At 66.9% G+C, this 55,001-nt stretch carries 56 protein-coding genes, 1 tRNA gene and 2 pseudogenes (1 of these 59 running past the window's edge); 35 read left to right on the top strand and 24 right to left on the bottom strand.

Features of this window, described 5'->3' with window-relative positions; genetic code table 11:
• The 3 genes in view from FHG66_RS15375 to FHG66_RS15365 are tightly spaced (at most 27 nt apart) and all read right to left on the bottom strand, a layout consistent with a single transcriptional unit that may run on beyond the window.
• Positions 1-135, bottom strand: partial view of an RNA-binding S4 domain-containing protein gene (locus tag FHG66_RS15375; protein WP_139077948.1) — the 5' portion only. It extends 174 nt beyond the left edge of the window; 135 of the gene's 309 nt are visible here — the first part of the coding sequence; it begins with the start codon at positions 133-135; its stop codon lies off the left edge, out of view.
• Positions 132-3,317, bottom strand: a complete 3,186-nt coding sequence (locus FHG66_RS15370; protein ID WP_139077947.1) for a helicase-related protein — start codon at positions 3,315-3,317, stop codon at positions 132-134. Before FHG66_RS15370 ends, FHG66_RS15375 begins: the two co-directional genes overlap by 4 nt.
• A gap of 27 nt (positions 3,318-3,344) precedes the next feature.
• Positions 3,345-3,917, bottom strand: a complete 573-nt coding sequence (locus FHG66_RS15365; protein ID WP_139077946.1) for a tetratricopeptide repeat protein — start codon at positions 3,915-3,917, stop codon at positions 3,345-3,347.
• A gap of 68 nt (positions 3,918-3,985) precedes the next feature.
• Here FHG66_RS15365 and FHG66_RS15360 point away from each other — a divergent pair, with 68 nt between their 5' ends.
• Together FHG66_RS15360 and FHG66_RS15355 are read left to right on the top strand one after the other, a co-directional pair.
• Positions 3,986-4,276 carry an SCP2 sterol-binding domain-containing protein gene (locus tag FHG66_RS15360; RefSeq protein WP_139077945.1) on the top strand — a complete coding sequence of 97 codons (291 nt, stop codon included), beginning with the start codon at positions 3,986-3,988 and terminating at the stop codon, positions 4,274-4,276.
• Between the two features lie 73 nt (positions 4,277-4,349).
• Positions 4,350-5,240: an alpha/beta fold hydrolase gene (locus FHG66_RS15355; RefSeq protein WP_246082632.1), complete on the top strand. Its 891-nt coding sequence runs from the start codon at positions 4,350-4,352 to the stop codon at positions 5,238-5,240.
• On the opposite strand, the gene FHG66_RS15350 is transcribed toward FHG66_RS15355, so the two are convergent.
• Positions 5,237-6,610 (bottom strand): L-serine ammonia-lyase, encoded by a 1,374-nt coding sequence (locus FHG66_RS15350; protein ID WP_139077944.1) that lies wholly within the window; start codon positions 6,608-6,610, stop codon positions 5,237-5,239. The two genes, FHG66_RS15355 and FHG66_RS15350, sit on opposite strands and share 4 nt — an antisense overlap.
• Positions 6,611-7,009: 399 nt before the next feature.
• Here FHG66_RS15350 and rpiA point away from each other — a divergent pair, with 399 nt between their 5' ends.
• From rpiA to FHG66_RS15320, 6 genes are all read left to right on the top strand, one after another.
• Positions 7,010-7,786, top strand: coding sequence for a ribose-5-phosphate isomerase RpiA (gene rpiA, locus FHG66_RS15345; protein ID WP_139077943.1), 777 nt, complete (start codon positions 7,010-7,012; stop codon positions 7,784-7,786).
• Position 7,787: 1 nt separating this feature from the next.
• Positions 7,788-9,203, top strand: coding sequence for a glutathione-disulfide reductase (gene gorA / locus FHG66_RS15340; protein ID WP_139077942.1), 1,416 nt, complete (start codon positions 7,788-7,790; stop codon positions 9,201-9,203).
• Positions 9,204-9,334: 131 nt separating this feature from the next.
• On the top strand, positions 9,335-10,576 hold the full coding sequence (gene hflK, locus FHG66_RS15335; protein WP_139077941.1) for an FtsH protease activity modulator HflK: 1,242 nt from the start codon (positions 9,335-9,337) through the stop codon (positions 10,574-10,576).
• A gap of 1 nt (position 10,577) precedes the next feature.
• Positions 10,578-11,630, top strand: a complete 1,053-nt coding sequence (hflC, locus tag FHG66_RS15330; protein WP_139077940.1) for a protease modulator HflC — start codon at positions 10,578-10,580, stop codon at positions 11,628-11,630.
• Complete coding sequence (locus FHG66_RS15325) at positions 11,630-11,833, top strand: DUF2065 family protein (protein WP_139077939.1); 204 nt, start codon at positions 11,630-11,632, stop codon at positions 11,831-11,833. Before hflC ends, FHG66_RS15325 begins: the two co-directional genes overlap by 1 nt.
• 329 nt (positions 11,834-12,162) lie before the next feature.
• Complete coding sequence (locus FHG66_RS15320; RefSeq protein WP_246082634.1) at positions 12,163-13,566, top strand: Do family serine endopeptidase; 1,404 nt, start codon at positions 12,163-12,165, stop codon at positions 13,564-13,566.
• 59 nt (positions 13,567-13,625) lie between these two features.
• Here FHG66_RS15320 and FHG66_RS15315 read toward each other — a convergent pair whose 3' ends face one another.
• Positions 13,626-14,306, bottom strand: a complete 681-nt coding sequence (locus FHG66_RS15315) for a class I SAM-dependent methyltransferase (RefSeq protein ID WP_139077937.1) — start codon at positions 14,304-14,306, stop codon at positions 13,626-13,628.
• Positions 14,307-14,384: 78 nt separating this feature from the next.
• Between FHG66_RS15315 and FHG66_RS15310 the strand changes: the two genes are divergently transcribed.
• Entirely contained in the window at positions 14,385-14,708 is a 324-nt protein-coding gene (locus tag FHG66_RS15310; protein ID WP_139077936.1) for a 2Fe-2S iron-sulfur cluster-binding protein, read from the top strand.
• A gap of 2 nt (positions 14,709-14,710) precedes the next feature.
• Here FHG66_RS15310 and FHG66_RS15305 read toward each other — a convergent pair whose 3' ends face one another.
• Complete coding sequence (locus tag FHG66_RS15305) at positions 14,711-15,460, bottom strand: adenosylcobinamide-GDP ribazoletransferase (RefSeq protein WP_139077935.1); 750 nt, start codon at positions 15,458-15,460, stop codon at positions 14,711-14,713.
• 65 nt (positions 15,461-15,525) lie between these two features.
• On the opposite strand from FHG66_RS15305, the gene cobT reads away from it, so the two are divergent.
• On the top strand, positions 15,526-16,539 hold the full coding sequence (gene cobT / locus FHG66_RS15300; protein WP_139077934.1) for a nicotinate-nucleotide--dimethylbenzimidazole phosphoribosyltransferase: 1,014 nt from the start codon (positions 15,526-15,528) through the stop codon (positions 16,537-16,539).
• 92 nt (positions 16,540-16,631) lie between these two features.
• Here the strand turns inward: cobT and FHG66_RS15295 are convergent, their stop codons facing one another.
• On the bottom strand, positions 16,632-19,616 hold the full coding sequence (locus FHG66_RS15295; protein WP_139077933.1) for a hypothetical protein: 2,985 nt from the start codon (positions 19,614-19,616) through the stop codon (positions 16,632-16,634).
• 172 nt (positions 19,617-19,788) lie between these two features.
• On the opposite strand from FHG66_RS15295, the gene FHG66_RS15290 reads away from it, so the two are divergent.
• The gene (locus tag FHG66_RS15290; protein WP_176556273.1) at positions 19,789-20,511 is read left to right on the top strand and encodes an SIMPL domain-containing protein; all 723 of its coding nucleotides are present in this window, start codon (positions 19,789-19,791) and stop codon (positions 20,509-20,511) included.
• 39 nt (positions 20,512-20,550) lie between these two features.
• Here FHG66_RS15290 and FHG66_RS15285 read toward each other — a convergent pair whose 3' ends face one another.
• The 3 genes from FHG66_RS15285 to FHG66_RS15280 all read right to left on the bottom strand — a co-directional run bounded on the left by FHG66_RS15285 (position 20,551) and on the right by FHG66_RS15280 (position 22,293).
• Positions 20,551-21,831, bottom strand: a complete 1,281-nt coding sequence (locus tag FHG66_RS15285) for an O-acetylhomoserine aminocarboxypropyltransferase/cysteine synthase family protein (RefSeq protein ID WP_139077931.1) — start codon at positions 21,829-21,831, stop codon at positions 20,551-20,553.
• 110 nt (positions 21,832-21,941) lie between these two features.
• Positions 21,942-22,025 (bottom strand) — tRNA-Tyr (locus tag FHG66_RS21650).
• Positions 22,026-22,107: 82 nt separating this feature from the next.
• Positions 22,108-22,293, bottom strand: a complete 186-nt coding sequence (locus FHG66_RS15280; protein ID WP_139077930.1) for a ribosome modulation factor — start codon at positions 22,291-22,293, stop codon at positions 22,108-22,110.
• A gap of 126 nt (positions 22,294-22,419) precedes the next feature.
• On the opposite strand from FHG66_RS15280, the gene rlmB reads away from it, so the two are divergent.
• Complete coding sequence (gene rlmB / locus FHG66_RS15275) at positions 22,420-23,223, top strand: 23S rRNA (guanosine(2251)-2'-O)-methyltransferase RlmB (RefSeq protein WP_139077929.1); 804 nt, start codon at positions 22,420-22,422, stop codon at positions 23,221-23,223.
• 167 nt (positions 23,224-23,390) lie between these two features.
• Positions 23,391-23,819 (top strand): CoA-binding protein, encoded by a 429-nt coding sequence (locus FHG66_RS15270; RefSeq protein ID WP_139077928.1) that lies wholly within the window; start codon positions 23,391-23,393, stop codon positions 23,817-23,819.
• Between the two features lie 81 nt (positions 23,820-23,900).
• Here the strand turns inward: FHG66_RS15270 and FHG66_RS15265 are convergent, their stop codons facing one another.
• The 4 genes from FHG66_RS15265 to hisA all read right to left on the bottom strand — a co-directional run bounded on the left by FHG66_RS15265 (position 23,901) and on the right by hisA (position 26,238).
• Complete coding sequence (locus FHG66_RS15265) at positions 23,901-24,209, bottom strand: phosphoribosyl-ATP diphosphatase (RefSeq protein ID WP_139077927.1); 309 nt, start codon at positions 24,207-24,209, stop codon at positions 23,901-23,903.
• Positions 24,206-24,967, bottom strand: a complete 762-nt coding sequence (gene hisF / locus FHG66_RS15260; RefSeq protein WP_139077926.1) for an imidazole glycerol phosphate synthase subunit HisF — start codon at positions 24,965-24,967, stop codon at positions 24,206-24,208. The genes FHG66_RS15265 and hisF overlap by 4 nt, the downstream gene beginning before the upstream one ends.
• Positions 24,968-25,066: 99 nt before the next feature.
• Complete coding sequence (locus tag FHG66_RS15255; protein WP_139077925.1) at positions 25,067-25,519, bottom strand: hypothetical protein; 453 nt, start codon at positions 25,517-25,519, stop codon at positions 25,067-25,069.
• Positions 25,519-26,238: a 1-(5-phosphoribosyl)-5-[(5-phosphoribosylamino)methylideneamino]imidazole-4-carboxamide isomerase gene (gene hisA, locus FHG66_RS15250; RefSeq protein WP_139077924.1), complete on the bottom strand. Its 720-nt coding sequence runs from the start codon at positions 26,236-26,238 to the stop codon at positions 25,519-25,521. Before hisA ends, FHG66_RS15255 begins: the two co-directional genes overlap by 1 nt.
• Positions 26,239-26,379: 141 nt before the next feature.
• On the opposite strand from hisA, the gene FHG66_RS15245 reads away from it, so the two are divergent.
• Positions 26,380-27,192 (top strand): alpha/beta fold hydrolase, encoded by an 813-nt coding sequence (locus tag FHG66_RS15245; protein ID WP_139077923.1) that lies wholly within the window; start codon positions 26,380-26,382, stop codon positions 27,190-27,192.
• Between the two features lie 13 nt (positions 27,193-27,205).
• Here the strand turns inward: FHG66_RS15245 and hisH are convergent, their stop codons facing one another.
• Complete coding sequence (gene hisH, locus FHG66_RS15240; RefSeq protein WP_139077922.1) at positions 27,206-27,832, bottom strand: imidazole glycerol phosphate synthase subunit HisH; 627 nt, start codon at positions 27,830-27,832, stop codon at positions 27,206-27,208.
• Positions 27,829-28,416 (bottom strand): imidazoleglycerol-phosphate dehydratase HisB, encoded by a 588-nt coding sequence (gene hisB / locus FHG66_RS15235; protein WP_139077921.1) that lies wholly within the window; start codon positions 28,414-28,416, stop codon positions 27,829-27,831. Before hisB ends, hisH begins: the two co-directional genes overlap by 4 nt.
• Before the next feature lie 128 nt (positions 28,417-28,544).
• Between hisB and FHG66_RS15230 the strand changes: the two genes are divergently transcribed.
• Together FHG66_RS15230 and FHG66_RS15225 are read left to right on the top strand one after the other, a co-directional pair.
• The gene (locus FHG66_RS15230) at positions 28,545-29,447 is read left to right on the top strand and encodes a response regulator transcription factor (protein WP_139077920.1); all 903 of its coding nucleotides are present in this window, start codon (positions 28,545-28,547) and stop codon (positions 29,445-29,447) included.
• A 76-nt stretch (positions 29,448-29,523) separates the two neighbouring features.
• Positions 29,524-29,763 (top strand): Lrp/AsnC ligand binding domain-containing protein, encoded by a 240-nt coding sequence (locus tag FHG66_RS15225; RefSeq protein ID WP_139077919.1) that lies wholly within the window; start codon positions 29,524-29,526, stop codon positions 29,761-29,763.
• A gap of 75 nt (positions 29,764-29,838) precedes the next feature.
• Here FHG66_RS15225 and FHG66_RS15220 read toward each other — a convergent pair whose 3' ends face one another.
• From FHG66_RS15220 to FHG66_RS15210, 3 genes are all read right to left on the bottom strand, one after another.
• On the bottom strand, positions 29,839-30,771 hold the full coding sequence (locus FHG66_RS15220; RefSeq protein ID WP_139077918.1) for a carbohydrate ABC transporter permease: 933 nt from the start codon (positions 30,769-30,771) through the stop codon (positions 29,839-29,841).
• Between the two features lie 10 nt (positions 30,772-30,781).
• A complete protein-coding gene (locus FHG66_RS15215; RefSeq protein WP_139077917.1) occupies positions 30,782-31,888 on the bottom strand; it encodes a carbohydrate ABC transporter permease in 1,107 nt (368 codons plus the stop codon).
• Between the two features lie 88 nt (positions 31,889-31,976).
• The gene (locus FHG66_RS15210; protein WP_139077916.1) at positions 31,977-33,629 is read right to left on the bottom strand and encodes a type 2 periplasmic-binding domain-containing protein; all 1,653 of its coding nucleotides are present in this window, start codon (positions 33,627-33,629) and stop codon (positions 31,977-31,979) included.
• 236 nt (positions 33,630-33,865) lie between these two features.
• Between FHG66_RS15210 and FHG66_RS15205 the strand changes: the two genes are divergently transcribed.
• The 13 genes from FHG66_RS15205 to FHG66_RS15145 all read left to right on the top strand — a co-directional run bounded on the left by FHG66_RS15205 (position 33,866) and on the right by FHG66_RS15145 (position 46,375).
• Entirely contained in the window at positions 33,866-34,918 is a 1,053-nt protein-coding gene (locus FHG66_RS15205; RefSeq protein WP_139077915.1) for an ABC transporter ATP-binding protein, read from the top strand.
• A gap of 9 nt (positions 34,919-34,927) precedes the next feature.
• Complete coding sequence (locus FHG66_RS15200; RefSeq protein WP_139077914.1) at positions 34,928-35,380, top strand: RbsD/FucU family protein; 453 nt, start codon at positions 34,928-34,930, stop codon at positions 35,378-35,380.
• Positions 35,381-35,384: 4 nt separating this feature from the next.
• A complete protein-coding gene (locus FHG66_RS15195) occupies positions 35,385-36,314 on the top strand; it encodes a ribokinase (protein WP_139077913.1) in 930 nt (309 codons plus the stop codon).
• Between the two features lie 94 nt (positions 36,315-36,408).
• Positions 36,409-37,599: a cation:proton antiporter domain-containing protein gene (locus FHG66_RS15190; RefSeq protein WP_139077912.1), complete on the top strand. Its 1,191-nt coding sequence runs from the start codon at positions 36,409-36,411 to the stop codon at positions 37,597-37,599.
• A gap of 87 nt (positions 37,600-37,686) precedes the next feature.
• On the top strand, positions 37,687-38,649 hold the full coding sequence (locus FHG66_RS15185) for a metal ABC transporter solute-binding protein, Zn/Mn family (RefSeq protein ID WP_139077911.1): 963 nt from the start codon (positions 37,687-37,689) through the stop codon (positions 38,647-38,649).
• The gene (locus FHG66_RS15180) at positions 38,646-39,428 is read left to right on the top strand and encodes a metal ABC transporter ATP-binding protein (protein WP_139077910.1); all 783 of its coding nucleotides are present in this window, start codon (positions 38,646-38,648) and stop codon (positions 39,426-39,428) included. Before FHG66_RS15185 ends, FHG66_RS15180 begins: the two co-directional genes overlap by 4 nt.
• A complete protein-coding gene (locus FHG66_RS15175) occupies positions 39,425-40,477 on the top strand; it encodes a metal ABC transporter permease (protein WP_139077909.1) in 1,053 nt (350 codons plus the stop codon). Before FHG66_RS15180 ends, FHG66_RS15175 begins: the two co-directional genes overlap by 4 nt.
• Before the next feature lie 13 nt (positions 40,478-40,490).
• Positions 40,491-41,417, top strand: a complete 927-nt coding sequence (locus tag FHG66_RS15170) for a metal ABC transporter permease (RefSeq protein ID WP_176556272.1) — start codon at positions 40,491-40,493, stop codon at positions 41,415-41,417.
• Between the two features lie 65 nt (positions 41,418-41,482).
• The gene (locus FHG66_RS15165; RefSeq protein WP_139077908.1) at positions 41,483-42,121 is read left to right on the top strand and encodes a paraquat-inducible protein A; all 639 of its coding nucleotides are present in this window, start codon (positions 41,483-41,485) and stop codon (positions 42,119-42,121) included.
• Positions 42,103-42,741, top strand: coding sequence for a paraquat-inducible protein A (locus FHG66_RS15160; RefSeq protein ID WP_425471746.1), 639 nt, complete (start codon positions 42,103-42,105; stop codon positions 42,739-42,741). The genes FHG66_RS15165 and FHG66_RS15160 overlap by 19 nt, the downstream gene beginning before the upstream one ends.
• Positions 42,738-45,116: an MlaD family protein gene (locus FHG66_RS15155; RefSeq protein ID WP_139077907.1), complete on the top strand. Its 2,379-nt coding sequence runs from the start codon at positions 42,738-42,740 to the stop codon at positions 45,114-45,116. The genes FHG66_RS15160 and FHG66_RS15155 overlap by 4 nt, the downstream gene beginning before the upstream one ends.
• Before the next feature lies 1 nt (position 45,117).
• Entirely contained in the window at positions 45,118-45,681 is a 564-nt protein-coding gene (locus FHG66_RS15150) for a PqiC family protein (protein ID WP_139077906.1), read from the top strand.
• Positions 45,682-45,727: 46 nt separating this feature from the next.
• Positions 45,728-46,375 (top strand): fumarylacetoacetate hydrolase family protein, encoded by a 648-nt coding sequence (locus FHG66_RS15145; RefSeq protein ID WP_139077905.1) that lies wholly within the window; start codon positions 45,728-45,730, stop codon positions 46,373-46,375.
• Positions 46,376-46,406: 31 nt separating this feature from the next.
• Here the strand turns inward: FHG66_RS15145 and FHG66_RS21925 are convergent.
• The 5 genes and pseudogenes from FHG66_RS21925 to FHG66_RS22335 all read right to left on the bottom strand — a co-directional run.
• Positions 46,407-46,784 (bottom strand): annotated as a pseudogene (locus tag FHG66_RS21925) (3-methyl-2-oxobutanoate hydroxymethyltransferase); the annotation flags it as partial.
• 15 nt (positions 46,785-46,799) lie between these two features.
• On the bottom strand, positions 46,800-47,177 hold the full coding sequence (locus tag FHG66_RS21920) for a hypothetical protein (protein WP_218013863.1): 378 nt from the start codon (positions 47,175-47,177) through the stop codon (positions 46,800-46,802).
• Positions 47,177-47,470 (bottom strand): MocE family 2Fe-2S type ferredoxin, encoded by a 294-nt coding sequence (locus FHG66_RS15135; protein WP_281282946.1) that lies wholly within the window; start codon positions 47,468-47,470, stop codon positions 47,177-47,179. Before FHG66_RS15135 ends, FHG66_RS21920 begins: the two co-directional genes overlap by 1 nt.
• Before the next feature lie 109 nt (positions 47,471-47,579).
• Positions 47,580-48,395: pseudogene (locus FHG66_RS22765) on the bottom strand (fatty acid desaturase).
• A gap of 15 nt (positions 48,396-48,410) precedes the next feature.
• The gene (locus tag FHG66_RS22335; RefSeq protein WP_246082629.1) at positions 48,411-48,674 is read right to left on the bottom strand and encodes a hypothetical protein; all 264 of its coding nucleotides are present in this window, start codon (positions 48,672-48,674) and stop codon (positions 48,411-48,413) included.
• A 154-nt stretch (positions 48,675-48,828) separates the two neighbouring features.
• Here FHG66_RS22335 and FHG66_RS15125 point away from each other — a divergent pair, with 154 nt between their 5' ends.
• The 6 genes from FHG66_RS15125 to iolG all read left to right on the top strand — a co-directional run bounded on the left by FHG66_RS15125 (position 48,829) and on the right by iolG (position 54,919).
• A complete protein-coding gene (locus FHG66_RS15125; protein ID WP_139077903.1) occupies positions 48,829-49,860 on the top strand; it encodes a LacI family DNA-binding transcriptional regulator in 1,032 nt (343 codons plus the stop codon).
• A 160-nt stretch (positions 49,861-50,020) separates the two neighbouring features.
• Entirely contained in the window at positions 50,021-50,839 is an 819-nt protein-coding gene (locus FHG66_RS15120) for a TIM barrel protein (protein WP_246082628.1), read from the top strand.
• A 157-nt stretch (positions 50,840-50,996) separates the two neighbouring features.
• Positions 50,997-51,899 carry a sugar ABC transporter substrate-binding protein gene (locus tag FHG66_RS15115; protein ID WP_139077961.1) on the top strand — a complete coding sequence of 301 codons (903 nt, stop codon included), beginning with the start codon at positions 50,997-50,999 and terminating at the stop codon, positions 51,897-51,899.
• A 100-nt stretch (positions 51,900-51,999) separates the two neighbouring features.
• Positions 52,000-53,046: an ABC transporter permease gene (locus FHG66_RS15110; RefSeq protein ID WP_139077902.1), complete on the top strand. Its 1,047-nt coding sequence runs from the start codon at positions 52,000-52,002 to the stop codon at positions 53,044-53,046.
• A gap of 10 nt (positions 53,047-53,056) precedes the next feature.
• Positions 53,057-53,827: an ATP-binding cassette domain-containing protein gene (locus FHG66_RS15105; RefSeq protein ID WP_139077901.1), complete on the top strand. Its 771-nt coding sequence runs from the start codon at positions 53,057-53,059 to the stop codon at positions 53,825-53,827.
• 87 nt (positions 53,828-53,914) lie between these two features.
• Positions 53,915-54,919 (top strand): inositol 2-dehydrogenase, encoded by a 1,005-nt coding sequence (gene iolG, locus FHG66_RS15100; protein WP_139077900.1) that lies wholly within the window; start codon positions 53,915-53,917, stop codon positions 54,917-54,919.
• Positions 54,920-55,001: the final 82 nt, after the last annotated feature.

Genomic DNA, 55,001 nt, shown 5'->3' with positions numbered 1-55,001 from the left:
GTGCTGTCCGTTTACCCGTAGCCGCCCTTCGGCCACCAAGTCCGATGCGAGGCTGCGCGACTTGAGAAAGCGCGCATGCCAGAGCCACTTGTCGAGACGGATGGTCGGGCGAAGACCTTCCGACGGTTCGCTCACTTGGGCTTGAACCCCGCGAGCGCAGCGGCAAAGGGATTGTCAGGGTCGATCCTTGCCCGACTCTTGTTCTCCTCCCGAGGCGGATGGGATTCGAAGTTCTGGGCACGGCTACCACGGTCCGGGCGGTCAGACCGGGGGCCCCGATCAGGCCGGTCGCCACGCGGCTTGCCCTTATCGAATCGCGGCCGATCCGAACGGACCTCGCGCTCGGGCCGGGCCTCCCGGTTGACAGGCTCGGTCGGGGTGGGCTGGGCGGGCTCTGCGGCGTTGGCCGCACGCGGGCGCCGATCGCCTTGTGGACGCTCGCCGCGGGGCTGCTGCTCACGCCGTGGGTTCCGACCCTCGGGGCGGGCTCCACGCTCCTGCTGCCCGCGGCGCTGGGCGCGGCCGGCCCAAGTAAAGGTGAAGAAGGACTCCATCTCGACGGGCTGGGCCGCGGCATAAGGACTACCCGGCATCTCTATGGGAGATTCCATGGGCATTTCCATAGGCATGTCGCCCGGCATCTCTGTGGGCGTGATGTCCGGAACATCCGACGGAGTGTCCCCTGGCAGTTCCGTAGGCGGAAGATCCGGCGCTTCGGCCGGCTCCTCTACCGGAACTTCGCTCGGCGTGGCTGGCGGCGTCTCGGCGGGGTCGGGCAGGTCGGGCTGGGGAACCTCGGCGGGCTCACCGGGCTGGATGTCGGGCGTAGGCGAGGGATCCTCGGCTGGAGCCGGCGTCTCGTCCGGGGTAGTCGGCGGTTCTTCCACCGGCGGAGCATCGGGCGTTTCGCTGGGTGTCGCGGGAGCGGCTGCCTTGGGCGCGCGCAGCTTGGGCCTCTCGGCCTTCTCGGCCCGGTACCCCAGGCCTTCCATCAGCTTGGCAAACGCATCGAGCGACAGTCCGGTGATGGACAGCATCTCGGGGGCGGCTTCGAAGCCTTTACGGGAATCCTTGTCGCGCAGCATGTCGGCCAGCCTTTCGAGCATGTCGATCCGAACGGCACGCTCTCCAGCAGCGCGATAGCCGGCCATCGCCCAGAAGCCCTGGGGAGCCCCCTCCTGTGCGGGGACCGTCACATGGCCCGGGGGCGGGGCGGAGGGGAACTCGTCCAAACCCCTGGACAGCGACCACAGCACGAGCCGCAGCCGGGTCGGTGCGGGCTTGAGCAGCGCGGGGAGGAAGATCGTGAACTGGCCCAGGCGGACGCCGTGCTTGCGGAGTGCGGTTCGAGCCTCGGGGTCGAGTTGCTTGACCTCCTCGGCGATGTCACCGCGCGGGATGATCCCCAGGTTCTCGACCAGACGGTATGCAAAGCCCTTGGCGAGGCCGGTCAGCGTCTCGTCCCGCTGGAGGTTCAGCAGGGGCTCCATGGCAGCGGCGATCCGACGATCCATGAAGTGCTGGAGGCGGCGCTGCACCTTTTGCATCACCTCGGGACCGGCTTCCTCGTCCACGAAGGCCACGACCTCGGGGCGGAGAGGGTCGGTGCCTTTGGCCAAGCGCCCTACCGCATGCTCGCCCCACATGAGGCCGCCTTGCTCGGTGAAGTCGATCTCCGTGTCCGGAGCGTTGTAGAAGCGGTCCGCCCGGAGGTGGAACTGCGGCGCCAGGGCCTGGGCCGCGGCTTGGCGCAGGGTCCTCGCCTCGTCCGGATTGTCGGCCCGCTCCGCCCGGAAGCGGAACCCTTCGAGCCGCCCGACGGAATGTCCTTCGACCGTCACGGCGCCCTTGTCATCGACTTCGGCCACGAGGACCTCCCTTTGTCTGAGCCGCCGGGCGAGGGTGCTCGTCCGCCGGTCCACGAAACGTTCCGTCAGAGCCTGGTGCAGCGCGTCCGACAGGCGATCTTCTACCCGACGGGTCTCCTCGCGCCAATAACCCTCGTCATCGACCCAACTCTTGCGTTGGGCCACATAGGTCCAAGTGCGGATATAAGCCAGACGTTTCGACAAGGTGTCGATGTCGCCATCGGTGCGGTCGATCCGTCGCACGGCCTCGCCCAGCCATTCGGAGGGGACGCGGCCTTTCTCGTGCAGGAAGTTGAAGATCTGGCCTAGCAACTGGGCGTGCTCGCCCTTGGAGATGCCGCGGAAGTCGGGGATGCGGCAGACATCCCACAGGAGCCTCACGCCAGGGCCATCGTTCGCCCGTGCCATGACCTCGGCATCGGCGAAGAGGGCACGCAGAGCGCCCAGGTCGTCGGACTCCCGCACCCGGCCCAGCCAGGGATTGTCGGTCCGCTCCTCGAGCGTCTGGATCAGCCGCTTGACCGAGCCGAACTGCAGGCGCGAGTTGCGCCACATCAGCCGCGTCACCGGGCGGAACTGGTGGTTCTCGATCTGCTCGACGACCTCGGGGTCGAGGTCAGGGGCCTCTCCGGTGACGCCGAAGGTGCCGTTCTGGGTGTGCCGACCGGCGCGTCCCGCGATCTGAGCGAGCTCGTCGGGGGCCAGTTCGCGCATGCGGTGGCCATCGAACTTGAGAAGGCCCGAAAAGGCGACATGGGTGATGTCGAGGTTCAGGCCCATGCCGATGGCGTCCGTGGCGACCAGGAAGTCCACGTCGCCGTTCTGGTAAAGCTCCACCTGCGCGTTGCGGGTGCGGGGGGACAGCGCGCCCATGACCACGGCCGCACCGCCGCGCGTGCGGCGGATGAACTCGGCGATGGCATAAACGTTCTCGACGGAGAACCCGACGATGGCCGCCCGCTCCGGCATCCGGCTGATCTTCTTGGGACCGGTGTAGGTGAGGGTCGAGAACCGCTCGCGCGTCATGAACTGCACGCCGGGAACGAGGGCCGCGATGGCGTTGCGCATCGTGAGCGAGCCCAGGAACAGGGTCTCGTGCAGTCCGCGCGTGTTGAGCAAGCGGTCCGTGAAGATGTGGCCGCGCTCGGGATCGGCGCAAAGCTGGATCTCATCTACAGCGACGAAATCGGCACCCATTCCTTCGGGCATCGCCTCGACGGTGCAGACCCAATAGGCGGCGCGGTCTGGAACGATCCGTTCCTCGCCCGTCACCAGCGCGACGACGGACGGACCGCGCAGCTTGACGACGCGGTCGTAGACCTCGCGGGCGAGAAGGCGGAGCGGCAAGCCGATGATGCCGGTCCTGTGCGCCAGCATTCGCTCGATGGCGTAATGGGTCTTACCTGTATTGGTCGGGCCCAGAACGGCCGTGACACGGGAGGGAGTCATGGGGGCACGCGCCTTCCGGGCGGAATGTCAGAGGGTACGGCCCTGAAGCTCGCGCTCAAGGCGATCGACCGCGGCTACGGCCTCGGGGTTCTGGGGATGCATCTCGTGCACCTGGCGCCACACTTCAAGGGCGTCCTCGGGGCGGTCCACCTCTTCGAGGATGATGGCGAAGCCCTGCAGCGCTTCCCAATGACTGGGATTGAGAACCAATGCATGGCGCAGATCATCGATGGCAGGACCAGCGCGACTGGTCAGGTAATACGCGGACGCCCGGCCCACATAGGCTTCGGCGAAGTCGGGGGCGTGGTCGATGGCCGCTGTGAAATGCTCCACGGCGATCTCGGGAGTGCCAGCCTCCAGGGCGTCCCGCCCCCGCCTCAGCAGAAGGTCGATCGCGGCCGAGCCGCTGCGGGACCAGAGAGCCTTCAACTCCGCGTCCACCTTCACGGCATCCTCGGGCGACTCGGCCTGTGCGAGTTGCCGCAGAAGGTCGGCCTCTCGCTCCACGTCGGTCTGCTGCGCAGTGACCGGGCTGGAAAAGCAGACTGCGACCAGGAGTGCCGCGACGACAGATTTGATCAGGAGGGGGCTCGATCCCATAACTCCGGTGTAGCTCTTCCTTCGGCGAATGCCAGAGGACGGGCATCACATCATGGAAAGGAATCGGCATGAGCGCTGTTGTGGATCAGGCGGTCACTGAATTGAATCGGCGCATGGCGGGGCGCTCCTTCGAGGGTACCGCGATGTTCGTGCTGACGGGAGAGGGCAGCATCTTCGTCGACGGCGGCGAGGCCCGGAAAGGCGAGGGACCGGCCGAGGTGACCCTGACGGCGTCGCCCGAGACGTTCCTCGACATCCTTCAGGGCAACCTCGATCCGACCAGCGCCTTCATGACCGGCAGACTCGCGCTCGATGGGGACATGGGCGCGGCGATGAAACTCGCCTCCGTCCTTGCTTGACCAACTGTCGAACGGAACGGCCCCCTTTCATGCTTTCCTGGCGTCCGGGCCGAGGGAGGTGGCCGCCCATTGGGTGACCGCCACCGACGGCGTGCGCCTGCGCGCCGTGCACTGGAACCGTTCGGCCACCCGCGGGACGGTCCTCCTGTTCACCGGACGCACCGAATATGCCGAGAAGTATGGTCGTCTGTCGGCAGGGCTCGGTCGCCTGGGCTATGCCGTCGTGACGGTCGACTGGCGAGGGCAGGGCCTGTCCGACCGCGTCCGCAGCGACCGAGCCCTGGGCCACGTCGACAAGTTCACCGACTACCAACTTGATGTGGCGGCGATGGTCGCCCATGCGCGCGACCTCAGCCTGCCCCAGCCTTGGTTCATGCTCGCGCACTCCATGGGTGGCGCCATCGGACTTCGCGCCCTGATACAAGGACTGGAGGTCCGGGCCGCCGTCTTCTCGGCCCCCATGTGGGGGATCCAGATGGCCAGCGCCCTCAAGCCGGTGGCCTGGTCGGTTTCGGAGATGGGCCGCCAACTGGGCTTGGGACATCTCCTTACGCCGGGGCAGGAGCCCTTTTGCTATGTCACGCGCTGCGATTTCTCGGACAACACCCTGACTTCGGATCGGGAAACCTTCGAATGGTTGCGGTCCCAGGTCACGGCCGAGCCTGACCTTGCGCTGGGCGGCCCGTCCTTGCACTGGCTGAATGAGGCGTTGCGCGAAATGTGGCGCCTGATGTCGGCGCGTCTGCCTCCGACGCCCGCGCTGGTGCTTCTCGGGACCGAGGAGGCCATCGTGGACCCGGCGCGGATCCGGCGGCGGGTGGCGACCTGGGCCAGGGCGCGTCTGCTCACGATCCCGACCGCACGCCACGAACTTCTGATGGAAACGCCCGCCATCCAGTCCCGAGTCTTGAGGGAGATCACGGCGCATTTCGATGAGCATGGCAACCCGTCAGCCGTGCCCTAACAGTTGGGCACGTTCACCGCGAGGCCGCCCAGCGACGTTTCCTTGTACTTCTCGTGCATGTCCCGCCCGGTCTGACGCATCGTCTCGATGGCGGCGTCCAAGGGAACGAGGTGGGTTCCATCGCCGCGCAGGCTGAGGCTGGCCGCAGACACCGCCTTGATGGCGCCCAGTCCGTTCCTCTCGATGCAGGGCACCTGAACGAGGCCCCGGACCGGATCGCAGGTCATTCCCAGATGATGCTCCAGCGCGATTTCGGCGGCGTTCTCGACCTGCATGGGGGTGCCGCCCAGGACGGCGCACAGGCCGGCCGCCGCCATGGCCGAGGCCGAGCCGACTTCGGCTTGGCAGCCGCACTCGGCTCCGGAGATGGAGGCGTTGTACTTGATGAGCCCGCCGACGGCGGCGGCGGTCAGCAGGAACTCGGGCACCTGCCTGACCGAGGCGCCCGGAACATGGTCGAGCCAGTAACGGATCGTCGCCGGGACCACCCCCGCAGCGCCGTTGGTAGGGGCGGTGACGACCTGACCCCCGGCGGCGTTCTCCTCGTTCACCGCCATGGCATAGGCGGACATCCAGTCGTTGATGGTATGCGGCGCGGAGAGATTGAACCCGCGTTCCGCCAGCAGCGACCGGTGGATCCCTGCGGCGCGGCGTTTGACCTTGAGGCCGCCCGGCAGAATGCCATCGGCGGCAAGGCCTCTGTCGATGCAGGCGACCATCACATCCCAAATGCGCCGCAGCCCGGCATCGAGATGGCTTGCTTCGATACGCGAAAGCTCGTTGGCGCGTTTCATCTGCGCGATGGAGAGCCCTGATTCATGCGCCATCCGCAGCATCGCTGCAGCCGTGTCGAAGGGATAGGGCACCGGCGGTCCGTCGTCCGTAGCCTTGCCTTGCGCCAGTTCTGCGGCCGTCAGGACAAAGCCTCCGCCCACGGAATAGTAGGTCTCCTCCACGATGACATCGCCCTGCGGGTCGGTGCCGCGCAGGATCAGGCCATTCGCATGGCCTGGCAGTGGGGGTCCATAGTCGAAGACGAGGTCGCGCGCCGGATCAAAACGCAAGGGAGGAAGTCCCTCCGGTGTCACCAGACGTTCGGACCGGATCCGTTCCAGGGCGGCCTCGGCCTTCTCGGCGTCGTAGTCGGACGGCGTAAAGCCGGCGAGCCCGAGAATGGTCGCCCGATCTGTGGCATGTCCCACGCCCGTAAAGGCCAGAGACCCGTGCAGCGACGCCCGTAGGCCAGCCACCTGGAACGGCTGGCGGCGCAGGAGGTCAAGAAATCGTGCCCCCGCCACCATCGGCCCCATCGTGTGCGAGGACGATGGGCCGATCCCGAGCTTGAACATATCGAACACGGAAAGGAACATGTGATCTGCCCTCGCCTTTCAGCGAGGCTCCTTTGAAAAAGGGCGGATGTACGCACCTGACATCCGGGCTCATGCCTAGTCCTCCCACAGCCGGCGCCGCAAGGGCATCAACTCTCCCTCGCACGGGCAGGGCGCGGACGTGCAGCGAGACCGCGGAGGAACGATTCCGCAGAACGCCAATGGACCGGAGGCCGCTTTGCCAGGATCGCTGGGCGCGTGTGGGAAGTGCAGACATGGGCGACCTGAATGGCTGGTGCGACATCGTCGTCCCAACCTGCATCTTCCCAGCTGCCCTGCGCGAGCGAAACCGACGTTTGCTGGCCCTGAACGGCCCAGGACTCGCTCCTGCAGACGTCACGGCCTATACCTTTGGCGATGACCTCTTGGAAAGACCCTTGCATGACCGATGCCCTGTCCCCTTCCGACATCGCCAAGCGCGCGAGCGCGCTCCGGGCCGCCGAGTTCGTGGAGCCGGGAATGCGCGTGGGCCTGGGCACCGGCTCCACGGCGGCCTTCCTCGTCCAGCGGTTGGGCGAGCGGTTGCGGAGCGAAGGCCTCCGCATCCGCGGGGTGCCGACTTCGGCCCGCACTGCCGATCTGGCCCAGGCCGAGGGCATCGAGGTCACGACGTTGGAGGAGGTCGGCTGGCTCGACATCACCATCGATGGCGCGGACGAGGTGGACGGCCGGCTTGACCTCATCAAGGGCGGCGGCGGCGCGCTCTTGCGCGAAAAGATCGTGGCCACGGCCTCGGAGAGGGTGGTCATCATCGCGGATGCTGGCAAGCGCGTGGGCACGCTCGGCGCCTTTCCCTTGCCCGTGGAGGTCATCCCCTTTGGGCTCGGCGCCACGCGCCGACTTGTCGAGGACCTGCTTGCTGGGGCCGATGTCGGCGCCCGCCAAGTCGAGCTTCGCCTGCGGGACGGACGCCCTTTCGTCACGGACGAAGGCAATCACATCCTGGACCTACGTTTGGAGCGGATCGGGAATGCGCGCCAGCTTTCCCTTGGCCTCAACCAGATCCCCGGCGTCGTTGAGAACGGCCTGTTTCTCGGCATAGCCGACACTCTGGTCGTAGGCCGCCCTGATGGCGGAGCCGAGGTGGTGGACATGTCGCAAGCGGACGGCGTTCCCTTCGCGGGGACGGACAACATCTTCACAGAGGTCGTGGACTGACATGGCATTCGACTACGACCTGTTCGTCATCGGCGGTGGTTCCGGCGGGGTCCGGGCTGCGCGCATGGCCGCCGCGACCGGCGCGCGCGTGGGCCTGGCCGAGCAGAGCCGCATGGGCGGCACCTGCGTCATTCGGGGCTGCGTGCCCAAGAAGCTCATGGTTTTCGCCTCGCAATTCTCGGACACGCACGAGGTGGCGGCCCGCTATGGCTGGACCTTTGGCGAAGGGACCTTCGACTGGCCGTCGTTCCGAACCCATCTTCATTCCGAACTGGACCGGCTCGAGGGCATCTACCGCAAGCTTCTCGACGGGGCCGGTGTGGCCATCCACGACGCGCATGCCACGGTAGAGGATCCGCACAGGGTCCGGCTGTCATCGGGCGAGACGGTCAGCGCAGCGCATCTGTTGATCGCCACGGGCGGACGCCCCATCCGCCCCGAAATCCCCTGTGCCGAGATAGGCATGGTCTCGGACGACGTGTTCCTGATGGAGGATCTGCCCCGGTCCATTCTGATCGTTGGCGGCGGCTACATCGCCTGCGAGATGGCCTGCATCCTGAACGGGCTCGGGGTCGAGGTCACGCAGATCTACCGGGGCGCCCAGATCCTGCGCGGCTTCGACGACGAGGCGCGGGGCCTCGTGGCCGAGTCGATCCGCGAGAAAGGCATCGACCTCCATACCGGCACCGACATCAAGCTGATGGGTCCGCCTGAGACCGACTTCGACCTGCCAGCAGGCGAGCCCATGGTGCAAGCCGCCAACGTCGGCGCGGGCGGGCCGGTCAAGGTCAAGACCACGATGGGCGGGGAGAAAGTCTTCGACGCCGTGTTGTTCGCGACGGGCCGGGAGCCCAACACCGCGGGCCTGGGCCTTGAGCAGCTGGGGATCGAACTGGGCCGCGGCGGACACGTACCGGTCGACGAATATTCCCAGACCAAGGTGCCGTCGATCTACGCGATCGGCGACGTGACAGGCCGGCCCGCGCTGACGCCCGTTGCGATCCGGGATGCCATGGCCTTTGCCCGCACGGTCTTCGAGGGGACGCCGACCCCTATCGATCACCAGATGATCCCGTCCGCGATCTTCACCCAGCCCGAATACGGCGCAGTCGGCCTGACCGAGGAACAAGCGCGCAGCCAGGAGCCCATCGAGGTGTATGCGACCTCGTTCCGGCCCATGCGCACCGCCTTTGCCGGACGGCCCGACAGGGTTCTGATGAAGCTGATCGTCAGCCAGGCCACGCGGCGGATCCTGGGGTGCCACATCGTCGCGCCTGAAGCGGGCGAGATGATCCAGCTCGCCGCCGTCGCGATCAGGATGGGGGCCACCAAGGAGGACTTCGACCGCACCGTCGCCGTCCATCCCACCATGGCCGAAGAGATCGTGACACTGCGCACCTCCGTTCGTAGGGGATGACGCGCCCGGGGAACGGATACAGCGGCAAGCGCCGGCACCGCCCCTCTCGGGATGGTGCCCGGTCATCGGGCTTGTCTTTTCGCCTCTGCATGACCAGCTAGGACACGAGCAATTCGAGGGGATATCGGACGATGGCGAACGGAGGCCCGTGGGGCGGCAACCGAGGTGGCGGCAACGGCGGGGGAGACGACGACCAGCGTCCCGAGGACAGACGGCCCCCTCGCCGGCCAAATGGGGGCGCTCAAATCCCCGAAATCGATCAGCTCGTGAATCGCGGGCGAGAGCAGCTCCGCGTCCTCATGGGTGGCCGCAACGGCGCGCCGCCTCCGGGCCGGAGCGAAGGCCCACGTCTGACTCGCGGCACGCTCCTTTTGGGGGGCGCTGCTCTTGTCGCACTTTGGGGTTTCATGTCCTTCTACACGGTCCAGCCGCAGGAACAGTCGGTCGAACTGTTCCTTGGTCGCTATGCCGAGACCGGCAGCCCCGGTCTCAACTTCGCGCCGTGGCCCTTCGTGAGCTATGAGGTGGTCTCGACCACGACCGAGCGTACGGAACCGATCGGCGCATCCGCGACCAACGGCAGCGCCTCCCAAGCTGGCGACGGCCTCATGCTCACCACCGACGCCAACATCGTCGACATCGGCTTTCAGGTGGTCTGGAACGTGAGCGATCCGGCCAAGCTCCTGTTCAGCATCTCCGATCCCGAGGCTACGGTGCGTGCGGTATCCGAGTCCGTGATGCGCGAGATCATCGCGGCCTCCACCCTGGCTCCCATCCTCAACAGGGATCGTGCCGAAATCGCGCGCAATGCCATGGAGGAGATCCAGGCCACGCTCGATTCGTACAACAGCGGGATCAACGTCGTTCGCGTCAACCTCGAGCGTGCCGCACCGCCGACCGAGGTGATCGACGCCTACCGCGACGTGCAGGCGGCCGAGCAGGAGCGTGATACGTTGCAGCGTCAGGCCGACGCCTATGCCAACCGTGCCCTGGCCGAGGCGCGTGGACAGGCAGCCCAGATCGTCGAGCAGGCCGAGGCATATCGTGCCCAGACCGTCAACAATGCGCTGGGCCAGGCTTCTCGCTTCTCCGCCGTCCTGGAGGAATACCGCAACGCGGAGGACGTCACCCGCGAGCGTATCTACATCGAGACGATGCAGGACGTGCTGGGCGACGTGAACAAGATTATCCTGGATCCCGCCATCGCGGGAGGTGAGGGAGGCCAGGGCGTCGTGCCCTTCCTCCCCTTGGACCAGTTGATGCGGCCGGGGGCCACGGCAGGTCAGGCACAGGCCGCCACGAACGCTCCGCCGCCGGCAACCACCTCGGTTGCGCCCGCTGCCAATGCCGCCACCGCTGTTACGGGGAACTGACATGCGCCAATCCGCCACCGCCATTATGGTCGCGCTGGGCGTTGCCCTGGTGCTCCTCCTGTCATCGGTCTTTGTCGTGGACGAGCGAGAGAAGGCCCTGGTTCTCCAGTTCGGCCAGATCAAGCAGGTCCGCGAGGAGCCGGGCCTCGGCTTCAAGATCCCCTTCATCCAGGACGTGGTAAAGTATCCCGACGTGATCCTGTCGCTGGACACGGAGACGATCGAGGTCACCCCCTCGGACGACCGCCGTCTCGTGGTCGATGCCTTTGCGCGTTACCGGATCGCCGACGTGGTGCGCTTCCGCCAGGCCGTCGGCGTGGGTGGCATCGCCACCGCGCAGGATCGTCTGTCCGGCATCCTTCAGGCTCAGATCGGTGAAGTCCTCGGTGCCGATCAGGTGACCTCCGACACCATCCTGTCGGCCGATCGCCGGGAGCTCATGAATCGTATCCGTGACGGCGCCCAGGCGCGGGCTGAAAGCCTTGGGCTCGATGTGGTCGACGTGCGGCTCAAGCAGACGAGCCTGCCGGCCCAGAACCTCGACGCGACCTTTGCCCGGATGCGGTCCGAGCGGGAGCGCGAGGCTGCCGACGAACGGGCACGCGGCAACGAAGCGGCCCAGCGCGTACGGGCAACTGCGGACCGGACTGTCGTCGAGACGCTTTCCGAGGCCGAGCGCGATGCGCAGGTGACCCGAGGCGAGTCCGACGCCGAGGCCAACCGCGTCTTCGCCGAAGCCTATGGGGCCGACCCCGAGTTCTTCCAGTTCTACCGCTCCATGCAGGCCTACCAAGCCGCTCTGCGGGGCTCGAACTCGACCATGGTGCTGACTCCCGACAACGACTTCTTCAACTACTTCTTCGACGGGGGTCGACCCGAGGGGTCTTCGGAGGATCCCGCGGCAGCGCAGCCCGGCTCCGCCGAGAATGCAGCCGCGACACCTGTGGATGAAGCCGCAGGAGCGGACGGGGTGACGGTAACGCTGGGCGAGCCCGCCTCCGGGGCCGCCATCGCGGGCGAGGCCGATCCGGCCGCGCAGCCTGCCACGCCTTGATGGCCTGGGTGCTGGTGGCGACGGGCTTGGCGCTCGTCGTCGAAGGTCTGGTCTGGGCGCTTGCTCCGCACATCGTGGAGCAGCTCCTGGCCGCGTTGCGGGAGCTGACGCTTGATGAGCGTCGGCTCGCCGGGCTGGCAGCCATCGCCCTTGGCCTCGCACTTGTCTGGGCGGGGCGAAGCCTTGGCGTCTTTCCGTCATAATTCCTCACATCGTCTTGACGCCGCGCGATAGGAGTTTGCGTTGCGAAAAGCCGGGGCAGGCCCGATGTTCGTCTCCAACGATGGCCGGACAACGATCCGGATCGCCTCAATTCGGCGGCAACGCGCCGCCATTCAAGGAGCCGCTCGTGATACTTAAGACCCTCGCGAATTCCATCGTGATCCGCCCAACCGGCGTGGCGGCGCTGCTGCTGGGCACGGCGTTGACCGTGACCCAGGTGCTTCCCTCGGTGGCTCAGGAGACTGCGACCCAGGATCAGGCCACGCAGGACGAGGCCGAGGTGCCGGGGACCCAGTCGCCCGACACGGCGCTGACCCCCGAAGAACCCGCGCTTACCCCCGAGGACAACCGGCCGCTCAGCTTTGCCGACCTCGCCGAGCAGGTAAGCCCCGCCGTCGTGAACATCACGACGACCACGGTCGTCGCTGCCAATGCCGGACCCGAGGGCATGGTGCCCGAGGGGTCGCCTTTCGAAGATTTTTTCAACGACCTGCAGGGCCCGGACGGTGCGCCGCAGCGCAGCCAAGCCCTGGGTTCCGGATACGTCATCTCGGATGACGGCTACATCGTCACGAACAACCACGTGATTGAAGGTGCCGACGAGATCCAAGTGGAATTCTTCTCGGGTGAGGTGCTGGACGCCACCCTCGTCGGGACCGATCCCAACACCGATGTTGCGCTCCTCAAGGTCGAAGGAACGGGCCACCCCTTCGTGGAGTTCGGGGACTCGAACGGCGAGGACGCTCAGGTGGGCGACTGGGTGCTGGCCATGGGCAACCCGCTCGGACAGGGGTTCTCGATTTCGGCGGGCATCGTCTCGGCCCGGAACCGCGAGCTGTCGGGCACCTATGACGACTACATTCAGACTGATGCTGCCATCAACCGCGGTAACTCGGGCGGGCCGCTGTTCGACATGAATGGACAGGTCATCGGGATGAACACCGCCATCCTGTCGCCTACGGGCGGCTCGATCGGTATCGGCTTTGCCATGTCGTCCAACGTGGTCAAGGACGTCGTGGCGCAGTTGCAGGAGTTCGGGGAAACCCGCCGCGGCTGGCTGGGCGTGCGGATCCAGGACGTGACGGCCGACATGGTCGATGCCATCGAAGGCCTCGAGGAAGCGCGAGGCGCCCTCGTCACCGACGTTCCGGAGGGACCGGCGCTTGATGCCGGGATGGAGTCGGGCGATGTCGTCCTGTCCTTCAACGGTGAGCCGGTTGCCGACACCCGCGAACTCGTCCGCAAGGTCGGGGCTGCCCCGGTCGGGGAAACGGTGACACTGGAAGTCCTGCGGGCCGGCGAGACGGTTCCGCTGGAAGTGACGCTTGGCCGTCGCGAGGACGCAGAGGCCGCAGCCGTCCCGGCCTCCGCCGAAGGCGGGCCGGCCCAGCCCGAGACCTCCGAGATGCTGGGGCTCACGCTGTCGGTCCCCACGCCCGAGCTGATGACCCAGTTCGGTTTGGAGGAAGGAACGCAGGGCTTGGTGGTGACCGAGGTCGATCCCGCCTCGGATGCCGCTGAGAAAGGCATCCTGCCCGGCGACGTGATCACGGAGGCAGGGCAGGCGCCCGTGACGTCGGCCGAGGACTTCACGACCGCTGTCGAGGCTGCGGAAGGCGCGGGTCGCAAGTCCCTGCTTCTGCTCGTTCGCCGCGAGGACAACCCTCGCTTCGTGGCGCTGTCCATCGAGGACGGCGAGGACGACCAGCAGTAAGATCGGTCCTCATGGTCGGATCGGGAAGGGCGCCTCTTGGGCGCCCTTTCCTTTTGGCCTCACGGCGCCAGCCAGCGGTAGACCCATCCGTCCCGGACCGGGGCCGATGCAGGATCCCCCACATCGCGCACCGGATAGGAGGCGATCGGCTGCAACCGATCCCGCGGCAGGAAGCGGCGGCCGATGTCAGCCACCAGGATGTCGGCCGATTCCACCAAGGCATCGAACTCCGAGGTCATCCGAGCGCAAGTCTCGTCGCTGTAGAAGACATCGCCTGCAAGAACGACTGGTCGCCTGTCGGGGTGATCCGTTTTCAGCTCCAAGCGGAGGGCCGCAAGCTCTGTGGTGGTCCGCAGGGCCATCAGATCGTTCGCTTGGGCATTCAGGCGACTTGCCAAGGCCGCCAGCGGGTCCATGTCGAAGGCCAAGGCCCCTTGAGCTCCGGCTTTGAGGGCTGCGAGCGAGACGATGCCCGATCCTGCGCCGACCTCCACGACGTCGTGGCCCCTGACGGTGTCCGGGTTGACAAGGACGTGGAGCGCGAGAGCCACGCCGCCCGGCCAGGCATAGGCCCAGTAGGGTGTCTCACCGGGGGGCACGAGCCGGGTCAGCCCGCTGCTAGGGCTGGCACAATGCAGCAGGATGCCAGTCCCCGACACTTCGGTCAGAGGCAGGTTCGCCCGGATGAACTCGGTCGCCCGTTGTTCGGCCCTGGCGGAAAGCGACCTCGAACCCGTCATCCTGTCCTGTCTCCAGCCTCTGGAACCCCGGCCCGCCTCGGCCTAGATAGGCGCGGACGCTTCAGGAAAGACAAACGCATGGCCCGGATCACCTATGTCGAGCACTCTGGCAAGGAGCATGTGGTGGAGGTGCCGAACGGCCTCACCGTCATGGAGGGTGCTCGGGACAATGGGATCCCCGGGATCGAGGCAGACTGCGGCGGGGCGTGCGCCTGCTCGACTTGCCATGTGTATGTAGACCCGGCCTGGGTGGGCAAGCTGCCCACCAAGGACCCGATGGAGGAGGACATGCTCGACTTCGCTTACGAGCCCGATCCTGTCCGGTCCCGCCTGACCTGTCAGCTCAAGGTGACGGCAGCCTTGGATGGGCTGCGGGTGCAGATGCCGGCCCGGCAGATCTGAGATCACCCCTGGGCCGCGAGCGCGAGGAGCGCCGCGGCCTCTGCCAGTTGCTGAGCGGCGCCGCAGGTGTCGCCCGTCTGGCCGCCCAAGCGCCTCCGCACGATCAACGTCCACACGACCGTCACGATCAGGATCGTTAGCGCCGCCTTCAGTGCGCCGCCTTGCGCGGCGCCAGCAAGACCGAGGGCCACGGCTGCGGTCAAGGCGAGGGTGGTCCCGTTGGGACGTCCGACCAGCCGCGACAACCCGCCCTCGCGCGCTGCCGGGAGCGCCCAAAGCATCGCGACCATGGGCCACCGGCTCAGGGCTCCGATTGCGATGATCGGGCCCCAGGCCGAGCCGCTTGCCAGGATCGCCGACAGCGCGCTCCAGCGAAGAAGCACCGACAGGATGAGAGCAAGCGCGCCGTAGCTGCCGATCCGGCTGTCCTTCATGATCTCCAGCCGACGCTCGGTCGTGCCTCCGCCCCAAAGCCCGTCCGCGCTGTCAGCCAGCCCGTCCTCGTGCAGGCCCCCTGTGAGGATGGCTTGCGCCGCCAGGGCGAGCCCGGCCGCCGCGCCCGTCGGGAGCCCGGCCCGGACGGAGCCGATGGCCACGCCAGCGGACAGCAGGCCCATGAGGCCGCCGACGACGGGCCAGGCCCAGGCCGACGCTGCTCCTCGGGGCTGGATCTGCCATGGCGCCGGCAGGCGGCTCAGCAGCATGAGCGCCTCGGCCACATCGGACCGGCGAACTAGTTCCGAGTAGGGCATCCCTGACTTCCCTTCGCTTGGCGAAGCTCTAGGCATGGAGGGATTTGAACGCAACGAGGACGCCCATGGCCCCCTTCACGACCCTCGCCGAATTTCGCGAGGTTCTTGCCGCTGCCCCCGGCAGCGATCAGTTCGCCCGCGACCAAGCCGAGGCGCGCAACGAACGACTGACCAAGCCCTTGCGAGCATTGGGACGCCTCGACGATCTGGCAATCTGGATGGCCGGATGGCAGCGCACGCCCAAGCCGACCGTCGACCGGCCGCAGATCGCGATCTTTGCCGGCAATCACGGCGTGACGACGGCTCGGGCGGTCTCGGCCTATCCGGCGGAAGTCACCGAACAGATGGTGCTCAACTTCCAGGCTGGCGGCGCGGCGATCAACCAGATCGCCCGCAGCGTCGGGGCCCGCCTAACGGTCCATGCCATCGACCTCCATCGGCCGACGGCCGACTTCACCCAAGGCCCTGCCATGACCGAGGAGGAGTGCGTGTCAGCCCTGCAGATCGGCTGGAAGGCCGTGGAGGACGGGACCGATCTGTTCGTCGCGGGCGAGATGGGGATCGGCAACACCACGGCAGCGGCGGCCATCGCCACGGCCCTGTTCGGCGGATCACCATGCGACTGGGTGGGGCGTGGGACCGGCGTAGACGAGTCGGGCCTGCTCCGAAAGGTCGAGGCGGTCGAAGCCGGGCTGGCCGTCAATCCGGGCGCACGCACGAATGCCCTGGAGGCCCTGCGCTGCTTGGGCGGCCGGGAGATCGCGGCCATGGCGGGATCGATCGCCCGAGCCCGCGTGGACTCCATCCCCGTGATCCTCGACGGCTTTATCTGCACCGCGGCGGCGGCCGTGCTGGCACGCGCTGTTCCGGGCGCGCTCGATCACGTGCAGGCCGGCCATCAGAGCGCCGAGGCCGCGCACCGCAACATGCTGCTGCGGCTGGAGCTGGACCCGTTGCTGACCTTGGGGATGCGATTGGGCGAAGGGTCGGGAGCCGCTGTTGCCATCTCCGTGGTCCGCGCGGCGGTGGCCTGCCAATCTGGGATGGCCAGCTTCGACGAGGCAGGCGTCACCGGCTGACAACACGACCACGGCCTGGGCGGCAGTCGCCTGAACAGCGACACCGCCCCCATTCATGGAAGCGCCGAGAGCAGGTGGACGGCCTGGGCGGATCAGCTTCCGGGAATGACCAGGACCTCGGTCCGGCCCCGCCGCACGTAGTTCAGGGCGTTCTCCCCGATGGCGGTCACCTGACCACCGTCCAGGCTATCGCCCACCCCGACCCGCAGGTAACGGCCGTTGCCCAGGCGAACCAGGGCGCGCCGGGCGTTGGGCTGGCCATAAACCCCGATCAGGTTCATTTCGCGCAGCGCCATCGCATCGGCGTAGGTCGCGGCCTGGGCCACCGAAGCAGCTGTGGGGCCCGAGGGTACGGCGGCTGCGGAACTGGCCACTTCGGGCTCTCCGCTTTCAGCCTGCTCATTGGATTGCAGGTTGCGGGTGCCCACGCCGCCTGCGGACGCTTGTTCCGCTGCCTGCTGCCGGGGCGCTGCCGCTCGGGACGCCACCTCCCTTTGGTTTCGCACGACACGGTCGAAGTTCTGGGGACGCGTGCCCGGAACGCGAGCCGCGGCCACGGCGCGGCCCGTCGCGCCGGCGAGAGGGTCGGGCGCGTTGGCGACGATAGTGGCCAGCGTGGACTGGATGTCCGGAGCCGGAGCTTCGGCCGGTGCCTCAGCGGGAGGCGAGGCATCAGGCTCGGTTGCGCCTGCAGCCAGGGCCTGAGCCACGGCATCCGTCACGTCCGGCGAAGCTGGCAGGTCCGGAACGAGGCCTTCGGGGCGCGGGTCGGGCACTGGTCCGTCGAAAGCGGCCAGAGCTTCCTCGGCTGGTGCCTCGGGCGCAAGGTCCTTGGGCCGGGGGAGTGGACGCAGCCCGACCAAGCTGACTGAGCCGGGGGCGACGGTCGCGGCGTCCTTCGCAGGAGTGGCAGGAGCGTCGTCTTCGGCTGCCATCGCGCCGTCAACCGCTTCCGGTGTCAGGGCCACGAAGGCCTCACCCGGATCCAGAGGACGCTCGGGGCGCAGGCGAGGCTGGACCGACGGGGCGTCGGCCATGGCGTTGACCCAGCGCGACGCGGCGGGAGGAGTGTCGGGCTGGGAGGACGGTTGCGGCTCGGGGGCGGGGGCTTCCACCACGACGCGAGCGTCAGACGAGGCGTCGGGGTTTTGCGTAGGCGCGGGTGCTGCCTCGGCCACAGCGGTGTCGGGCGCTCCAGTTGCCGGAGGAATGTCCGCTAGCGGGATGAACGACGGATCCGGAGCAATGGCCGCCAAGGCGGGAAGCTGGCCTGCCCGCGTGACCACGGACCCGTCGGATGGAATGGTGCTCACAGGCGAGTCACCGAGCACCGGCATCGACGGCAGACTTGGAGCGGCCGATCCGACCCCGGAGGGTGCTGTAGCGCTCGGGGCCTCCGCAGGGAACGCGGTGGCGCCTTCGGCCGCGCCCGCCGTGTCGGCATCCCCCGGCAACTCTGCGATGGCGGCAGCGACCGCAGCGGCTGCGGCTTGGTTGGCCGCAGCGCTGGGCTGCACGGCGGGAGCCGTGGACTGCTCGACTGGTCCTGCCTCGGCCGTGTCCTGCTGAGCCGGCGTGTCGCTGTCCAACTTGGGCGCGTCAGCCGTCTCCTGAGGAGGCTCCGCGGCCGTAGTGGCGGCCTGACCCGTGTCGGATGAGTCGCGCCGCAACAGGCCAGCCAGCCCCTGCTCGGAGACCGAGGCCAGTACAGCGACGGCAGCCATCGCGATCAGCAGGATGACCGTCAGAATGAGCGCGAGGAACCGAGGTCTTCCGTTCGGGCGGTCCGCAGGTTCAGGCTTCCGCGCGCCAAATACGGTCATGCGCGCCGCTTCGGAGGTCGCCGAGCCGGCGGCCTGGCCAGACGCGGCGTCCCGACGGGTCACCATTGGCGCGCTCGCGATCGGGGGGCGTGAGCCCACATCCTCTTGTGCGCGAACCGGGGCAGGAGCGACGGGAGGTTCTCGTCGGGCAGGAGCAGCCATCGATGGAGCCGCCGGAGGCACCCTTGGGTCCCTGCGGGCAGCGGGCGAGGGTGCGCTGAGCGCCCACCCGCCTTCCGGGGCCTTGATCAACCCTTGGGGGCCCTGAAGCGGTGGGGGCAGGGGACGCTTGTCGGCCGGACCGACCCGACGGGTCTCGGTCGAGCCACCCAGTGCCGGCGCGTCGCCCTCTCGCCCCTCCCGGGGGGAAGGCTTTGCGCGAGACGCAAAGATCGGCTGTGGCACGCCCGTGGCGGACAGCGGAGCGGGCGGCGCCGTCATCGCGACCGTGGGCGGAGCTTCCTGAGGCGCCGGCCTCTCGGGCGGGGGCCCTGCAGGATCGTCTTCCGGCTCCGTTGTCATGATAAGCGAAGCCGGTTCCGGGGCAGGTGCCGGAACGTCCAGAACCCGATCCGACGGCCGGGCGATCTGCGGGGTATCATCATCACTCGACGGATCATCCGGGAGGACTTCGGATGTCACCGTCTCAACGCGTGGCGTTGATGGCAGGAGATCCGGGGGAGATGCGGCCGTCTCCTCTTCCAGCTCCGCAGGGGCCAGAGCTGCCGAGGGAACAGGGTCGGGCGTCGTGTCGCGCGTCACGGGCTGGTCGCCCAGGATGCTCGCGGCCAGCCTGGTCGGTCCGAAGAAAACTTCTCCGTCGAACTTACCTTCGGGGGCCAGAGCTGCAAAGCAGAGCGGCTGGAATCCGTGCTCGGCAGCGAACGCCTCGGCCTCCTCCAGGGTTTCGCGGGCGACTGCGGCCACATAGGTCCGGGTGCCGTCGCTGGCGTGGTCCACGACGAGATCGCTCACCGCATAAGGCGTGGCCCCGTCCAGCGCGGCCAGCACGTCCGATCGGCTCGCCTGGGGGTTGTCCAGGGTCAGATAGCGGATCTGCTCGTCGGGGAGGACGATCTTTGTCCCGTCCCAAGGCGCTCCTACGGCAAGGCCGGCCCGGCGCAGCGCAGCAAGCTCGCCTGCCAAGTCGCAAGAATCCAACGGCACTTCACCCAGCAGAGCCCAGCCGTCGGGGCTGCGGTGCAGAAGGCGGATCCCGTCGAACGACAGGGAAAGGGCGAAATCTGGGGTCATGGCCGGGCCTTAGCATCGCTCGACGAAGGGCGGAACAACTTTGGGATGCGTCACTCTGCTACAGCAGCTTCCCGCGCATTTCGAGACGAAAGTCATGTTTCGCTCGCCAAGGATCGACTTGCGGGCTGCGTCATAGGATCGGATGCATGGCATCAAGCAAAAGGAGTCCTTCATGCCCTCGATCCTCAAGGCCGCTCTGCCTGCAATGGTTCTGGCCGTCATGCCCCTGACGCTGACGGCGCAGCAGGTGACGGCTGGCTTCCCCGCCCGCACCATTCAGGTGGTGGGCGAAGGGCGTGCCAGCACGGCCCCGGACATGGCCCGGATCTCGCTCGGGGTATCGCATCAGGCCAAGACGGCAGGCGAGGCGATGGACGCGATGGCCCAGGGCACTTCGGCTGTGCTGGCGCGGCTCGGTACGGAAGGCATATCGCAGAACGACATCCAGACGGGCCAGCTGATGCTCGAGCCGTCCTATAACTACAACACCCCTGACGGAAACCCGGAGATGACGGGCTTTGTCGCGACGCAGATGCTGGACGTGACGGTGCGCGACATCGGCAAGCTGGGAGAGGTGCTGGACGCGGTGGTCACCGACGGAGCGAACCGCGTGAACGGCGTCTCCTTTGACGTGGCCGATCCCCGGGCCGCAACCGACGAGGCGCGCCGCGATGCCGTCACCGATGCCCGGGACAGAGCGGCGCTCTACGCCGATGCGGCCGGGGTCGCTTTGGGCGAGGTGGTGACGATCAGCGAGTCGACGGTCTATTCGCCCCCCATGCCGATGTATGACGCCCGTGGCGTCGCCGGCGCGGGGGCCGAGGCTGTCCCCGTCGCGCCCGGATCGCTGAGCCTGATGACGAACGTCACCGTCACCTACGCCATTGCCGAATGAGTGTAGCGGGCCGGGAGCTCGAAGCCCCCGGCCCGCTTCTCAGGCGTTGAGAGCCTGGTCCAGATCGGCGATCAGGTCGCGCGAGTCCTCGATCCCGATGCTGAGGCGGACGGCATCGGGCAACACTCCAGCCGCATGTTGCTGATCCGCCGAAAGCTGGCGGTGCGTGGTCGATGCCGGGTGGATCACAAGGCTTCGCGCATCCCCAAGGTTGGCGACGTGTGAGAACAACTTGAGCGTGTTCACGAAGCGAACGCAGCCCTCGTAGCCAGCCTTGAGCTGCACGGTGAAGATCGCCCCAGCGCCCTTGGGGCAGATCCGGGCCGCCCGCGCAAAGTACGGAGAGGACTCGAGGCCGGCATAGGTGACGGCTTCCACCCGCGGGTCGGATTCGAGCCACCGTGCCACCGCCATCGCGTTCTTTACATGCTTCTCCATCCGCAGGCTCAGCGTCTCAATGCCCATCAGAGTGTAATGGGCGCCTTGCGGGTTCATAGTCATGCCAAGGTCACGCAGGCCGATGGCAATGCCATGAAAGGTGAAGGCCATCGGTCCGAAGGTCTCGTGGAACTTGAGGCCATGATAGGCCGGCTCGGGCTGCGCGAGCGAAGGGAACCGGTCCGAGGCCGACCAGTCGAACTGGCCCGAGTCCACCACACAGCCGCCAGTGACGGTGCCGTTCCCGGTCAGATACTTCGTGGTCGAATGGACGACGATCGTCGCGCCGTGCTCGATGGGGCGGCAGAGGTAAGGGCTGGCCGAGGTGTTGTCGACGATCAGGGGCACCCCAGCACTGCGGGCTGCGCGGGCCACCATGGGAAGGTCCGTGATGTGCCCGCCCGGATTGGTGATCGACTCGCAATACACTGCCCGAGTCTTGTCGTCGATCGCGGCGCGGATCGCCGCCTCGTCATCGATATCGACGAACTTCGCCTCCCAGCCGAACTTGCGGAAGACCTGTGTGAGCTGGGTGACCGTACCTCCGTAAAGGCGTGTGGACGCCACGACGTTGCAGCCGGGCTGCATCAAAGGGTAGAACGCCATGATCTGCGCGGCATGGCCGGACGAACAGCAGACCGCGCCCGCGCCACCCTCCAATGCCGCAATGCGGTTAGCCAGCGCCATCACCGTCGGGTTGGTCAGGCGGGAGTAGATGTAGCCGACCTCCTGAAGGTCGAAGAGCTTGGCCGCATGCTCCGCGTCGCGAAAGACATACGCCGTCGTCTGGTAGATCGGCACCTGACGTGCCCCGGTCGCCGGATCGGGCGCGGTGCCCGCGTGGACTTGCAAGGTATCGAAGTGAAGCGGTTTATCGGCCATCGTGGTTCTCCTTTAGGAAGGAGCTTAGACGACGGCAACTGTCCAATCAAAGGCGCCCTATTGCGGCAACCCACTCGGACGGGCGTCATCGATCACCATCCAAAGGGGAATGGTGGGCGACCCTGGAATCGAACCAGGCGTGGGTCTCCCCGGCGGAGTTACAGTCCGCTGCCGCACCTTGCAGCTCGTCGCCCGACGCGAGGCGGGAGATAGCCGCACCGTGCGGGGGGGTCAACCGGATTCCGTGGGTCCCGAACCGGTTGTTCTACCCCTTCATCATGGCAGTCCGGGCGAGGGTGGCCCGTCGCCTGTGCGTCCCAGGCCTTCCCCTTCGCGCCATCCGGCCTGCCAGACGCGGAACTGCTCCGTGCCGGCCGGATAGGGGTTGCTTTGCAGGGCCTGCCGCTTTCGGCCGGCCTCATGGCCCAGTCGCCAGGCTGCGGTCGTCGTGTCGTCGTCCATGCTGTCACCGACCTGTTTCGCTGATGGGAACCATAGGTGCCGAGAGGCGTCTGGACAGTCCGGAGCGCCTTGCGCGCAGTCGCGTCACGCGGCAAGGACGGTCAGGCCCGGCCAATGGAGGCGCCCATGAAGAAACCCCAATGGGTGATCGAGAAGGAGCGCGCCCGCCGCGCCTCTGCCCAGGAAACGATCTGGCTGTTCGGCCTTCATGCCGTCCGGGATGCCTTGCTGAATCCGCGTCGCAACCGCCTGCGGCTGATCCTGACGCCGAACGCGGCCGAGAAGCTGGGCGACGCTATCGCGGCGAGCGGGATGGTACCCGAGTTCAGCGACCCTCGTAAGTTCGCCGCGCCCCTCGACCCCGAGTCGGTGCATCAAGGCGCGGCGCTCGAAGTGAAGCCGCTCGACTGGGGCTCCCTGCGAGACGCTGCTTTGGCCGAGGGACCGGGGCCGGCCCGGATGGTCCTCCTCGACAGGGTCACAGACCCCCACAACGTCGGCGCGATCCTCCGCTCGGCCGAGGTGTTCGGCGCCCGTGCCGTCGTGGGCGTCGACCGGCATGCTGCCCCGGAGACAGGCTCGCTCGCCAAATCGGCGTCGGGCGCGCTGGAGCGGCAGCCCTATATCCGTGTCCGCAACTTGGCCGACGCCATGGAGGAGCTGCGGGACATGGGCTTCCTGCTGCTTGGCCTAGCTGGCGAAGGCGAGCGGACCATTGGGGCCGCCCTGCACGGCCGCCGCGATAGATCAGTCGCACTCGTGCTGGGTGCCGAGGGTCCGGGACTGCGGGAGAAGACCAGCGCAACCTGCGATGAACTGGTGCGGATCAGTGCGGCGGGAAGCTTCGGGTCGCTTAACGTCTCGAACGCTGCGGCCGTGGCGCTCTACGCCGCTTCTTCCGAGTCAGTCATTTCCACGACTTCGCCCTGATCACGAAGGCGTGATGAAAAAAGTTGAGTTGATGAGGAACAAATCCCGCGCTGGCGCGTCTTGATCATGACGCACATCTGGAACCTGTGCGTTTCGCTTCACTGTCCCTCGTTCCACACCTCGCGCCCGGGCCTTTGCCTGGGCGTTTTTTTTGGAGGGCCCTGTCCATGACCCCTGACGATGATCTTATCCGAGACGTACTCGGGCATGTTCGGACCATCGCCGTTGTTGGCTTTTCCGCGAACCCGGGTCGTCCCAGTCACGGCGTTGCGAGGTTCCTCCAGACCAGAGGCTATCGCGTGATTCCGGTCAACCCGGGCTTGGCTGGACAGACATGGCTGGGCGAAAAGGTGCACGGCTCGTTGGCGGAAATCAGCGAGCCAGTGGACATGGTCGATGTTTTCCGCCGAAGCGAAGAGGTGGCAGGGGTGACGAAACAGGCGCTCGCCCTAAGTCCTCTGCCCTATGTGATCTGGACCCAGCTTGGCGTGCGTGATGATGCAGCAGCAGAGGAGGCGCGTCAGCGAGGCGTACGAGTCATTCAGGACCGCTGCCCCGCCATCGAGATCCCCCGCCTTCGAATCGGGGAGTCCTGAGGACAGCATTCATCATGAAGCCCGCTGATGGGCTTCGGGTCCGAGTCTTCGCCTAAAATGTGTCAACAAGATGGCGAAGCCTCAGCTCCGCGCGGCTTTCTCATCAAGTCCTGAGCGACCCTCGCGCCGTTCGAGCTCGGCCTCGATATCCCCCAAGGTCACGTCCCGCGCCGCGCACATGACCAGCAGATGATAGAGGGTGTCTGCCGCTTCCGAGATCAGGCGCGCACGGTCACCTTTGATCGCCTCAACGATCGCCTCAATCGCCTCTTCCCCGAACTTCTGAGCGGCCTTTTCCGGCCCCTTGGCCAGCAGCTTGGCTGTCCAGGAGGACTCGGGGTCGGCCCCTTTGCGGGCCTCGATGGTGGCGGCAAGCGATTGCAGGCTCATGACAGGCGCACCGGGATCCCTGCCGCAGCCAGGTGAGCCTTGGCTTCCGGAATCGAGAATGTGCCGAAGTGGAAGATGGATGCCGCGAGAACCGCGCTCGCGTGGCCCTCGGTAACACCTTCGACTAGATGATCCAGCAGGCCCACGCCTCCCGAAGCGATGACCGGAATGTCCACCGCGTCGGCGACCGCACGGGTGAGGGGGATGTTGAACCCCGACTTGGTCCCGTCCCGGTCCATGGATGTCAGCAGGATCTCCCCAGCACCCTTGGCGGCCACCGTCCGCGCAAAGGCCACGGCATCGATGCCGGTCGGCTTGCGGCCGCCATGGGTGAAGATTTCCCACCGGCCGGGCTCCACGGTCTTGGCGTCGATCGCCACCACGATGCACTGGCTGCCGAAACGATCAGCAGAGCGGGCGACCACGTCGGGATCGGCCACCGCCGCGGAATTGAAGCTCACCTTGTCAGCCCCGGCGAGTAGGAGGGCGCGCACATCGTCGGGCGTGCGGACACCACCCCCGACCGTGAGCGGCATGAAGCAGCTTTCAGCGGTGCGCGTCACGAGGTCGAACATGGTGCCCCGGTTCTCGTGCGTGGCATGGATGTCCAAGAAGCAGAGCTCGTCCGCCCCGGCCGCGTCATAGGCCTTGGCTGCCGCGACCGGGTCGCCCGCATCCACGAGCGACACGAAGTTGACGCCTTTGACGACGCGTCCGTCAGCGACGTCGAGGCAAGGAATGATGCGGGTCTTGAGCATGATGGCCCTGATACACGGCCCTATTGGCTTCGACCAGCCCGGCCCGGCCCGTCCGACTCTTCCCGTGAAAGGCAACCGGAGAGCCGCCGTCTGAGCGTGTCAGGGCGTGATGGCCCAGCTCCGGATATCCTGGAGGCGGGGATCCTTGACGTGGATGGCATCCAGCATGGCGAACAGGACCTCGCCAAGGGGCTGGCCGATCGCATCGGCCCGGCGGATGAAATGCGGGCGCCAAGGCCGGAGCATCTGAAGAAGCTGGGCAGCATCATCGCGCAGGTAGAAGCCGTGGTTCTCCCCCCCGCGATAGTCGGCAGCGGCCACGGCAGGGCCGTCGTCCATCCCGCCCTTGCGGTTCCAGTCCCCGAGATACAGCACATGCCGCGCGGGGTGATCCGGCTCTCCGGGCCGCCAGCGAACCGAGAAGCGTCCAAGCGGCGCCTCGTTGTGGACGAGCCGTCCTTCCGCGCTGCATGCGGGCTGGCCGCAGCAGTCGCAGATCACGTCCTCCTCGATCTCGGGGATGACGACGATTTCCTGCCAGCGAATGGCCATCAGTCGCGAAGCAACCCGAGTGCGGTTCGCAGGTCCACGGCGCCGTCATAGAGCGCCCGTCCAACGATGGCGCCTGCAATGACACCGGTCGCCTTGAGCCGCGCCAGATCATCGAGCGAGGAGACGCCGCCGCTGGCGATCACGGGGATGGACACGCTCCGAGCGAGATCGGCCGTGGCCTCGACGTTCGGACCCTGCATCGCGCCGTCCCGCGAGATGTCCGTGTAAATGAGGGCTGCGATGCCGGCATCCTCATAGGCCCGTGCAAGGTCGGTGACCGTGGCCTCGGTCTCGAGAGCCCAACCGCGCGTCGCGATCTTGCCTCCCCGCGCATCGAGGCCCACGGCCACCTGCCCTGGATAGGCCCGGGCCACCTCGCGCACGAAGTTGGGGTTCTCCACGGCCGCAGTGCCGAGGATCACGCGCCGGAGACCCGCCGACAACCAGCGCTCCACCGTCGCGCGATCGCGGATGCCGCCGCCCAGTTGAGTGGGGACAGGGCAAGCGGCCAGAATCGATTCCACGGCCCTTGCATTGCGCGGCTCCCCTGCGAAGGCCCCATCTAGATCCACGAGATGCAGCCATTCGGCTCCGCCGTCCACAAAGGTGCGGGCCTGGGATGCGGGATCGTCGTTGAAGACCGTCGCCGCGTCCATCTCGCCCCGGAGGAGGCGCACGGCTTGACCGTTCTTCAGATCGATGGCGGGATATAGGATCATGGGAGAACTCGGGCGCAGGACGGGCCCCTGATCTCGCACGTGGGGGCGGGGAGTTCAATGCGCCCCCCTGCCTTGGGCTGGCTTAGGGGAACTGCTCGCTTGCCCTAGCGTTATCGCCCCCGCGCAACAGGGAGGATGGACATGCCCCGCATCGAGGCCGCCGACGGCACCGCTCTTTACGTCAAGGATTGGGGGCAGGGCCGCCCGGTCGTGCTGATCCACGGCTGGCCGCTCAACGCGGATTCGTGGGAGCATCAGGCTTACCATCTCGCGAAGGCAGGCCACCGCGTGGTAGCCTATGATCGACGCGGTTTCGGTCGGTCCGAGCAACCCTGGGCGGGCTACGACTACGACACCTTGTCCGACGACCTTGCCAGCGTGATCGACGCCCTGGGCCTTCAGGATGCGGCCATCGTCGGCTTCTCCATGGGAGGGGGAGAGGTGAGCCGCTACATGTCCCGGCATCAGGGCCGGAACGTCCGCAAGGCGGCACTCCTGGGCTCTATCGCCCCTTACCTTGTGCAGGCCACAGACAATCCCGACGGTGTGCCGAAGGACACGCTGCAGGGCATGCAGGCCGCCCTCGTGAAGGACCGGCCCGAGTTCCTGAAAGGGTTCTTCAAGAGCTTCTACGGTCAGGGTCTGCTGTCCGGCGTGAGCGAAGGCGTCCTGCATTGGTCGCTGCACATGGCCCTGCTGGCAAGCCCGAGGGCCACCATCGCCTGCATCGATGCGTGGCAGGAGGATTTCCGCGTCGACCTGGCAGCCTTCGACGTGCCGACGCTGGTCATCCACGGAACGTCCGATGCCATCGTTCCCATCGATCCGACAGGTCGGGCCGCAGCAAAAATCATACCGCAAGCCAAGCTGATCGAGTACGACGGCGCGCCGCACGGTTTCCTGGCGACCCATGCCGAACGAGCCACGCAGGATTTGCTCGACTTCTTGGCCTGAGTGGCGTCCCCCCTTAGGGGGTCCATTCGAGAAAGTTCTGGATCAGCCGCAGGCCGGTGGCTTGGCTCTTCTCCGGATGGAACTGGGTCGCGACCACGGTGTCGCGGCCCACGATGGCGGTGACGTCCCCGCTGTAGTCGACATGGGCCAGACGGTGCGCCGGATCCGACACCTTCATCTGCCAGCTATGGACGAAGTAGGCGTGATCGCCCGTGGCGATCCCGTCGAGCACCGGATGGGCACCCGTCACGACAAGGTCGTTCCACCCCATGTGCGGAACCTTCAATGATGGATCCGCAGGCTCGATCCGCACCACCTCGCCCGGAATGAGCCCCAGGCCGGAGACCGTCTCGAACTCGTGGCCCACGGAGGCGAGGAGTTGCATCCCGACGCAGATTCCGAACAGCGGCTTGCCCGCCCGGACCGCTTCCAGAATGGCCTCTTCGAGCCCCGGCACCCCGGCCAGAGCGCGGCGGCAATGAGGGAAGGCTCCGTCACCTGGAAGCACGATACGGTCGGCGCGGCGAACGACCTCCGGATCGTCCGTGACGTGGATCGGCTGTCCTTTCGCCATGCGGACAAAGGCCTTCTCGGCCGAATGTAGGTTCCCGACCCCGATATCAATCAAGGCGACGGTCACAGCGCACCCTTGGTTGAAGGCAGGGCGTCCTGCGCTCGGCTGTCGAACTCCACAGCCATTCGAAGCGCCTTTGCAAGGGCCTTGAACGCCGCCTCGGCGATATGGTGGCTGTTGACGCCACGGACCTTGTCCACGTGCAAGGTGATGCCTCCATGGGTCGAGAGCGCCTGGAAGAACTCCCGGACCAGTTCGGTGTCGAATGTTCCGATCTTGTGGGTCGGAAACTCCACCTCAAAGGCCAGCCATGGACGAGCGGACAGGTCCAGCGCGGCCTCGATACGGGCGTCGTCCATCACGAGAGCGAAGTGGCCGTAGCGTCGGATTCCCCGCTTGTCGCCTAGGGCGCGAACCAGGGCCTGCCCCAGTGCGATGCCCACATCCTCGACGGTGTGGTGGTCGTCGATATGCAGGTCGCCCTTGGCCCGGACCTCCATGTCGATCAGCGAATGCTTGGAAAGTTGGTCCAGCATGTGGTCAAAGAAGCCCACGCCTGTCAGGCAGTCCGACCGACCCGTTCCATCAAGGTTCACGGTCACGGTGATGTCGGTCTCGCGCGTCGTGCGCGTGATGGTGGCTTGCCGCATGCCCCGTCCTCTTGCTGTGGTCCCGATCGCATGGCCCGCGCGGGTCGAACCGTCAAGGCCGCAGGATTCAGGACTCGTTAAACCAACCGCGCCTAGCCTTGCCTCGACGCCTTCAGAAGGAGAGCGCGATGCAGGTCATGATTCTGGACGAGGATCCGGCTCTCCGGACGCAGATCGCGGCGGCCCTCACGCATGAGGGCTTCGACGTGCTTTCCTTCGGGCGCGTCCAGCCCGCCAAGGACGCGGCCCGCCTCGCCATCGTGGACGTCCTGGTGCTGGGCGAAGCCGTGGACGGCCGGCTGGCCCATGATGTCGCGCTCCTGGCCGAGTGGCGCAACCCAGGCCTAGGGGCGATTCTCCTGTCCGACCGCCAGGGAACCGAGTTTGACGAGCTGTTCGAACTGATCCCTTCGCTCCAAGCGGTCCTTGGCCGCCAGACGGACCCCCGCACCCTGGCCCAGCTTGCCTTGTCGGCGGTCCGGTCCCGATCCCGGCGTCATCGGAGCCCCGAGCCGGATCTGGCGGACGAACTTGAGGACGATCTCGCTGACATGGCCGAAGATCCAGCCACGGTGGGCGTCGTTCCGGGACCGCAGAACCCTGCCGATCGGATGGTTCCGTCGCCCGCCTGCCCGGCACGAACGGCCTCCGTCTCGGATCCTGTCGCGCCTGCTCCGGCGCCCCTGGACCTGATGCCCGGACAGATGCTCGCCGGGGCACGGTCGGAGTCTCGGGAAGAACCGGCGCTCAAACCTGCGTCGGTCTCCGATCCCGCAAGCACGGTTCTCAGCGCGGCCGAGACCCGCGGCCTCCTGTCCGACCTGGCTCGGCGTTATGCGACCATGAACGAGCAGCGGCCTGGCTTGGGAGGGCCGGCCCCGGCTCCCCAGCAGCCGCCAGCCGAGGCATCGGCACCTCCCGCGGTCACGCCGGCTGCCACTCTCCCGGCCTTCGAGCCCCTGCCGCCGGTCAGCCGCCCCGAACCGCCCGCGCGGATCGCCGGAGGCGGGCGGCGCCTCCATCTCGCCTGACTGCGCAAGCCGGGTTGTCCCCCGGCCGGACGCCGTGCGACGCTCCCAGTCGACCTGACTCCCTCAGAGGCCCCGCATGTCGCCTTGCGTCTTTGTCCAGATTCGCTGCCGCCCCGGCTCGACCTATCGGGTCGCAGAAGCCATCGCCCTCAAGGAGATCCACTCCGAGCTTTACTCGACGAGCGGCGACTGGGACCTGCTGATGAAGCTTTATGTCCCGGAGGATGCCGATATCGGCCACTTCATCAACGAGCAGCTGCTCGACATTCCCGACATCGAGCGATCGCTCACGACACTTACGTTCAAGGCCTTCTGAACTCGGGCCCCTGGTCCAGGGGGCGCGTGCGGAACCGTCAAGCCGTCCGGTTGAGGGTCACGAACAGGCGTACGCTCACTTCAACGCGCCGGCTGCCATCCCCTTGATGATGAACCGTTCCAGGATGATGCCGATCACCACGAGCGGCAGGATGGCGGCCGTCGACAGCGCCGCCATCGCCCACCAGTTGATACCTTGCGAACCCGTCTGCGATGCCACCATCACCGGCAGCGTGTTGGCGTGGGTCGAGGTCAGGAGCGCTGCGAAGAAGTATTCGTTCCAGGTTAGAACGAGGCTCAGGATGAAGGCCGCGACCATGCCTGGCAGCGCGATGGGCAGGATGATGGTCGCGAAGGCGCCCCAGATGGTCAGGCCATCGACCAGCGCGGCCTCCTCCAGTTCGGTGGGGATCCCGGCAAACTGGTCCCGCATGATCCAGATCACGATGGGCAGAACCATCAGGGTATAAAGCAGGATGAGTCCGATGCGCGTGTCCAGAAGGCCCAGGGCCTTGTAGAGCACCAGAAAGGGCAGGGCGAGCACGACCGGCGGCAGGATCAGCTGGCTCAGGAAGAAGAACGAGATGTCCGGGTTCCGCATCCAAGCCCAGCGGTACGAGAACCGCGAGAGCCCGTAGGCCGCGAGACTTCCCAGGATGACGGCGAGGGTGGAAGCCGTGACCGACACGATCAGGCTGTTCATGAACCGCTTCATGAACTCGGCCCGGGGCGAGGATTCGGTGCCGATTGTGTCCGGTGACATTCCTAGGGACCGCCAGCCCAGCCAAGACGGCTGGTAGTCCACGAACGGGACTAGGTGGCCCTGCATCACATTCGGGGCCATCTTGAAGCTCGTGGTGATCGTCCAATAGATCGGGAAAAGGCAGATGAGCGCCCAAAGGATCAGCGCGCTATAGACAGCGAGACTCCCGGTCCACCACTGGGCCCGATGCCGCAGGTCGGTCTCGCTATCGCGAAAGATCGGGGCTTCGGCGGTCTGCAAGGTCATCGTCGGCGCCTCAGGTCCTTGGCCGCGTGAAGCGGTCCGCGATCTTCATCAGGATGGTCATCGCGATCACAATCACGACCAGGTACACCATGGCGAGCAGCGTGCCGTAACCCACGTTGGACCGGTCGCGGTATTCGCGGAAGATGAAGCTGGTCACCGTATCGGTCGCGCCGCCCGGGCCCCCCGATGTCACGCTGATGACGATGTCCGCAAGCTTCAGCTTGAAGATGATGCGGATCAGGATCGCGGTCAGCGACACAGGGAGCATCAGCGGGAAAGTCACTTCCCAGAACCCGCGCCAGCCGGACGCTCCATCGACCCGAGCGGCCTCCTGCACTTCCTTCGGGATCGCCTGAAGACCCGCGAGCAGCATGATCATCATGAAAGGAATGTAGGTCCAGGCGTCCATGGCCATGATGGTCAGCTTGGCCACGAGGGGGTCGCCGAAGAAGGACGGGGTGTCCCAGCCCAGCGCACGCCCCAAGCGGGCCAGGGGACCGAAGCGCGGCTCGAGCATGGACTTGCCGATCATCCAGGACACCGCGACCGGCGACAGCATCAGGGGCAGCAGAAAGGCCACGCGAAAGAACTTCCGGGCCCGGATCTCGGCGTTGAGGAGGAGAGCCAAGCCGAACGCGATGGCGTACTCCACCACGATGGCGAGGCAATACCACCCCATGTTGCCCAGCGCGTTCCAGTAGAACGGGTCCGTCCACATCTGTCGGATGTTGTCCAGCCCGTTGAACTGCCGCCCGGTGGGCGAGCTCAGGTTCCAGTCCGACAGGGCGATCAGAAGGCCGAACAGGAGGGGGAACACCGTCAGGGCCACGACGAACAGCACGGCCGGCAGCACGAACAGCGCCCGCTTGCCCTGCTCCCCCCGGGTCAGGACCTGCCCCCAGCACAGGGCTATGGCCCAGGTGATGAAGGCATAAAGCGTGGGTCTCCAGGTCTCCAGGCCGAGGTCTATCACCCCCATGGCCTGCGCGGTCTGCAGGGCCGCCGCGAGGCAGAGCAGCAGGCCCGTGCCCCACATGAGCCCGCGCCCAAACGCGATCCGGCCGGGCGGCAGGTCGTCGGCCGTTACGACATGAAGGAGGTCGCCGGTGGTGCTCAACCTGATCCCCGTCGAGAGGGGCGGATGGGCGTCACGCCCTCCCGCCCGCATGGTGAAGGAGGCGCCCCGGGGCGGGGCGCCCGAGGGCTCAGTTCATGCCCAGCGATGCCTTGTAGAGCGCGATCTGGTTGTCGCGACCGATCTGGTCGGTGATCTTTTCCCAGGCGGCGGCGATGGCGTCCGCCGTCTCCTGCGCGCTGGCATACTGGCCCGACAGTCCTTTCACCAACTCGTCCTCGGCGATTGAGTAGTACTGGAAGATGCCGGGGATGCGTGGCTCGATGGCGCCGTTCGGGTGGTTGTAGCTGTCCTGGTTCGACCCGAGGTAATCCTCGACGAAGGCCCGATCGTAGCCCGCGGCCTCCCATTCATCGTACTGGAAGTGGGAGTTGCGGTAGGCTTGGAAGCCTGACGGGTAGGTCGCCATCCAGAGCGAGATGTCGCGGCCGCCCAGATGCGCCGCCGCCGACCAAGCCGCCTTACGCTTGAGCTCATCGCCCGAGACGCGGTTGGTGACGTAGATGCCCCAACCGAGATAGGCGAGGTTCGGGGCGAAGTTGCCGCCCTCGGGCTTATCCCACTGGCCTGTCGCAGCGTTGTAGACGTCCTCGCTTCCCGGGTTGATGGAGAAGCCAACCACGTCGCCAACCACCGATGTGTCCGAGGTGCGCGCGTTCGAGCCCACATCGCCCCACCAAGTAAGCATTCCGCCCGTGCCGCCCAGGAACTGTGAGAAGGCGGTCGTGTTCGGATCGGCGTTGATCTGATCGGGCGGATAGACCCCGGCGGCCTGCAGGTCCATCACGTCCTGGATCGCGCGCACCCAGGCCGGGTTGTTGATGCGCGGCTTCATTGTGTCGGGGTCGAACAGCCAAGCCGCGTCGTCCGGGTGCTTGGCATAAGCGGTCGCACGGTCCGCGAGGAAGTAGAAGCCGAAGCCGCCCCATTGGTACTTGAGCGGATCGAGGAAGCCATAGGCCTCGATGCCGGTGAGCGGGTCCATTTGGCCCTTCACCTTGACCGAGAAGTCGTTGACCTGCGACCACAGGGTCGGCGGCTCGGTCATGCCGGTCGCGGCAGTGATCGCTGGATCGGTGAAATAGTCCTTGCGGTAGGCAAAGGTGTGGCAGTCGCCGTCGATGGTGATGCGATAGGTCTTGCCGTCCCAGGTGCCGACGGGGGGCTGCAGGTAGCCCACGTAGTCGGCCATGTCGATCTGCTCCTTGACCCAGTCGGGCATCTCGTCGAGCAGCCCCCGTCCGGCCGTGTCGCCCTCGAAGGGTGCGCCCATCTCCACGATGTCGAAATCCACCGTGCCGGTGGCGATGGCCTGCTGAAGGCGCGGGTTGTAGTCGGCCTGCGCCAAATCGATCCAGTTGATCTTGGCTCCGGTGTAGTCCTCCCAGGATTTCAGGAAGCCACGGAACAGGATGTTGTGCAGGTTCTGGTTGTTGAGCCCCATGAAGGTCAGCTCAACGCCTGCGAACTCTCCTTCGGCGACGTTGGCGCGGGTGGGGCCGAGGCAGAGTTCCCCGACCTGCTGGAAATGTGCGTCAGTCGGGCTGCCCATGCCCACGCCCGGAATGGCCAGGATCTGCGCCCGCAGAGCGGCGGCGTCCTGGGCCGATGCGCCACGCGGCAGGCCCATGACGCTCAGCGCGCCCAGACCGGCCGCCCCCTTGAGCAAGCCGCGCCGCGACACCGCGGATCGCACGGCAAGTTCGAACATATTCGGCTTCATGTGGTCGTCTCCCCTTGGTCTCGGCCGCTTTCGAACCGGTCGTTTCCGCGCCCTTGCCCCGCCCCTTGAGGGGTCTTGTGGCGGTGGGCCGTCCGGTCCGGGCATCGCCGGATGGTCAGACCCTTCCCATGTTCCGTTCCCAAGTCAAGCAACCTGACATGCTAGTATGAAAGGGTCGATGGACAGGCTCGGCTGGCTTCGATACGACTTTGGGAAAAGGACACCGAGGAGGGGTGATGGCCGACGTCGCGATCCGTGACCTGCGCAAGACCTACGGGGGGCTCGAGGTCATCCATGGCGTCGATCTCGACATTCCGGACGGGCAGTTCGTGGTGCTTGTGGGCCCGTCGGGCTGCGGCAAGTCCACCCTCCTGCGGATGATCGCGGGGCTCGAGGGGATCACCTCGGGCCAGATCCGGATCGGCGACAGGGTCGTGAACAACCTGCCGCCTTCCGAACGGGACATCGCCATGGTGTTCCAGAACTATGCCCTCTACCCCCACAAGACCGTGGCCGCGAACATGGGCTTCGCGCTGAAGATGGCGCGGATGCCCAAGGAGGAGATCGCGCAGCGGGTCGGCCGCGCGGCCGACATCCTCGGGCTGGTGCCCTATCTGAACCGATACCCGCGCGCGCTGTCGGGCGGACAGCGGCAGCGGGTCGCTATGGGCCGGGCCATCGTGCGCGATCCCAAGGTCTTTCTGTTCGACGAGCCGTTGTCCAACCTCGACGCCAAGCTGCGCGTCCAGATGCGGACCGAGATCCGGGCCCTGCACCTGCGCCTCAAGACCACCACCGTCTATGTCACGCATGACCAGATCGAGGCCATGACCATGGCCGACCGGATCGTAGTCATGCGCGACGGGCATATCGTGCAGGCGGGCGCTCCGCTCGACCTGTACGACCGTCCGGTGAACACCTTCGTCGCGGGCTTCATCGGATCGCCTGCCATGAACCTGATCGAAGGCGTGGGGCAGGGCGGTTTCGTGGACATTGGCGGGATGCGGATGCCCGCCCCGGCTGCTGAGGGGCGCAAGATCATCTACGGCATCCGGCCCGAGCATTTCGAACTCGGCGGCAGCATCGAACGGCCCGGCGTCGAGGCGATGATCAAGGTCGTGGAGCCCACGGGCTCAGAAACCCACCTCGTGGCGGACCTGGGGGGCAACGAAGTCGTTGCCGTGTCGCGCGACCGGCTGGGCGTGAAGCCCGGCGACCGCATTCGCTTGCAGGCAAACCCGAACCGCGCGCATCTGTTCGATGCCGGAACGGGCGAGCGCATCAACTAAGGGGACGACATGCTCAAGGGGATCGATAACCGGCTCAACGCCGACGTGCTTTATGCGCTTCGCGCCATGGGACACGGGGATCTGCTGGTCATCTGCGACACCAACTTTCCGGCCGACAGCATCGCCCGCGAGACGGTGCTGGGCGAACTTCTGCACATGGAAAACCTTCGCGCGGCCGAGGCCATCGAGGCCATCCTTTCCGTCCTGCCTCTCGACACCTTCGTGGACGATTTCGCGGGCCGGATGGAGGTGGTGGGCGAGCCCTCCACTATTCCACCGGTCCAGATGGAGGTCCAGAACGCCATCGATGCCGCCGACGGCCGCAAGGAGCGGATGGTGAGCATCGAGCGCTTCGCGTTCTACGACAAGGCGCGGACCGCCTATGCAGTGATCCAGACCGGCGAGCGCCGCTTCTACGGATGCTTCATGCTCCGCAAGGGCGTGATCCCCCCGGAGAACTGATCCGATGCTGGGCCCCATCGTAATTCTTGGCGTCTTCGTCGCCGACACCGCATACCGCGCGGCCCGCCAGCCGCGGCTGGGCGAAACCGTCATGGGCGATTCTTTTGCGCTCGGACCCGGTGGAAAAGGGTCGAACCAGGCCGTCGCGGCCGCCAAGGCAGGGGGCAAGGTCCATTTCCTGTCCCGGCTGGCCAGGGACGCGTTCGGCGACCTCGCGCTCAGAACCTGGTCCGAGGCAGGCGTGACCCCCGAGGTGGCCTTCAGCGAGCAAGGCTATACCGGAGCCGCCTATATCTTTCTGGAAGCCGGAACCGGCAACAACGCCATCATCGTGTCGCCCGGCGTGGCAGGCGACATCTCCGAAGAGGACATCGACGCTCGGGCGGACCTTATCCGCCGGGCGTCCGTGTTCGTCACCCAGTTGGAGCAGCCTCTTCCGGCCGCGATCCGGGGCCTCCAACTGGCCAAGGAAGCCGGGGTCGTCACCATCCTGAACCCGGCCCCTGCTGCGCCCTTGCCGGACGGCATGCTCGCATTGTGCGATTGGGTCACTCCCAACGAGAGCGAGGCCGAGGCGCTGACCGGGCTCCTTGTCCATGACCCTATCACAGCCGAAGCGGCGGGACGGATGCTGATCCTCATGGGAGCGGGGGGCGCGGTCGTGACGCTGGGAGCCCAAGGCGCCGTGCTCGTGCCGGGCGATGGAGCCGCCCTGCACCTGCCCGCGATCCACGTCGGGCCGGTCGTGGAAACGACAGGCGCGGGCGACGCCTTCAACGGTGGTTTCGCGGTGGCTCTGTCGGAAGGACGCTCGCCAGCCGATGCGGTGAGGTTCGGCATCGCTACGGCAGGGATCTCGGTCACCCGGCCGGGGACGGCTCCAGCCATGCCCATGCGGGCCGAGATCGAGGCGCTTCTCTCCCGGCCGTCCTGACGCGGGAGCATCCCTCCTGCGGAGTGCGCCCTTGCGTCGGCCCGCTCCGGTGCCGCACATGGCGCATACGCTCCACACGCATGCCGGGTGACCGATGGATGAAGGCCACAGCCTGATCACCCTGCTTGTCACGGGGTTCGTTCTGGCCTTCGTACTGGGACTCGTGGCCAACCGCCTCCGGCTCGCCCCGCTTGTGGGCTACATTCTCGCCGGGGTCGTCGTCGGGCCATTCACGCCGGGCTTCGTGGCCGACGTCCATCTCGCGCCCCAACTGGCCGAGATCGGCGTGATCCTCCTGATGTTCGGCGTCGGGCTGCACTTTTCGCCCAAGGACCTTCTGGCCGTCCGCACCGTCGCCCTGCCCGGAGCGATCAGCCAGATCGCGGCGGCGACGGGGCTCGGCTGGCTTTTGGGCCTGGGCTTCGGGCTGGATCACGCAGAGGCCCTGCTGATGGGGTTCTCGGTATCGGTCGCATCGACGGTAGTGCTCATCCGGGCGCTCGACGAACGCCAGCAGGTCCGAAGCCCGACCGGCCGCTTGGCCGTAGGCTGGCTGATCGTCGAGGATCTGGTGATGGTCCTGGCGCTGGTCCTCCTCCCCATCGTCGCCGCGGCCGAGGGGGACGGGGGCTTGGCCGGCCTCTTGGTGCCGGCCGGGGCGGTGCTGCTCAAGGTGGCGGCGTTCGTGCTGCTGATGGCCGTGGTAGGCACACGGGTTCTGCCCGGGGCGCTGATCCTCATCGCGCACGAACGCTCGCGCGAGTTGTTCACGCTGGGCGTCCTCGCGATCGCCATGGGCATCGCGTGGCTGGCCTACGCCGTGTTCGCCGCCTCCTTCGCATTGGGCGCTTTCGTGGCGGGGCTGGTCCTTGCGGCCTCGCCCCTGGGCCACAGCGCGGCCGAACGATCCTTGCCGCTTCGGGATGCGTTCTCCGTCCTGTTCTTCGTGTCGGTGGGGATGCTGTTCGATCCGGGCATCCTGATCGAGAGGCCGGTCGCCGTGATCTGTCTTCTGGGCATAGTAGTCTTCGGCAAGGCGGTCGCCGCGCTGCTCATCACCTGGGCCTTCCGGCAGGACTGGCGCACGGGCCTTATCGTGGCGGCAAGCCTCGCCCAAGCAGGGGAGTTCACCTTCATCCTGGCGGGACTGGGCACCAGCCTGGGCGTTCTGTCGACCGGCACGCATGATCTTGTGCTCGCGGCCGCCCTCCTGTCGATCGCTATCAATCCATTCATGTTCAAGCTGGCCGACCGGTTGACGCCGGCAGCCATCGCATCCGCATGACCTGCGATCTTTGCGAACTATTCTCAATCCACTTGAATTGTTGCGACTAAGTCTCAATATCATGGCAGGATAGTATGAGGTGACAGGATGCCGCCCGCCCCGTTGCGTCGCAGGTCCGTGCTCATGGGCCTCGCGACCGTTCCTCTCGCGCCTCGCCTGGCCCATGCGCAGGCCGTGCGGGATGTCGTGGCGACGACCGGGATGATTGCCGACACCACGCGGGTCCTTGGCGCCGAGAGCGTTGCCGTCCGGGCCTTGATGGGGCCGGGGGTCGATCCGCATTCCTATCGGCAGACCCGGTCGGACATCGTGGCCTTGATCAACGCCGACCTGACCCTCTGGCACGGCCTGTTCCTCGAGGCTCAGATGGAGGACTTCTTCGGCGATCTGGCCTCCCGAAAGCCGGTGGTTGCCGTGGCGGACTCGCTGCCTCACGACCGGCTCCTTGGGCACGACCAGTATCCCGACCGGTTCGATCCCCATGTGTGGATGGACCCGAGCCTTTGGTCCATCGTGTCCGACACCATCGCGGAGGCCCTGCTGGCCAACGGGGCCGGCGCCGCCGTCGAGGCTGCCCTTGGCCCCTGGCAGTTGGAACTCGCGGCACTTGGCGCCTATGCGCAAGAGGTGCTCGCCACCGTCCCGGCAGAGCAAAGGGTGCTCGTGACCGCCCACGATGCCTTCAAGTATTTCGGCCGCGCCTTCGACTTCGAGGTTCAAGGTATCCAGGGCATCTCCACCGAAAGCGAGGCCGGAGTGGCCCGCATCGAGGCGCTCGTGAACCTGTTGGTGGAACGGCGAATCCGGGCGGTCTTCGTCGAAAGCTCCGTGTCCGACCGCGGACTGCGCGCCCTGCTCGAAGGTGCCGCCGCCCGAGGGCACGAGGTGGTCATCGGCGGTCAGCTCTTCTCGGACGCGATGGGGGAGGCCGGAACTTACGAGGGCACCTATCTCGGGATGATCGACCATAACGTGACGCTTGTCGCCCGCGCCCTAGGCGGCACTGCGCCACAGGGCGGGCGGATCGGGCAACTCGGAGCACAGTCATGAACGCCGTCGGCCGCTTTCCCGAATCCTTGCCCGCCCTGGCGGACAGCCCCTTGGCCGTGCGCGGGCTCTCCGCAAGCTATGGCGGCAAGCCGGCCGTCATCGACGCGGACGTCACGATCGTGCCCGGCACGCTCTCGGCCATCGTAGGGCCGAACGGCGCTGGCAAGTCCACCCTGATGAAGGCGGTGCTGGGCCTGGTCCCCAGGCAGACCGGTGACGTGACCGTCTTCGGCCAGCCGCTGACGCGGATGCGGCACCGCCTGGCCTATGTGCCGCAGCGGGCCTCCGTGGACTGGGATTTTCCTGTGCGCGTGCTGGATGTGGCGATGATGGGCCTGCATCGCGAACTGGGACTGCTGGGCCGCGTGAGGCCGCACCACCGCGCCCGTGCCGAAGCCGCGCTCGATCGCACCGGGACGCTCGACCTCGCGCGGCGCCAGATCGGGCAACTCTCCGGCGGCCAGCAGCAACGGGTGTTCCTGGCCCGCGCGTTGGCGCAGGGGGCCGACCTGTTCCTATTGGACGAGCCTTTCGCCGGTGTGGATGCGGCCACCGAAGCCACGATCATGAGCGTTCTCAAGTCGCTTCGGGACGAAGGAAAGTCCGTGGTCTGCGTTCACCACGATCTGTCCACGGTGGCCGACTACTTCGACCGGCTCCTGCTTCTGAACCGCCGCGTGCTGGCCGAGGGGCCGGTGGACCTCGTCCTCACCGACCGGAATCTCCAGGCAACCTACGGCGGCCGCCTGTCGGTGGCGCAACTTGCCGCCATCCGATGAGCGCCTTCCTCGACGCGCTGCTCCTGCGGACCGGCTATAACGCCGCGCTCGTGTCGGTCGGGGCCATGCTCCTTGGTCTCGCAGCCGGGGCCGCGGGCACCTTCATGGTGTTGCGCAAGCGGGCCCTGGTGGCTGATGCGATGGCCCATGCGACTCTGCCGGGCGTCGCCCTGGCTTTCCTGGCGATGGTAGGGCTCGGCGGGGAAGGGCGGGCGCTCTGGGGGCTGATGGTCGGGGCGGCGGGAACGGCGCTGCTCGGGCTTCTGGCCGTGGACCGGCTCACTGCTCGCACGCGCCTGCCCGAGGATGCAGCCATCGGCGCTGTCCTGTCGGTGACGTTCGGGGCGGGGGTCGTGCTTCTGACGGTGATCCAAACCATGTCCGCCGGCCAGCAGGCGGGGCTCGAGGGTTTCCTGCTTGGCTCCACCGCCGGGATGCTCCGGGCGGATGCGCTGACCATTGCAGCCGGAGGGCTGGTCGCCGGGGCCGTGATCTGGGTCCTGCGCCGGCCCATGACCATCGTCGCCTTCGATGAAGGCTTCGCGACGGCCACCGGCATCGATGTCGTTCGCGTGGACCGCATCGGAATGATTCTGGTGCTGTTCGTGACCGTCGCCGGGCTCAGGATCGTGGGGATCGTCCTGGTCGTGGCTCTCCTGATCATTCCGGCGGTCGCCGCGCGCTTCTGGACGGACCGGACGAGCGTTATGTTCTGGGTCGCGGCGCTGATTGGGGGATTGTCGGGCTGGCTCGGGACGGCCCTGTCGGCCGCAGCGCCCGGCCTGCCGGCCGGGCCGCTCGTGGTGTTGGTGGCGGCGACCATTTTCGCCCTGTCCCTCTTTCTGGCGCCCCGACGCGGAGTCGTGGCTCGCGCAGTTGCCGCCCGCTCCTCATCCGGTCGGCTCGATCCCTCCGAGGCAGCGCGGTGGATTGCCCTCCGACACATGGAGCCGACCTCGCCCCTCATAGACGAAGATGACGGCCGCACGCCGCTGTCCGCGCTTTTGCCGCCCGACCGGCTGGCTGCACTGGATCGGGGACCAGTCTGATGGGGCCAGGCTGATGGGAACCGAGTTTGTCCAGCTTTCGCTTTCTCCGATCCTGATCGGAATCTGCGCCGCGGTCGCCTGCGCGCTGCCGGGGAACTTCCTGCTCCTTCGCAGGCAGGCCCTACTGGGCGACGCGGTATCCCATGTCGTCCTGCCCGGGATCGTGGTGGGCTTCCTCCTCACCGGCACCGTGTCTGCCGGCCCGATGATGCTGGGGGCCATGGCCTCCGCTCTCCTCGCCGTCCTTCTCATCGAGACCGTCCGTCGCCTCGGCCGGGTCGAGCCGGGGGCCGCGATGGGAACGGTCTTCACCTCGATGTTCGCGGCCGGCGTGCTCCTCCTCGAGACGACGGGCGCGTCGGGCGTCCACCTCGACGTGGAGCATGCTCTGATGGGCAACCTGGAGTCCCTCATCTGGTTCGACGCGACGGGTTGGGGCTCGTTGCTCGACCCCGCGGCGCTTGCGGCGCTGCCGCCCGAACTGTTTCGAATGGCGCTAGCCATGACGGCCGCCATCCTGTTCCTTGCCGTCCTGCGTCGTCCCTTGGTCGCCTCGACCTTCGACGAGGGGTTTGCCCGCGCGACCGGGCAGCGGCCGTCATTGTTGAGTCTGGGGCTCGTGGCTCTCTCGGCCGCCTCGGCCGTCACCGCCTTCCAGGCCGTGGGTGCGATCATCGTCATCGCGATGTTCGTCGTCCCGCCAGCCACCGCGCGCCTCTTGACCGACCGTCTCTGGACGCAGGTTGGCCTCAGTGCGGTGATCGCCGCGCTGGCGGCCATTCTGGGTTATGTTCTGGCGGGCTACGGCCCGTTGTGGCTGGGCGGGCAGCACTCGGTCAGCGCCGCGGGCATGATCGCGGTGGTCTCGGGCCTGGGTCTCCTCCTCGCCGCCGCCTTTGGTCCGCGCCGCCATCGCCGCGAGGCTTTGCCAGAGGCGTGACGCGTTCCGCTTGGCCTTGGGCGTCCGAGGACTTAAGTGCTGACAGCAGCAACCAGGGCAGGGCCATGCCGGACGGGACCATCCTCATCGCCGGGACAACGCTGGACGGGCTGATCGCCTGCCCCGAATGCGATGCGCTTTACCGTGCGGCCGAGGTGCCGCCAGGGCAGCGCGCGGCCTGTGCACGCTGCCATACCGTGCTGATCTCGCCTCGCCGCCACGCAGGGATGGCGATCATCGCCTTGGCCTTGACGGCGGTGGTCCTGGTGATCGGCGCGCTCTGGTTCCCGTTCCTGCGGATCGAGGCGCGCGGCCTTTGGCAGGAGGCGACGCTGTGGAACGTCGCCACAAGCTTTGTCGGAGGGCCGTTGGTCGTCGTCTCGCTGGCCGTGACGGTGGCCATCGTGGTCCTGCCGCTGCTCCGGGCGATGCTCACGCTCTACACGCTTGTGCCCATCGTCTTCGACCGCCCGCCGCGTCCCCTGGCCGGCCGCGCCTTCCGGCTGGCCGAGGCCATGCGTCCCTGGTCCATGGCCGAGATCTTTGCCATCGGCTGTGCCGTGAGCCTCGTGAAGATTGCCGATCTCGCGCAGGTGACCCTGGGTGCGGCGTTCTGGATGTTCGCCGGGCTCGTGGTCGTCACGGTCGCGCAGGACCAACTCGTTGACCGGTGGTCGGTGTGGCGATCCATCAGCCCGAACTAACCCGTCTCACCGCTCGCGATGCGGGTCTTGTGGCCTGCCGCCGCTGCGCCCGAGTCTGGACCATGGGAACGCCGCGCTGCGGGCGCTGCGGCAGTCGTCTGGTGTCCCGCGATCCCAAGAGCATCAGCCGGGTCTGGGCGTGGTGGGCCCTGGGCGTCATGGCCTACATTCCCGCGAATGTCTGGCCCATGCTCAACACCCGCACGCTCTTCACCGTGCAGGAAAGCACGATCATCGGCGGCGCGGTGGAGCTGCTGCTCGACGGCAATGTGGGCATCTCCATCATCATCCTGGTGGCGAGCGTCGGCATCCCCATCGCCAAGTTCGTCTGCATCGCGTTTCTGGCGATGTCGGTCCGCGGTGGTTCGCGGACATCGCCGGAATTGCGGATGCGGCTTTACGAGATCGTCGAATACATCGGGCGCTGGTCCATGATCGACGTGTTCGTGGTTGCGATCCTCGCGTCGCTGGTGCAACTCAACGTGGTGGCCAACATAGACCCTGGCTCCGCCTCTCTCGCCTTCGCGCTTTCGGTGATCTTCACGATGCTCTCGGCCCAGGCTTTCGACCCCCGCATGATCTGGGACGGCATTGAGGCCGAAGCCCGCACGCACGCATGACCGATCAGGCTCCCCCGATCCCCGTGACCTCCACCCGGAGAAGCCTTTGGGAACGCGTGTCGGTCATCTGGCTGGTTCCGCTTGCCGCCCTTGCCATTGCGGTGGGGGTGGCGTGGCAGAACTTCGTCGACCAGGGTCCCCTCATCCAGATCGAGTTCGACGACGCCGCCGGCGTGGTCGCCCGCGAGACCGAGCTACGGTTCCGCAACGTGACCGTCGGCCTCGTGGAGCGGGTGCAGTTCACCACCGACCTGGACCGGGTGCTCGTGTCCGTGCGCATCGACCCCGACGTGGCGCCGTATGTCGACGAGAACGCGCAGTTCTGGGTCGTGCGGCCCGAGATCACGACCCAGCGGATCACCGGGCTCGAGACGGTCTTGTCGGGCGTCTTCATCGAAGGCCGTTGGGACAACCAGCGCGGCCAGCCGCAGGAGCGCTACCAGGGGCAGAGCAACCCGCCGCTCTTGGCCGCGGGGCAGGAAGGGCTTGAATTCACGCTCCGTTCCACCGACGGGACGCTGACCTCCGCGTCGCCTCTCATCTACAAAGGCGTGACCGTGGGGCAGGTGGGTGATCCCGTCGTCGGAGAGGACGGAATCTCCGTCACCGCGCCCGCGGTGATCTTCGAGCCCTACGACCGCCTCGTGACCGAGGCCACGGTGTTCTGGGATGCCTCGGGTTTCTCGCTGTCGGTGGGTTCAGCCGGGGCCGAGGTGGACTTCGACAGCCTGTCGTCCCTGATCGTCGGCGGGCTTGCCTTCGACACCTTCGTGTCCGGGGCCCTGCCGGCCAAAGATGGCGACGTGTTCGAGGCCTTCCTGTACGAGTCCTATGCCCGTGATTCGATCTACACCGACCCGAACTCTCCGGTGCTCGAGTTGCTGGTTGTTTTCTCGGGGAACATCGCAGGCCTGACGGTTGGCGCTCCCGTGGAGCTCGACGGCTTCCGGATCGGGGAAGTGACGGACGTGGACGGCCTCCTCGACCCCGAGCGGTTCGGCGACGATGAGGTGCATCTCCAGGCGGTCGTCGCCATCCAGCCGGCCCGCCTCGGCCTTGAGGGCGAGGAAGGGCGGAACGAGGTGCTGGGCGCGCTCCAGCAGCGGGTCACCGAAGGGTTGCGCGCGCAGCTCGCGACCGCAAGCCTGCTTGGTGGCCTCAAGGTCCAGCTCGTCACCGTGGCGGACGCTCCGCCGGCCGAGATCGACATCGCGGCCTTGCCCTATCCGCAGGTGCCGTCCATCGAGGCCGACATCTCGGACGTTGCCGGCCAGGCGCAGGACGTCCTGACCCGCGTGGCGAACCTGCCCATTGAGCAGCTGCTCGACTCGGCCATAGGCTTCCTCGACAACGCCTCTCTTCTCGTAGGTTCGCCCGAGACGCAGGCCGTCCCCGGGCAAGTCGGTGCGCTGCTGGGCGATCTGCGCAACGTGACCAACTCGCCCGAAGTCCAGGAGTTGCCAGAGCAGCTGGGGGAGACGCTGGGCGAGATCAACACCGCGGTCACGGAGCTGAGCACGCTCCTGACAAGCCTGCGCGAGCAGAACGTCACGAACCGCGTCCTGGCTGCCGTCGACTCGGCCAACCTGGCTCTTCAGCGCGTCAGCGAGGCGACGGAGGGCGTGCCCCAACTCGTGACGCGGCTCGAAGCCGTGGCCGCCAAGGCCGAGAACCTGCCGGTCGAGGAACTGCTGGCCGAGGTCACCGGCCTCTCGACGGACGCTCGGGCGCTGCTGGCGCAGCCCGGCCTCCAGAGCCTGCCCACCCAGCTTGGCACCCTGACCGAGGAGGCCGGAGCCACCCTGTCCCAGGCGCGCGCGATCCTTGCCGATCTTGACGAAGGGGAACTCGGGCTTCGGCTGTCTTCGGCGATCACGGCCGCCGAAGGGGCCGCACGCTCCATCCAGACCTCCGCCGAGGGGCTGCCGCAAATCGTCGAACGGATCGACGCTCTTGTAGCCAAGGCGAACGACCTGCCGGTCGAGGCGCTCGTGGCCGAGTTGACGACGCTGGCGGACAGCGCCAACACCCTGGTCTCATCTGACAGCACCCAGGCGCTTCCCGCCGATCTCTCGGCCGCCCTGTCGGAAGTCGAGGCCATCCTCCGCGAGGTACGCGAAGGCGGGGTTGTGACCAACGCCAACGCCACCCTCGAAGCAGCCCGCCGCGCCGCCGACAGCCTTCCCGCTCTTGTCGAACGGGCAAGCGGGTTGCTCGATCAAGCCGCCGTGACGCTCCAGGGCTTCGACCAGTCGTCAGGCATCGTGCGCGAGGCCCAGGCTGCCATCCGCGATGTGGCGGAAGCGGCCGGTGCCATCGCCGACCTCGCGCAAGCAATCGAACGCGACCCCAACTCCCTCATCTTCGGAGACTGACATGACGCTCCGTCCCTTGGTCCTGGTGACCTTCGCTCTCCTGGCGGCCTGCGGTCCGCGGCCCTTGCGCTTCACCGTGCCGCTTGCTGTCCCGCAGGAGCGGATCGGTATCGCCTTTTCCACTGTGGAACTGCTGGACGTCTCCCTCCCGGAATATGCCGAGGGCGCCGAGATCTTCGTTCAGGTGCCCGGAAACGCGCTGACCCAGGTGGCTCGCGCCCAGTGGGCTGACGATCCGGCGCGCGCCGTGACGCTGGACCTCGCCCGTGCGCTGGGCGCGGTGACCGGGGCCCGCGTGGCACCCGAGCCCTGGCCCTTCGAGGAGCCAGCCGAGGCTCAGGTCGATGTGCGCGTGGCCGAGATCGTGGCCGACGCGTCGGGCGTCTTCCTCATGCGCGGGCAGTTCTTCGTGGCCTCGCAGGACGGCTCGGGGCGCGACCGTGCGCGGGAGTTCCGGGTCAGCATCCCTCTGCCGCCCGAGGCCGGACCGGCCGCCATCGCCGCCGCGCGCGGACAGGCGACCCTGGCACTCGCGCAGGAGATCGCGGCCAACGGCCTGCGCTGATCGGGAAAAGCGTCGTGGGGAACTCAGGTTGGACAAGGATGGTGCCATGACACACGCATTCCCGCCGCGCCTGCTTCCGGTCTTGCCGGTGACCGGCTCGGATCTGGTCTACCCCGTCGCCCGCATCTTCTGCGTGGGTCGCAACTACGAGGCCCATGCGGCCGAGATGGGCAACCAAGTGGACCGCGAGGCGCCGTTCTGGTTCACCAAGTCCGCCTTCGCGCTGATCCCCTCGGACGGCATCCTGCCCTATCCTCCGGGCACGCAGGACCTGCATCACGAAGTCGAGCTCGTGCTCGCTCTGGGTGAGGGGGGCGACGTATGGGGTTTCGGCGTGGGCCTCGACATGACCCGGCGCGACCTGCAGGCCAAGGCCAAGGCCGCGGGAAAGCCTTGGGACACCGCCAAGGATTTCGAGGGCTCGGCCATCGTGGGGCCGCTCGTGCGGGGACGACCCGACCCCCAGGCGGTGCTGGCCCTGACGGTGAACGGAGTGACGCGGCAAGAGGCTCCTCTGTCCCAGATGGTGCATGGCATCGATGCCCTGCTCGGCCATGTTCGGGGCCTCTACAGCCCAGGGCCTGGCGACCTGATCATGACCGGCACGCCCGCCGGGGTCGGCCCGGTGGTGCCCGGTGACCGTCTGGAGGGCATGCTGGACGGCGTGCCCCCCGTGACGCTGCGGATCGCCTAGCCGTTCGACCCGAGCCAGTCGCGAAGTTTCGCTACGACCTCGGTCTCGGCGCCCACCACGTAGCTGTCGGACGGATAGCGCCGCCATGCACGTCATCGGCAAAGGCGCGCATGGCTTCGATCCGCATGGTTTGCAGCCGTTCCTGCTCCGAGCGGAAGTCGGCACAAACCTTGGCATGACGCGGCACCTTGCCTGCTGTCTGCCCCAGCACGTCGTCCGTGAACAGGTATTGCGCGTGCCCCTTGGCTCCCCCGCACATCGAGATCATGAACAGGCTCGTCCGTTCCGCGATGGCTTCGGTGATCTGCTGGGGCACCACTTCGATCTCCTTGGCGAACGCCCCTGCGTCCTCGTGGACCTTGCACTGCTCCGAGAGCAGCTTGGCGCTGTCGAGCGTCTTGCCCAAGGCCTTGAAGCCGCCCGTCTAGGTCCGCTTGGACGGCACGAGGCCGACATGCCCGCAGACCGCGATGTCGTTCTCGCTGAGCGCCCGCACAGTCCTGAGCGACCCCGAACAGTAGACTGCGTCCGCGCCGTCGCGGTAAAGCGGGAACGCCCATCGCAGCAAATCTGAGGTGTCCCCGATCTTGTAGAAATTGTCCCCCGGAATAGCGAAAGTCTTGGGCGCCACTTCGCTGAAACGCCGGTCCATGATCATCGATGGCGGTACAGATAGCAGTTCCACGCCTGCCTTCTCCGCCGCCTCGGCCTCGTCCATCGTTTCCACGCGCAGCATGACGAACTTGTGCCGCCCTCTCGCGGCGCACAGGTCCGCGACTGTCCAGCGCTGCGATGGCCCCATCAATCCACCTGCACGAGCACGCGCCCGCCCTCGGCGCGGGCGGGATAGGTCCGCAGGTTCACGCAGACGGGTGCACGCTTGGCCTGCCCGGTGCGATAGTCGAACTGCCCGTTGTGCTTGGGGCACTCGATCACGTAATCCATCACCAACCCGCCCGCGAGGTGGACGTTCTCGTGAGTGCATAGACCGTCCGTGCAGAAGAACTCGCCGTCGGGGCTTTGGTACAGGGCATAGGTCTTGCCGCCGTGATCCCAGCGCATCACGTCCTCGTCGTCGGTCGCGTACGCGTCGATCTACTGTGGCATCTCTGATCCCTTTCTTGGTGGGCGTCTCTTGGTTCGGCCAGGCGCGGGACCCGGCCGGCGTTGTGTTCCAGTGCGGGGCAGGCGACCGTGCCGTCCGTCATTCCGCGGCGACCGCGCCACCGAGCGCACTGACGTGGAAATCCTGGCGGTAGGGTTTGACCGTCGCCGGCAGCTCGCGCTTGATGAAATGGTCCTCGTAGCGAAGTTGCCCCTTCAGGGCCGGCCACACCTCGCGGAACGCCTCGGCGATGGACCGGTTCGGCGCGGGCATGTCGTGCTTGATGATCTCGTGGAGCCGGGGCAGGGCGTGATAAGGCACCATGGGAAACATGTGATGCTCCACGTGGTAGTTCATGTTCCAGTAGATGAACCGACTGATCGGGTTCATGTACACGGACCGCGAGTTCAGCCGATGGTCGATGACGTTATCCGCCAGCCCGCCGTGCTGCAGCAACCCCGTCATGACGTGATGCCAGGCGCCATAAAAGCGGGGCAGGCCCACAACGAGGAGCGGCAGGATCGAACCGGTCGCCAGCGCGAGCGCGATGGTCCCAGCCTATAGGACGACCCAGATGTGGGCGACTCGGACGACCTTGGGCTTCTCGGATTCGGGGATGTAGGTGGCCTCCTCGGGATGGAGGCGGCCGGTCGCGTTCAGCAGCATGCGGCCCCAGCCGTTCCAGGCATCGAGGAGGCCGAAGAAACTCGCCACCAGCTTGGCCATCTCGGGCGGGCGCATGATCGCGATCTCGGGGTCACGCCCGACGATGTAGGTGTCGGTGTGGTGACTCGCATGGGACGAACGCCAGGAATGCGGGTTCCGCACGATCATGAAGCAGGCGATCTGGTACACCCACTCGTTCATCCAGGGGGTCTTGAAGGCCGTCCCGTGCTGCGTCTCGTGCCAGCGCAAATCCGACGCCGACCCTTAAAGGACGCCATAGGCCAGCCAGAACGGCACGGACGGCCAGGGGTGCCCGTCCACCCAAAGCGCGATGGCAACTCCGGCCAGAGCGATCATGCTGCCCAGCCAAATCGCCGTGTCCCGAAGGGCTGGGCCGTCCCTGCGCTGCATCAGCTCCTTCATGGCCTTGCGCGGAACCTCGGTGTGGTACCGCTCCGCAGCGGCTAATCCGCTTTCGACTGCCCGCTGCCCATCGGGTCCGAGCAGACTGTAGTTCCGCTTCGCCATGCCTCTCCTCCTTCTGCCCACGGCTGCCCACCGATCCAGTGCGGTTGCTTTGCCGGACGATTCGGGGCTCTCCAACGATCCTGCTCGACAATTCGTCAGCGGACCTCGCAGATTCGATGCTAGGATGAGGTAAACACATCAGGGGGCCCAGTTCATGGCGCGTCGCCCGACAATACAGGATGTGGCCAAGGCCGCCGGAGTCAGCCAGGCGACCGTTGACCGCGTTCTCAATGGCCGCGAGCAGGTGCGGGAGGAAACGGCTCGTCGCGTCTACGATGCCGCGCGCCGGATCGGCTACCACGCAGCGCCCCTTAACGCTCAAAGGTTGCAGGCCGACCTTCCCGTGCTGCGGATGGGGGTGGTTCTGCACAAGGAACGTGAGGTCTTTTATCAGAACCTCGCTGCAGAGCTGGAGGCCGCAGCGGCCCGCGCGACGGGCCTCCGGGTCAAGCCTGTCATCGAGTTCGCTACTTCACAGTCGCCGGCCGACTTCGTCGCGCTGATGCAAGGAATGAGAGGACGGGCCGATGTCATTGCGGCGAGTGCCGTCACGCATCCGGATGTCACGGACGTCGTGGCGACTCTCAAGGCCGAGGGCATTCCGACCTTCGCACTTCTTAACGACTTCGCACCGGGAGTGCGGCAGAACTACCTTGGGCTGAACAACCTCAAGGTCGGCCGGATCGCGGCATCGCTGATAGGGATGGCTGCGCGCGGGCCGGGCAAGGTCGCGGTCTTCGTCGGCGGGCACCGCTGGCATGGGCACGAACTGCGCGAGGCTGGTTTCCGAAGCTGGTTCCGGGAATACGCCCCCCGGTTTCAGATTCTCGATACATTGGCGAACCTTGAGACCCGTCAGCTCACCTATGAGGCCACGCTCGACCTGCTTGCCCGCCACCCGGAGTTGCGGGGGATCTACGTGGCGGGCGGCAGGATGGAGGGCACCATCGCCGCCGTGCGGGAAGTTCGCAAGCCAAGCGAGGTTTGCCTTGTTGTGAACGAACTCACGCCCCAATCCCGAGGTGGATTGGTTGACGGGTTCGTAACAATGGTTATCGCCACGCCGCTTCCCCAGCTCTGCGACGATCTGGTTCGTCTCATGGCAGAAGCGGCAAAGGCCGGACCCTCGGAGGTGGCGGGGCAGCACTTCCTCCGACCGGAGTTGATCCTGCCCGAGTCTGTTTGATGGGATCATGTCATGAGCCTGAGGGCCAACATAGCAGGGATGTCGCATTCGACCGCGCTCCGAGTTGGCGGTCCGCATCATTCGGCTTCAGGGGACCCTTGGACCGACGCCGGAAAAGGGGCGCCGATCAACGGTGCCGCCGCGCGGGAGCGTGATCGGAATGCCTGATTTCGCTATTAACCACATGACGCTGGCACGGATGCCCTATCTGGGCCTTCTGGATACGGCCAAGGCCCTGGGCTGCATCGGGGTGGAGGTCCGCAACGACCTTCCCGGCCCCCTGTTCGACGGCCTCGCACCCGAAGCGGCGGGCGACCTTGCCAAGGAGAAGGGCCTCCGCATCCTGGCCCTGGCCGAGGTCAAGCGCTTCAACGACTGGGGCCCTGAGCGGCGGGCCGAAGCGGAAGCGTTGATGCGTGCCGCGCGTGCCTGCGGGGCCGAGGCCGTGGCCCTCATCCCGCGCAACGACAATGGCGGGATGGGCAACGGCGAAAGGCAGGCCAACCTGCGTCTCGCGCTGCTCGAACTCAAGCCCATGCTCGAGGATCACGACCTGATCGGGCTGGTGGAGCCGCTGGGCTTTCCGATCTGCGCGCTGCGGCACAAGGCCGAGGCCGTTGAGGCGATCGAGGCGCTGGACGCCACCGGGCGCTTCCGGCTGGTGCACGACACCTTCCACCACCACCTGGCCGGGGGTGGTCCGCTCTGGCCCGCCCATACGGGCGTCGTGCATGTCTTTGGCGTGGTCGAGCCCGGCCTTGCCGTGGAGGATATGGCCGACCGGCATCGGGTCCTGGTGGACGGCGCGGACCGGCTCGGCAACCTCGATCAACTGGCGGCGCTTCAGGCTGCGGGCTGGCGGGGACCCGTCAGCTTCGAGTGCTTCGCCCCCGAGGTCCATGCTGCGGCCGACCCGGTCGGCGCACTGCGCCGCTCCATGGACATCATCGCCGCCCGGCTCTCCGCCCAAGCGGCCTGAGCCGGGCCGCACGCATTGAGGTCCCCGCCCAGGGGACCTTCCGGCCCACATACGACAGGCGGCGTAGCCGGGCGCCGCATTTGGAGGTCCAGCAGTGAATAAGAAGATCCTCTTGGCCGCGGGAGTCGTCGGCGTGACCGCGGGATTCGTCGGCGTCATGTCCTCGGCCGGCGGCACCAAGACCGTCGGCGTCTCGATGTCCGCGTTCGACGACAACTTCCTGACCGTGCTGCGCAACGGCATGGTCGAGCATGCCGAAACGCTGGACGGTGTGGACCTCCAGATCGAAGACGCCGAGGATGACGTCGGCAAGCAGCTCAACCAGATCGAGAACTTCATCGCAGCTGGCGTGGATGCCATCGTCGTCAACGCCGTGGATACCTCGGCCACCCAGGCCATCTCCGACGCCGCTGCCGCCGCTGGCATTCCGCTCGTCTACGTCAACCGCCAGCCCATCAACATCGACACGCTGCCCGACAACCAGGCTTTCGTCGCCTCCGACGAGACCGAAGCCGGCACGCTGCAGGCCACCGAGGTCTGCCGCTTGTTGAAGGAGAACGGCGCGCCGCAAGCCAACCTGCTGGTCCTGCAGGGCGAGCTGTCGAACCAGGGCGCCGTGGTGCGGACCCAGATGATCCATGACACCGCCGCCACCCCCGACTGTTCGTTCATGAAGATCGTCGAGGAGCAGACGGGTAACTGGCAGCGTCAGCAGGGCGCCGACCTCATGGCGAACTGGATCACGGCGGGCGTGGAGTATGACGCCGTAGTCGCCAACAACGACGAGATGGCGATCGGCGCGATCCAAGCTCTCAAGTCGGCGGGCATCGCGATGGACTCCGTCGTCGTCGCCGGCATCGACGCCACCCAGGACGCGCTTGCGGCCATGCAGGCCGGCGACCTCGACGTGACGGTGTTCCAGGACGCAGCGGGGCAGGGCCGGGGGGCTGTCAACGCTGCGCTCGCGCTGGCCGGCGGGGAAGCGGTCGAGCAGAAGGTCTACATCCCCTTCCAGCTCGTCACGCCCGAGAACCTGCAGGATTACATGACGGCGAACTGAGGCCGTTCTCCAAGCCCGGGCCCCCGAGGGCGCCCGGAGAAGTGGGGCGGCCCCTAGGTCGCCCCGCCGCACAACCCCAAACCGGCAGGAGCAGATCCCCATGGCCGAACTCGCAATCAATCCCGGCCGAGCCGCCGCGCCGCAGCGGCGCCGCAACTGGCCCATGGAACTCAACGCACTTCTGGGCCTCGTCGCCATCGCCCTGATCTTCGAGATCGCCGGGTGGATGGTCCGTGGCGACAGCTTTCTCTTCAACTGGTCCCGCCTGTCGATCATGATCCTGCAGGTGTCCGTCATTGGGATCATCGCCGTGGGCGTGACCCAGGTGATCATCACGGGCGGTATCGACCTGTCCTCGGGCTCCATCGTCGGAGCCACCGCGATCATCGCCATGAGCTTTGCCCAGATGGGCACCCGGAACGGCCAGGACTTCACCGACGCGGTGTTCTGGAACCAGGGCTGGGTCGACCTGCCGGTTTTCATGCCGATCATCGTCGGCCTGTTTCTCGGCCTGCTCGCCGGCCTCATCAACGGCGCCGTGATCGCCTACACCAAGATCCCGCCGTTCATCGCGACGCTCGGCATGATGGTGACGGCCCGGGGGGTGGCCAAATGGTGGACCGAAGGGCAGGCGGTGTCGAACCCGACCGCCGATTTCGCGGCCATCGGCGCGGGCATGATGCCGGTCATTATCTTCGCCGGCATCGCCATCCTGTTCCAGCTGGTGCTGACCTACACGCTTTATGGTCGCCATACCTATGCGATCGGCTCGAACGCGGCGGCCGCCCGCATGGCCGGCATCAACGTGGAACGTCACCTCGTCACGGTTTATGCCATAGCGGGCATGCTGTCCGCCGTCGCCGGCCTCGTGGCCGGATCGCGGGCCCTGACCGCTCAGGCGGGCATGGGCGTCATGTACGAACTCGACGCCATCGCCATGGCGGTGATCGGGGGCGTGTCGCTGATCGGCGGCCGGGGCTCCATCATCGGAACCTTCATCGGCATGCTGATCTTTGGCGTGATCATCTCGGGCTTCACCTTCCTGCGCGTGGATGCCTACTATCAGGAGATGATCAAGGGTTTCATCATCGTGGCCGCCGTCGTGGCCGACATCTACCGGCAGAAGCGCCGCGGCATTGTGGACTGAGGAAACCAACATGGTCAAAACCGTTCTCAAGACCGAAGGTCTCACAAAGCACTACGGTGGCATCCAGGCCCTCGTGGACGCGGATTTCGAGGTCAAGGAAGGCGAGCACGTCGCCATCGTGGGCGACAACGGCGCCGGCAAGTCGACCTTCGTCCGCCAGATCACGGGCGTGGAGCAGCGCACCGCTGGCCGCATCTGGTTCGACGGCAACGAGGTGACCTTCGCGGGGCCGCTCGACGCCCGCGAGGCCGGGATGGAATGCGTGTTCCAAAACCTCGCGCTGGCCGATGACCTCGACGTACCCGCGAACCTGTTCCTGGGCCGCGAGAAGATTCTGCTCAACCTCGGGCCGTTCTCGATCCTGGACCGGCGCGGCATGCGCAAGGCGACCGAGGACGGGCTCAAGGCGACCGGAGTCCGCATCCCGCGGCTCGACTACGCCATCCGCCGCATGTCCGGCGGGCAGCGGCAGGGGGTGGCCATCGCCCGTTCGGCGACCTTCGCGTCCAAGATGATCATCATGGACGAACCCACGGCCGCCCTTGGTGTCCAGGAAACCGCGCAAGTCGAGAACATCATCCGCACGCTCAAGGCACGCGGGATCGCGCTCGTCCTCATCAGCCACAACCTGCGGCAGGTCTTCGACCTCGTGGACCGGATCGTGGTCTTCCGCCGGGGGCATATCGTCGCCAACCTCCGCAAGGACGAGACCGACGGCAACGACATCGTGGCCTACATCACGGGCGTAAAGACGCAGAACGTAGCCGCCGCCCTGATGTGACCCCTCGCCTGGGCCGTCATGGGCCCTGGCCTGCAAGAAGCGTTGGCCCCCGCGCAAGCGGGGGTCGATCATTAACAAGGATCTATCATGACAGTGAAATTCGGGCTTCTGGGCGCGGGCCGTATCGGCAAGGTGCATGCGCGGGCCATCCGCTCCGACGCCAATGCCGAGCTCGTGGCCGTGGCGGATGCCATCCCCGCCGCCGCCGAATCGCTGGCCCGCGACTATGGTTGCGACATCCGGACCATCGACCAGATCGAGCAGTCCTCCGACATCGACGCCGTGGTCATCTGCACCCCAACCGACACCCATGCCGACCTGATCGAGCGCTTCGCCCGCGCCGGCAAGGCCGTGTTCTGCGAAAAGCCGGTCGATCTGTCCGTGCAGCGCGTGCAGGACTGCCTGAAGGTCGTCAAGGACACGGGCGCGACCCTGATGGTGGGCTTCAATCGCCGGTTCGACCCTGACTTCATGGCCGTGAAAGCCGCCATCGACGAAGGCCATATCGGCGACGTGGAGATGGTCACCATCTCCTCCCGCGACCCCGGCGCGCCCCCGGCCGACTACATCAAGCGCTCGGGCGGCATCTTCCGCGACATGACGATCCACGACTTCGACATGGCCCGCTGGCTCCTGGGCGAGGAGCCCGAGACCGTCGTCGCGCAGGCCTCCGTCCTCACCGACCCGGAAATCGGCACCTTGGGCGACTTCGACTCCGTCAACGTCATCCTGCGCACCGCCTCGGGCCGTCAGGCCGTCATCACCAACTCGCGCCGTGCCACCTACGGCTACGACCAGCGCATCGAGGTTTTGGGGTCCAAGGGCGCGGTGTCGGCCGAGAACATGCGCGAGGCCAACATCGAGGTCGCGACCGAACAGGGCTTCACGCGTCCGCCCCTTCTCAATTTCTTCATGACCCGGTACATCGCGGCCTATGCCAACGAGATCGCGGGCTTCATCCGGGCCGTGAACTCCAAGGGCGTGACGCCAACGACCGGAGAGGACGGGCTCCAGGCGCTTGCCCTCGCGGACGCGGCGCTGAAGTCGGTTCAGGAAGGCCGCGCCGTCAAGGTTTCCGAGATCCTCGGTTGAAGGAGACGACCCCATGACCAAGCCGCTTGACGTCATCACCATTGGCCGGTCTTCGGTGGACCTGTACGGCGCCCAGGTGGGC

The organism is Rubellimicrobium rubrum (genome assembly GCF_006152115.1).
In the GTDB taxonomy this organism is placed as follows: domain Bacteria; phylum Pseudomonadota; class Alphaproteobacteria; order Rhodobacterales; family Rhodobacteraceae; genus Rubellimicrobium; species Rubellimicrobium rubrum.
This window is presented reverse-complemented; position numbering and strand designations above follow the sequence as displayed.

Coding starts and splice junctions, on each gene's coding strand:
- FHG66_RS15370 (WP_139077947.1), bottom strand. CDS start 3,317: ATGACTCCCTCCCGTGTCACGGCCGTTCTGGGCCCGACCAATACAGGT.
- FHG66_RS15365 (WP_139077946.1), bottom strand. CDS start 3,917: ATGGGATCGAGCCCCCTCCTGATCAAATCTGTCGTCGCGGCACTCCTG.
- FHG66_RS15360 (WP_139077945.1), top strand. CDS start 3,986: ATGAGCGCTGTTGTGGATCAGGCGGTCACTGAATTGAATCGGCGCATG.
- FHG66_RS15350 (WP_139077944.1), bottom strand. CDS start 6,610: ATGTTCCTTTCCGTGTTCGATATGTTCAAGCTCGGGATCGGCCCATCG.
- rpiA (WP_139077943.1), top strand. CDS start 7,010: ATGACCGATGCCCTGTCCCCTTCCGACATCGCCAAGCGCGCGAGCGCG.
- gorA (WP_139077942.1), top strand. CDS start 7,788: ATGGCATTCGACTACGACCTGTTCGTCATCGGCGGTGGTTCCGGCGGG.
- hflK (WP_139077941.1), top strand. CDS start 9,335: ATGGCGAACGGAGGCCCGTGGGGCGGCAACCGAGGTGGCGGCAACGGC.
- hflC (WP_139077940.1), top strand. CDS start 10,578: ATGCGCCAATCCGCCACCGCCATTATGGTCGCGCTGGGCGTTGCCCTG.
- FHG66_RS15325 (WP_139077939.1), top strand. CDS start 11,630: ATGGCCTGGGTGCTGGTGGCGACGGGCTTGGCGCTCGTCGTCGAAGGT.
- FHG66_RS15315 (WP_139077937.1), bottom strand. CDS start 14,306: ATGACGGGTTCGAGGTCGCTTTCCGCCAGGGCCGAACAACGGGCGACC.
- FHG66_RS15310 (WP_139077936.1), top strand. CDS start 14,385: ATGGCCCGGATCACCTATGTCGAGCACTCTGGCAAGGAGCATGTGGTG.
- FHG66_RS15305 (WP_139077935.1), bottom strand. CDS start 15,460: ATGCCCTACTCGGAACTAGTTCGCCGGTCCGATGTGGCCGAGGCGCTC.
- cobT (WP_139077934.1), top strand. CDS start 15,526: ATGGCCCCCTTCACGACCCTCGCCGAATTTCGCGAGGTTCTTGCCGCT.
- FHG66_RS15295 (WP_139077933.1), bottom strand. CDS start 19,616: ATGACCCCAGATTTCGCCCTTTCCCTGTCGTTCGACGGGATCCGCCTT.
- FHG66_RS15290 (WP_176556273.1), top strand. CDS start 19,789: ATGCCCTCGATCCTCAAGGCCGCTCTGCCTGCAATGGTTCTGGCCGTC.
- FHG66_RS15285 (WP_139077931.1), bottom strand. CDS start 21,831: ATGGCCGATAAACCGCTTCACTTCGATACCTTGCAAGTCCACGCGGGC.
- FHG66_RS15280 (WP_139077930.1), bottom strand. CDS start 22,293: ATGGACGACGACACGACGACCGCAGCCTGGCGACTGGGCCATGAGGCC.
- rlmB (WP_139077929.1), top strand. CDS start 22,420: ATGAAGAAACCCCAATGGGTGATCGAGAAGGAGCGCGCCCGCCGCGCC.
- FHG66_RS15270 (WP_139077928.1), top strand. CDS start 23,391: ATGACCCCTGACGATGATCTTATCCGAGACGTACTCGGGCATGTTCGG.
- FHG66_RS15265 (WP_139077927.1), bottom strand. CDS start 24,209: ATGAGCCTGCAATCGCTTGCCGCCACCATCGAGGCCCGCAAAGGGGCC.
- hisF (WP_139077926.1), bottom strand. CDS start 24,967: ATGCTCAAGACCCGCATCATTCCTTGCCTCGACGTCGCTGACGGACGC.
- FHG66_RS15255 (WP_139077925.1), bottom strand. CDS start 25,519: ATGGCCATTCGCTGGCAGGAAATCGTCGTCATCCCCGAGATCGAGGAG.
- hisA (WP_139077924.1), bottom strand. CDS start 26,238: ATGATCCTATATCCCGCCATCGATCTGAAGAACGGTCAAGCCGTGCGC.
- FHG66_RS15245 (WP_139077923.1), top strand. CDS start 26,380: ATGCCCCGCATCGAGGCCGCCGACGGCACCGCTCTTTACGTCAAGGAT.
- hisB (WP_139077921.1), bottom strand. CDS start 28,416: ATGCGGCAAGCCACCATCACGCGCACGACGCGCGAGACCGACATCACC.
- FHG66_RS15230 (WP_139077920.1), top strand. CDS start 28,545: ATGCAGGTCATGATTCTGGACGAGGATCCGGCTCTCCGGACGCAGATC.
- FHG66_RS15225 (WP_139077919.1), top strand. CDS start 29,524: ATGTCGCCTTGCGTCTTTGTCCAGATTCGCTGCCGCCCCGGCTCGACC.
- FHG66_RS15220 (WP_139077918.1), bottom strand. CDS start 30,771: ATGACCTTGCAGACCGCCGAAGCCCCGATCTTTCGCGATAGCGAGACC.
- FHG66_RS15210 (WP_139077916.1), bottom strand. CDS start 33,629: ATGAAGCCGAATATGTTCGAACTTGCCGTGCGATCCGCGGTGTCGCGG.
- FHG66_RS15205 (WP_139077915.1), top strand. CDS start 33,866: ATGGCCGACGTCGCGATCCGTGACCTGCGCAAGACCTACGGGGGGCTC.
- FHG66_RS15200 (WP_139077914.1), top strand. CDS start 34,928: ATGCTCAAGGGGATCGATAACCGGCTCAACGCCGACGTGCTTTATGCG.
- FHG66_RS15195 (WP_139077913.1), top strand. CDS start 35,385: ATGCTGGGCCCCATCGTAATTCTTGGCGTCTTCGTCGCCGACACCGCA.
- FHG66_RS15190 (WP_139077912.1), top strand. CDS start 36,409: ATGGATGAAGGCCACAGCCTGATCACCCTGCTTGTCACGGGGTTCGTT.
- FHG66_RS15185 (WP_139077911.1), top strand. CDS start 37,687: ATGCCGCCCGCCCCGTTGCGTCGCAGGTCCGTGCTCATGGGCCTCGCG.
- FHG66_RS15180 (WP_139077910.1), top strand. CDS start 38,646: ATGAACGCCGTCGGCCGCTTTCCCGAATCCTTGCCCGCCCTGGCGGAC.
- FHG66_RS15175 (WP_139077909.1), top strand. CDS start 39,425: ATGAGCGCCTTCCTCGACGCGCTGCTCCTGCGGACCGGCTATAACGCC.
- FHG66_RS15170 (WP_176556272.1), top strand. CDS start 40,491: ATGGGAACCGAGTTTGTCCAGCTTTCGCTTTCTCCGATCCTGATCGGA.
- FHG66_RS15165 (WP_139077908.1), top strand. CDS start 41,483: ATGCCGGACGGGACCATCCTCATCGCCGGGACAACGCTGGACGGGCTG.
- FHG66_RS15155 (WP_139077907.1), top strand. CDS start 42,738: ATGACCGATCAGGCTCCCCCGATCCCCGTGACCTCCACCCGGAGAAGC.
- FHG66_RS15150 (WP_139077906.1), top strand. CDS start 45,118: ATGACGCTCCGTCCCTTGGTCCTGGTGACCTTCGCTCTCCTGGCGGCC.
- FHG66_RS15145 (WP_139077905.1), top strand. CDS start 45,728: ATGACACACGCATTCCCGCCGCGCCTGCTTCCGGTCTTGCCGGTGACC.
- FHG66_RS21920 (WP_218013863.1), bottom strand. CDS start 47,177: ATGGGGCCATCGCAGCGCTGGACAGTCGCGGACCTGTGCGCCGCGAGA.
- FHG66_RS22335 (WP_246082629.1), bottom strand. CDS start 48,674: ATGGCGAAGCGGAACTACAGTCTGCTCGGACCCGATGGGCAGCGGGCA.
- FHG66_RS15125 (WP_139077903.1), top strand. CDS start 48,829: ATGGCGCGTCGCCCGACAATACAGGATGTGGCCAAGGCCGCCGGAGTC.
- FHG66_RS15120 (WP_246082628.1), top strand. CDS start 50,021: ATGCCTGATTTCGCTATTAACCACATGACGCTGGCACGGATGCCCTAT.
- FHG66_RS15115 (WP_139077961.1), top strand. CDS start 50,997: ATGTCCTCGGCCGGCGGCACCAAGACCGTCGGCGTCTCGATGTCCGCG.
- FHG66_RS15110 (WP_139077902.1), top strand. CDS start 52,000: ATGGCCGAACTCGCAATCAATCCCGGCCGAGCCGCCGCGCCGCAGCGG.
- FHG66_RS15105 (WP_139077901.1), top strand. CDS start 53,057: ATGGTCAAAACCGTTCTCAAGACCGAAGGTCTCACAAAGCACTACGGT.
- iolG (WP_139077900.1), top strand. CDS start 53,915: ATGACAGTGAAATTCGGGCTTCTGGGCGCGGGCCGTATCGGCAAGGTG.